This window comes from Cyclobacterium jeungdonense (genome assembly GCF_010994275.1).
Taxonomy (GTDB): Bacteria; Bacteroidota; Bacteroidia; order Cytophagales; family Cyclobacteriaceae; genus Cyclobacterium; species Cyclobacterium jeungdonense.
In genome coordinates this window covers 1-57671 of record NZ_WMCD01000008.1, presented here as the reverse complement: position 1 = coordinate 57671, position 57671 = coordinate 1, and the positions used below count along the sequence as shown (strand labels likewise).

General features: G+C 44.0%; 51 protein-coding genes, 2 tRNA genes and 2 pseudogenes. 42 read left to right on the top strand and 13 right to left on the bottom strand.

Annotated elements, in window-relative coordinates; all coding sequences use genetic code 11:
* The first annotated feature begins 214 nt into the window (after positions 1–214).
* The gene (locus tag GKS34_RS15860) at positions 215–1102 is read left to right on the top strand and encodes a diacylglycerol/lipid kinase family protein (RefSeq protein ID WP_163385962.1); all 888 of its coding nucleotides are present in this window, start codon (positions 215–217) and stop codon (positions 1100–1102) included.
* Between the two features lie 57 nt (positions 1103–1159).
* Here the strand turns inward: GKS34_RS15860 and GKS34_RS15855 are convergent, their stop codons facing one another.
* From GKS34_RS15855 to GKS34_RS15845, 3 genes are all read right to left on the bottom strand, one after another.
* On the bottom strand, positions 1160–1534 hold the full coding sequence (locus GKS34_RS15855) for a response regulator (RefSeq protein ID WP_163385961.1): 375 nt from the start codon (positions 1532–1534) through the stop codon (positions 1160–1162).
* Positions 1535–1748: 214 nt separating this feature from the next.
* Positions 1749–3377, bottom strand: a complete 1629-nt coding sequence (groL, locus tag GKS34_RS15850; protein WP_163385960.1) for a chaperonin GroEL — start codon at positions 3375–3377, stop codon at positions 1749–1751.
* Positions 3378–3425: 48 nt separating this feature from the next.
* Positions 3426–3704, bottom strand: a complete 279-nt coding sequence (locus tag GKS34_RS15845; protein ID WP_162343507.1) for a co-chaperone GroES — start codon at positions 3702–3704, stop codon at positions 3426–3428.
* A 229-nt stretch (positions 3705–3933) separates the two neighbouring features.
* On the opposite strand from GKS34_RS15845, the gene GKS34_RS15840 reads away from it, so the two are divergent.
* Positions 3934–4644 (top strand): hypothetical protein, encoded by a 711-nt coding sequence (locus tag GKS34_RS15840; protein WP_163385959.1) that lies wholly within the window; start codon positions 3934–3936, stop codon positions 4642–4644.
* A gap of 45 nt (positions 4645–4689) precedes the next feature.
* Here the strand turns inward: GKS34_RS15840 and GKS34_RS15835 are convergent, their stop codons facing one another.
* The 6 genes from GKS34_RS15835 to miaB all read right to left on the bottom strand — a co-directional run bounded on the left by GKS34_RS15835 (position 4690) and on the right by miaB (position 10404).
* Positions 4690–5664, bottom strand: coding sequence for a sterol desaturase family protein (locus GKS34_RS15835; protein ID WP_163385958.1), 975 nt, complete (start codon positions 5662–5664; stop codon positions 4690–4692).
* A 158-nt stretch (positions 5665–5822) separates the two neighbouring features.
* Positions 5823–6194, bottom strand: a complete 372-nt coding sequence (gene secG / locus GKS34_RS15830; RefSeq protein ID WP_163385957.1) for a preprotein translocase subunit SecG — start codon at positions 6192–6194, stop codon at positions 5823–5825.
* 11 nt (positions 6195–6205) lie between these two features.
* Entirely contained in the window at positions 6206–7048 is an 843-nt protein-coding gene (locus GKS34_RS15825; protein WP_163385956.1) for a DUF8458 domain-containing protein, read from the bottom strand.
* A 42-nt stretch (positions 7049–7090) separates the two neighbouring features.
* Positions 7091–7627 carry an LptE family protein gene (locus GKS34_RS15820; RefSeq protein WP_163385955.1) on the bottom strand — a complete coding sequence of 179 codons (537 nt, stop codon included), beginning with the start codon at positions 7625–7627 and terminating at the stop codon, positions 7091–7093.
* On the bottom strand, positions 7617–8927 hold the full coding sequence (locus GKS34_RS15815; RefSeq protein ID WP_163385954.1) for a sigma-54 interaction domain-containing protein: 1311 nt from the start codon (positions 8925–8927) through the stop codon (positions 7617–7619). The genes GKS34_RS15820 and GKS34_RS15815 overlap by 11 nt, the downstream gene beginning before the upstream one ends.
* Before the next feature lie 16 nt (positions 8928–8943).
* Positions 8944–10404 (bottom strand): tRNA (N6-isopentenyl adenosine(37)-C2)-methylthiotransferase MiaB, encoded by a 1461-nt coding sequence (gene miaB / locus GKS34_RS15810; protein WP_163385953.1) that lies wholly within the window; start codon positions 10402–10404, stop codon positions 8944–8946.
* 252 nt (positions 10405–10656) lie between these two features.
* Between miaB and GKS34_RS15805 the strand changes: the two genes are divergently transcribed.
* The 25 genes from GKS34_RS15805 to rplT all read left to right on the top strand — a co-directional run bounded on the left by GKS34_RS15805 (position 10657) and on the right by rplT (position 41193).
* Positions 10657–15669 carry a translocation/assembly module TamB domain-containing protein gene (locus GKS34_RS15805; protein WP_163385952.1) on the top strand — a complete coding sequence of 1671 codons (5013 nt, stop codon included), beginning with the start codon at positions 10657–10659 and terminating at the stop codon, positions 15667–15669.
* A gap of 1 nt (position 15670) precedes the next feature.
* Positions 15671–17986 carry a translocation and assembly module lipoprotein TamL gene (tamL, locus tag GKS34_RS15800; protein WP_163385951.1) on the top strand — a complete coding sequence of 772 codons (2316 nt, stop codon included), beginning with the start codon at positions 15671–15673 and terminating at the stop codon, positions 17984–17986.
* A 58-nt stretch (positions 17987–18044) separates the two neighbouring features.
* Positions 18045–19292 (top strand): dihydroorotase, encoded by a 1248-nt coding sequence (locus GKS34_RS15795; RefSeq protein ID WP_163385950.1) that lies wholly within the window; start codon positions 18045–18047, stop codon positions 19290–19292.
* A complete protein-coding gene (locus tag GKS34_RS15790; RefSeq protein WP_163385949.1) occupies positions 19285–19812 on the top strand; it encodes a DUF4199 domain-containing protein in 528 nt (175 codons plus the stop codon). Before GKS34_RS15795 ends, GKS34_RS15790 begins: the two co-directional genes overlap by 8 nt.
* Before the next feature lie 2 nt (positions 19813–19814).
* The gene (locus tag GKS34_RS15785) at positions 19815–20372 is read left to right on the top strand and encodes a DUF4199 domain-containing protein (protein ID WP_163385948.1); all 558 of its coding nucleotides are present in this window, start codon (positions 19815–19817) and stop codon (positions 20370–20372) included.
* 6 nt (positions 20373–20378) lie between these two features.
* Entirely contained in the window at positions 20379–21341 is a 963-nt protein-coding gene (locus GKS34_RS15780; RefSeq protein ID WP_163385947.1) for a glycosyltransferase family 2 protein, read from the top strand.
* Positions 21341–22294: a glycosyltransferase family 2 protein gene (locus tag GKS34_RS15775; protein ID WP_163385946.1), complete on the top strand. Its 954-nt coding sequence runs from the start codon at positions 21341–21343 to the stop codon at positions 22292–22294. The genes GKS34_RS15780 and GKS34_RS15775 overlap by 1 nt, the downstream gene beginning before the upstream one ends.
* A gap of 338 nt (positions 22295–22632) precedes the next feature.
* Positions 22633–24039: an anthranilate synthase component I family protein gene (locus GKS34_RS15770; protein ID WP_163385945.1), complete on the top strand. Its 1407-nt coding sequence runs from the start codon at positions 22633–22635 to the stop codon at positions 24037–24039.
* A 23-nt stretch (positions 24040–24062) separates the two neighbouring features.
* Entirely contained in the window at positions 24063–24626 is a 564-nt protein-coding gene (locus GKS34_RS15765; protein WP_163385944.1) for an anthranilate synthase component II, read from the top strand.
* An 11-nt stretch (positions 24627–24637) separates the two neighbouring features.
* Positions 24638–25648, top strand: a complete 1011-nt coding sequence (gene trpD / locus GKS34_RS15760) for an anthranilate phosphoribosyltransferase (RefSeq protein ID WP_163385943.1) — start codon at positions 24638–24640, stop codon at positions 25646–25648.
* A gap of 1 nt (position 25649) precedes the next feature.
* Positions 25650–26471: an indole-3-glycerol phosphate synthase TrpC gene (gene trpC, locus GKS34_RS15755; protein ID WP_163385942.1), complete on the top strand. Its 822-nt coding sequence runs from the start codon at positions 25650–25652 to the stop codon at positions 26469–26471.
* Complete coding sequence (locus GKS34_RS15750; protein ID WP_163385941.1) at positions 26468–27121, top strand: phosphoribosylanthranilate isomerase; 654 nt, start codon at positions 26468–26470, stop codon at positions 27119–27121. Before trpC ends, GKS34_RS15750 begins: the two co-directional genes overlap by 4 nt.
* A 12-nt stretch (positions 27122–27133) precedes the next feature.
* Positions 27134–28312 (top strand): tryptophan synthase subunit beta, encoded by a 1179-nt coding sequence (gene trpB, locus GKS34_RS15745; protein ID WP_163386113.1) that lies wholly within the window; start codon positions 27134–27136, stop codon positions 28310–28312.
* A gap of 5 nt (positions 28313–28317) precedes the next feature.
* Positions 28318–29091, top strand: a complete 774-nt coding sequence (trpA, locus tag GKS34_RS15740) for a tryptophan synthase subunit alpha (protein ID WP_163386112.1) — start codon at positions 28318–28320, stop codon at positions 29089–29091.
* A complete protein-coding gene (gene aroF, locus GKS34_RS15735; protein WP_163385940.1) occupies positions 29088–30107 on the top strand; it encodes a 3-deoxy-7-phosphoheptulonate synthase in 1020 nt (339 codons plus the stop codon). Before trpA ends, aroF begins: the two co-directional genes overlap by 4 nt.
* A gap of 186 nt (positions 30108–30293) precedes the next feature.
* Positions 30294–30500 (top strand): hypothetical protein, encoded by a 207-nt coding sequence (locus GKS34_RS15730; RefSeq protein WP_205602090.1) that lies wholly within the window; start codon positions 30294–30296, stop codon positions 30498–30500.
* 98 nt (positions 30501–30598) lie between these two features.
* Complete coding sequence (locus GKS34_RS15725) at positions 30599–32191, top strand: sialate O-acetylesterase (protein WP_163385939.1); 1593 nt, start codon at positions 30599–30601, stop codon at positions 32189–32191.
* A 96-nt stretch (positions 32192–32287) separates the two neighbouring features.
* The gene (locus tag GKS34_RS15720; RefSeq protein ID WP_163385938.1) at positions 32288–32791 is read left to right on the top strand and encodes a DNA topoisomerase IV; all 504 of its coding nucleotides are present in this window, start codon (positions 32288–32290) and stop codon (positions 32789–32791) included.
* Between the two features lie 13 nt (positions 32792–32804).
* Positions 32805–34697, top strand: a complete 1893-nt coding sequence (locus GKS34_RS15715; protein WP_163385937.1) for a DNA topoisomerase IV subunit B — start codon at positions 32805–32807, stop codon at positions 34695–34697.
* Positions 34698–34769: 72 nt separating this feature from the next.
* Complete coding sequence (locus tag GKS34_RS15710; protein ID WP_163385936.1) at positions 34770–37382, top strand: DNA gyrase/topoisomerase IV subunit A; 2613 nt, start codon at positions 34770–34772, stop codon at positions 37380–37382.
* Between the two features lie 63 nt (positions 37383–37445).
* Positions 37446–37625, top strand: coding sequence for a Txe/YoeB family addiction module toxin (locus GKS34_RS15705; RefSeq protein WP_163385935.1), 180 nt, complete (start codon positions 37446–37448; stop codon positions 37623–37625).
* A 309-nt stretch (positions 37626–37934) separates the two neighbouring features.
* On the top strand, positions 37935–39890 hold the full coding sequence (gene thrS, locus GKS34_RS15700) for a threonine--tRNA ligase (RefSeq protein ID WP_163385934.1): 1956 nt from the start codon (positions 37935–37937) through the stop codon (positions 39888–39890).
* Positions 39891–39975: 85 nt separating this feature from the next.
* A complete protein-coding gene (gene infC, locus GKS34_RS15695) occupies positions 39976–40527 on the top strand; it encodes a translation initiation factor IF-3 (protein ID WP_162343536.1) in 552 nt (183 codons plus the stop codon).
* A 23-nt stretch (positions 40528–40550) separates the two neighbouring features.
* Positions 40551–40745, top strand: a complete 195-nt coding sequence (gene rpmI / locus GKS34_RS15690; RefSeq protein WP_162343537.1) for a 50S ribosomal protein L35 — start codon at positions 40551–40553, stop codon at positions 40743–40745.
* Positions 40746–40848: 103 nt separating this feature from the next.
* The gene (gene rplT, locus GKS34_RS15685) at positions 40849–41193 is read left to right on the top strand and encodes a 50S ribosomal protein L20 (RefSeq protein ID WP_163385933.1); all 345 of its coding nucleotides are present in this window, start codon (positions 40849–40851) and stop codon (positions 41191–41193) included.
* Between the two features lie 305 nt (positions 41194–41498).
* Here the strand turns inward: rplT and GKS34_RS15680 are convergent.
* Positions 41499–41572: transfer RNA gene (locus GKS34_RS15680), tRNA-Met, on the bottom strand.
* A gap of 91 nt (positions 41573–41663) precedes the next feature.
* Here GKS34_RS15680 and GKS34_RS15675 point away from each other — a divergent pair.
* The 8 genes from GKS34_RS15675 (at position 41664) to bshB1 (ending at position 50420) form a co-directional block, all read left to right on the top strand.
* Positions 41664–42065 (top strand): START-like domain-containing protein, encoded by a 402-nt coding sequence (locus tag GKS34_RS15675; protein ID WP_163385932.1) that lies wholly within the window; start codon positions 41664–41666, stop codon positions 42063–42065.
* A gap of 78 nt (positions 42066–42143) precedes the next feature.
* A complete protein-coding gene (locus GKS34_RS15670; RefSeq protein WP_163385931.1) occupies positions 42144–43997 on the top strand; it encodes an LptF/LptG family permease in 1854 nt (617 codons plus the stop codon).
* A 61-nt stretch (positions 43998–44058) separates the two neighbouring features.
* Positions 44059–44334: a 30S ribosomal protein S15 gene (rpsO, locus tag GKS34_RS15665; protein WP_163385930.1), complete on the top strand. Its 276-nt coding sequence runs from the start codon at positions 44059–44061 to the stop codon at positions 44332–44334.
* 102 nt (positions 44335–44436) lie between these two features.
* Positions 44437–46572, top strand: coding sequence for a polyribonucleotide nucleotidyltransferase (gene pnp, locus GKS34_RS15660; RefSeq protein WP_163385929.1), 2136 nt, complete (start codon positions 44437–44439; stop codon positions 46570–46572).
* 99 nt (positions 46573–46671) lie between these two features.
* The gene (locus tag GKS34_RS15655; RefSeq protein WP_010853621.1) at positions 46672–47535 is read left to right on the top strand and encodes a sigma-70 family RNA polymerase sigma factor; all 864 of its coding nucleotides are present in this window, start codon (positions 46672–46674) and stop codon (positions 47533–47535) included.
* 156 nt (positions 47536–47691) lie between these two features.
* Positions 47692–48633, top strand: coding sequence for a thioredoxin-disulfide reductase (trxB, locus tag GKS34_RS15650; RefSeq protein ID WP_163385928.1), 942 nt, complete (start codon positions 47692–47694; stop codon positions 48631–48633).
* A 12-nt stretch (positions 48634–48645) separates the two neighbouring features.
* Positions 48646–49677, top strand: a complete 1032-nt coding sequence (locus GKS34_RS15645) for a M23 family metallopeptidase (protein ID WP_163385927.1) — start codon at positions 48646–48648, stop codon at positions 49675–49677.
* A gap of 26 nt (positions 49678–49703) precedes the next feature.
* A complete protein-coding gene (bshB1, locus tag GKS34_RS15640; RefSeq protein ID WP_163385926.1) occupies positions 49704–50420 on the top strand; it encodes a bacillithiol biosynthesis deacetylase BshB1 in 717 nt (238 codons plus the stop codon).
* A gap of 315 nt (positions 50421–50735) precedes the next feature.
* Here the strand turns inward: bshB1 and pdxH are convergent, their stop codons facing one another.
* Positions 50736–51374: a pyridoxamine 5'-phosphate oxidase gene (pdxH, locus tag GKS34_RS15635; protein ID WP_163385925.1), complete on the bottom strand. Its 639-nt coding sequence runs from the start codon at positions 51372–51374 to the stop codon at positions 50736–50738.
* Between the two features lie 96 nt (positions 51375–51470).
* On the opposite strand from pdxH, the gene GKS34_RS15630 reads away from it, so the two are divergent.
* The 6 genes from GKS34_RS15630 to GKS34_RS23475 all read left to right on the top strand — a co-directional run bounded on the left by GKS34_RS15630 (position 51471) and on the right by GKS34_RS23475 (position 56698).
* Complete coding sequence (locus GKS34_RS15630; RefSeq protein ID WP_163385924.1) at positions 51471–52040, top strand: YqgE/AlgH family protein; 570 nt, start codon at positions 51471–51473, stop codon at positions 52038–52040.
* A gap of 439 nt (positions 52041–52479) precedes the next feature.
* Entirely contained in the window at positions 52480–54288 is a 1809-nt protein-coding gene (locus tag GKS34_RS15625) for a DUF349 domain-containing protein (RefSeq protein ID WP_163386111.1), read from the top strand.
* A gap of 147 nt (positions 54289–54435) precedes the next feature.
* A tRNA-Thr gene (locus GKS34_RS15620) sits at positions 54436–54508 on the top strand.
* Positions 54509–54884: 376 nt separating this feature from the next.
* On the top strand, positions 54885–55115 hold the full coding sequence (locus GKS34_RS15615; RefSeq protein WP_163385923.1) for a hypothetical protein: 231 nt from the start codon (positions 54885–54887) through the stop codon (positions 55113–55115).
* Between the two features lie 539 nt (positions 55116–55654).
* Positions 55655–56023 (top strand): alpha/beta hydrolase-fold protein, encoded by a 369-nt coding sequence (locus tag GKS34_RS23480; RefSeq protein ID WP_240459326.1) that lies wholly within the window; start codon positions 55655–55657, stop codon positions 56021–56023.
* A 90-nt stretch (positions 56024–56113) separates the two neighbouring features.
* The gene (locus GKS34_RS23475; RefSeq protein ID WP_240459325.1) at positions 56114–56698 is read left to right on the top strand and encodes an alpha/beta hydrolase; all 585 of its coding nucleotides are present in this window, start codon (positions 56114–56116) and stop codon (positions 56696–56698) included.
* A 135-nt stretch (positions 56699–56833) separates the two neighbouring features.
* On the opposite strand, the pseudogene GKS34_RS23815 reads toward GKS34_RS23475, so the two are convergent.
* Positions 56834–57259, bottom strand: a pseudogene (locus GKS34_RS23815) (transposase); the annotation flags it as partial.
* Positions 57260–57297: 38 nt separating this feature from the next.
* Between GKS34_RS23815 and GKS34_RS15600 the strand changes: the two are divergent.
* Positions 57298–57558, top strand: coding sequence for a GIY-YIG nuclease family protein (locus tag GKS34_RS15600; RefSeq protein WP_163385922.1), 261 nt, complete (start codon positions 57298–57300; stop codon positions 57556–57558).
* 13 nt (positions 57559–57571) lie between these two features.
* On the opposite strand, the pseudogene GKS34_RS15595 reads toward GKS34_RS15600, so the two are convergent.
* Positions 57572–57671: pseudogene (locus GKS34_RS15595) on the bottom strand (transposase); the annotation flags it as partial.

Below are 57671 nucleotides of genomic sequence, written 5' to 3'. Positions count from 1 at the left end.
GTATTTGTGTTAATTTTTTACCCGAACTTGTTTACTGGTTTAGTTTTTGTTAAAGAATTTATGGAATTCCTTACCATCCCTGCGCGAAGCCACATTTTCGATCCAAGGTAGATTTCAGGTGATCTGACTCTATGTTGTTTACTATAATATTTGAGGCAGGTTGTAAGGATATTTGCCCTATGTAAACCGTTTATTCCAATCAATTTTACCAACTATGAATAAATCAGCTCTTTTTGTGCTCAACCCTTTTTCAGGGGATTTGCCTGACAAAGATGTAATTGTCCAATCCATTCTGGATCAGGCGAAAGGATATACCCTTAAATTATGGAAAACCACAGGGGAGAATGACGGAGAAAAGATAAAAGCAGCATTAAAGGAGCAGCATTATGAATTAATTTTAGTTGGCGGCGGAGACGGTACGATCAAAATGGTCGCACAAGCATTAGAAAGTAACGAATGTTGTCTGCTACCCATTCCTTTTGGCTCTGCCAACGGCCTGGCCACCTGTCTGGGTATCGAATCCTGGGAGGATAGCCTAAAGATTCTGGATCAGGGGAGAAGTAAACCGATGGACCTGCTTGAGGTAAACGGACAGGTGTGTTTGCATCTTTGCGATTTGGGTTTTAACGCTGATCTTATAAGAAAATTTGAGGGCGGAGATGAACGCGGCATGGTTTCCTATTTTAAAAATTCACTGGCAAGTTTTTTTGAGATCAAGCCGTATCGATTTCAAGTGAAGACACACGCTGAATGCGAATGGGTAGATGCAAAAATGCTGGTAATAGCCAACGGGCCAAAATATGGTACCGGGGCTACCATTAATCCGAATGGCCGGATGGATGATGGTATTTTTGAAGTTATTGCCCTTAACCCAGAGGGGTTATCCGATTGGTTGGAATTGGCCTATGGCATGATCAAAAAAAAAGATTTTAGTCATTTAGACTTCGTTCGAAGTTGGTCTTGTCAATCCTTAACACTTTCCAATCCGGACAAGGCACCTTTCCACATCGACGGTGAAATGGCAGAGAGTCCTGAAGAAATTAAAGTCCAGATTCGTAGAGGGGAAATCTGTTTGTATTATCAGGAAGAAAAGATGGACTAAAACAAGATTTCTGCTTCATCTATTTTGAATACAAGATTTGAAATTCAGAATACACGGTTAAATTAAGGTTTCCAGTTTTTCATTTGTAAGGGGTTTTTCAATAAATCCGCTTACAAACGGGAACTCCTTTGATTTTTGGCGATCCTGAAAATCAATGGAACTCGATAACATGATAATACGGTCGTTTCTTTTGTTTTCAAGCTCAACGTAATGGCTCAAAAAATCCCAGCCGTTCATAACAGGCATGTTGATGTCCACCAAAATCAATATCTTTTTTGCCAATTCCGGATTTTTCAGGTATTCAAGCGCCAGCTCTGCCTCTAAAAATTCGATGGTTTTTGGTGATAAATTTAACTTGTTGATTAACCGTTTATTGATTAAATTATTAATAGGGTCATCATCAATTAAAACAATTAAATCGAATGGGTGCATTGATTTTAAAATAATAACTATTCTCTCGCTCGATCTCTATTTTCAGAAATTTAACACTATAATCTCAGTATTAAAATATTCTGTTCATTTTTTGCGATTTCCTCTCAGGATGATGAGATCGGACATAAGTCAAAAATCTTCTCTTTATTTCAGTTACAAATAAAAAAGGGGGAAGCTATCAGCTTCCCCCTTTCAGAAATATGGGATAGATGGATTACATCATACCACCCATTCCGCCGCCTCCCATTGGAGGGCCGGCAGGAGCTTCTTCCTTGATATCTGCTACCACACATTCGGTGGTCAACAGTAATGCTGCAATTGATGCGGCATTTTCAAGTGCCAATCGAGTCACTTTGGTAGGATCGATTACGCCTGCTTTAAACAAGTCTTCAAATATATCTGTTCTGGCATTGTAGCCGTAATCACCTTTCGAATCTCTGATTTTATTGATTACAACAGAAGCCTCTCCTCCAGAATTGGAAACGATAGTTCTTAAAGGAGACTCAACAGCCTGTTTGATGATGTTGATTCCTGTATCCTCGTCTTCATTTAAACCTTTAAGTTTTTCAAGAGCAACAGCAGCACGGATGAGAGCAACACCCCCACCTACTACCACACCTTCCTGAACGGCGGCGCGAGTGGCATGCAAGGCATCATCTACTCGGTCTTTTTTCTCTTTCATTTCCACTTCAGTAGCTGCACCAATGTACAAGATGGCAACGCCACCAGACAATTTGGCCAACCTCTCCTGAAGTTTTTCCCGGTCATAGTCAGAAGTGGTTTTCTCTATCTGACTTTTGATTTCATTGATTCGACCTTCGATAGCTGATTTTTCACCAGCACCGTTTACGATGGTAGTGTTGTCTTTATCGATGTTGACTTTCTCAGCAGTACCCAGGTAATCAACGGTTACGTTTTCAAGCTTGTAACCTCTTTCTTCAGAAATCACGGTGCCTCCGGTAAGTGTAGCGATGTCTTCCAACATGGCCTTCCTTCGGTCACCAAATCCTGGAGCCTTCACAGCCGCTACCTTTAGCGCTCCCCTTATTTTGTTCACTACTAAGGTGGCAAGAGCTTCTCCATCCACATCTTCGGAAATGATCAACAAAGGCCTTCCAGACTGAGCTACGGGCTCTAGGATAGGAAGCAATTCTTTCATGGCAGAAATTTTCTTATCGTAGATAAGAATATATGGGTTTTCCAGCTCCGCTTCCATTTTTTCCGTATTGGTGGTGAAGTAAGGAGAAAGGTAACCCCTGTCAAACTGCATACCTTCTACGGTTTTTACTTCAGTTTCAGTTCCTTTAGCTTCTTCAACGGTAATTACACCGTCTTTACCCACCTTCTCCATTGCATCTGCAATCATCTTACCGATTTCATCATCGTTATTAGCAGAAATAGTTGCAACCTGAGCGATTTCTTTAGAAGTAGAAATTTCTTTGGAAGCTTTTCTCAATTCATCTACAACAGAACTAACAGCCTTATCAATTCCCCTTTTGAGGTCCATTGGATTGGCTCCGGCTGCTACGTTTTTGATCCCAACTGAAAAAATAGATTGAGTTAGAACGGTAGCAGTAGTGGTTCCGTCCCCTGCGTCATCAGCAGTTTTGGAAGCAACCTCTTTTACCAATTGAGCACCCATGTTCTCGATTGCGTCTTCCAGTTCAATTTCCTTTGCAACGGTTACGCCATCTTTAGTAATGGTGGGAGCACCGAATTTTTTGTCCAAAATCACATTTCGGCCTTTGGGACCTAATGTTACTTTTACTGCGTCTGCAAGCGCATCCACTCCTTTTTTCAGACGATCTCTCGCGTCGGTATTGAAAAATAATTCCTTAGCCATATTTTAATCTTTTTTCGTTAGTATTAATTAAACTCGATTAAAGGATCCTTATAGGATAGCGAATATATCCGCTTCTCTCATGATCAGATAATCAGCACCTTCTACAGTAAGCTCAGTACCGGAATACTTGCCGTATAAAACGGTGTCTCCGACTTTTACAGTCAAAGGCTCGTCTTTTTTGCCGTTACCGATAGCTACTACGGTGCCTTTTTGTGGTTTTTCTTTGGCAGTGTCAGGGATATAAAGTCCTGAAGCTGTTTTTTCTTCTGCAGCAGCGGGTTCTACTAAAACCCGGTCCGCTAGAGGTTGGATGTTAACTTTAGACATTGTAATTGAGTTATTTTTAAAGTTTGAATTCTACAATACGATTTCCATACTCACACTTTCTGTGCCAATCCTATAGCGTAGCTTTTTCCTGACATAAAGTCCTATTTACATTCCTTCTCTGACAGGCACTCGGGATACGGTTTTTTAGACCTGTCATTTTTTCTGCGGCGAGTTGCATGACATGACATATTTTCGTAATTTTTATCACCGGATTTAACTTCGCTAACTTATGGACAAATTATCAGAAAACTGGATCTCAGAAGGATGGATAGATTTTGAGTACAAAAAGTACGTACTCTTGGCTTATCTTAAAACTGTCAATAAAAATTTTCAGGCCGTAAAGCTGTATCCTGCACTAACCGAATTAATCACACATCACCAAAAGCTCAGCCACCTGGACCAGAACCGGAACCAATTGAAACTGGCACTTCCTAAAAAATTGGAAGGAGTTGATTTCAAAAAAATGAAAATATCTTATAAGAATAAAATGGAGGAAGATGATATAATGAAAGAACTGGGTGATATCATCGTGTACTCTTTACCAAAAATTAAACAGCAAATTGAAGAAGGTAAATCCATTTATGACTTTATCGAAAGCCACTTGGAAATAGAACCGGTTGGATTGACCCCAATTTATCAAAAAGAAGGGTATGCCCTGCTTTCGTATAACCATTCCAAGGATGTGTACATCTATCGTTATCAAATCAACCTGTTCCAGAATAGCATGGATCGCTTTAGGGGCATTGCCCTTCGTTTTGTGGAATCCGTCAAAAGGAGTCTGACGCTTACCTACGAACACATCAAAATGGATCTGATCAAAAAGTTTACTGATTTACCAAATCCTTCGACCTGGAAGATTCAATCTGCGCAACATGTTCCGCTGGAAGAAAGCTTTTTACCGGTCAGCAAACGTCTTTTGTTGCAATATGTTCAGCCATAAAAAAGGAAGGGAATTTCCCTCCTTTTTTATGGCTGATAAATAAAATCAATCTTCTTTTTTCAACAGTGAATTCTCATTGCTCACCAGAATGGGAGTAGGAGCTACTGTTGTTTTTTTCGGGTGAATTTCTTCCTGCAACGCTTTTTCTCTCAACTCTCTGTTTTTTATCACTTCATCTCCTGGCTTTCCAAATAGTATCTGATATACTTCCTTTCTATTTTTAGCCTTTTTAAGGTCTTTGACTATATCGGCCCACTCGTGAAAATTAAGGTATACGGGATTATAAGATGTGACTGGTTTGGTGATACCATAAGTGGGTCTTTCTTTTTCCGGCATAAAGGTGCCGAAGATTCTATCCCAAATTATAAATGTAGATCCGTAGTTCTTGTCCAGGTAATGGGCATCACTTGCATGATGGACCCGGTGGTGGGAGGGTGTGGTAAAGAAATATTCAATGGGCCTTGGCAATTTTTTAATGTATTCTGTATGGATCCAGAATTGATATAAAACTGCAATTTGGTGACAAATGAAAAACACAAATGGGTGAAATCCCATAAGCATTACCGGAACAAAAAAGATGATTTTGATATGTTGCGTCCAACCCAGCCTGAAGGAAACGGAGAAGTTATATTTGGAAGAATTGTGATGGGTAATGTGCGTTGCCCACCAAAACCGTTGTTCGTGAGCAACCCGATGCGCCCAATATCGGAAGAAGTCTATGGCAAAAAAGCAACCTATAAACGACCACCAGGTGGCGGGTATTTTCCAGGGGACCATGTTCCAGCAAAACAAGGCAATTCCAAAGATAAAAACTTTAAGTAGCGCGCTGATACCCACGTTCACCAAACCAATGGTAGTGGCTGCCATAAAATCCTTGCTATCATAGGTATCTTTTTTTTGATATAAGCTGATTCCCCATTCCATGAAGACCAATAAGAACATCACTGGAGCCGCCCACAGAATGACATTGGGCCATTTGTCTGCGCCCAAATCTTCCATTGTTAGATGATTTTCAAACATAAATCGTGAATTTGGTTGATTTTTTATGGTTGTTAAAACGTTAAATTAATCATATTCCAGTTCATCTTCAATGTTTTCGGTCTGAAATAAATTTTCGAAAAAATATAAAAAAAGGCCTGTTTGTAAAAACAGGCCTTTAAATTTCATGTAAATCACTTCTATTCAATGGAATCCGGATCGGCATTCAAATCCAATCCATCGGCATCCTCCCCTTCCGTAGGTAGCAGGGATTCGTCATCAAATGAAGGAGTCAACATTTGTCTTTGGGCATTCTCTACATTTGGAGAACTGAACCCGGACGGAGCACTGGTCTGGTGAAATGCGGAAGATCCCAATGAAAGTACCAAAATGGCGATTGCCAAAACCCAGGTAGCTTTTTCAAGTATATTCCCTGTTTTTGTTACACCCATGATTTGAGACGCACTACCGCCAAAAGCGGCTCCTACGCCTCCTTTGGAATTTTGGCCCAATATCACCAAAATCAACAAAATGGCTAAAACGATTATGATACTGATTAGTACTGTAAACATTAGGTATGAAGTTATGCTTTTAATTTCTCAATTTGATCTGCAAAGTAAGTCTTTTTCCCTGGGAATTTCAATATTAATTTTCTATATATTTCGATCGCTTCCGGCTTTTTGTTTTGTTTTACCAATAACTTGGCGAAACTTTCGGAAAGCATGTTGTCATTTAAATGAGTGCTTTTTTCAGATAAGTCAGGTAAGTCTTGCTGTTCATCCATCTGTTCTTTAGGAAGCCGTATCGGCTTTTCCTGAAAGTTAGAAATCAGTTCCATTTGTTCTTTAATACGTCGATCGTTTAATCGGCGCTGTTCCTTTTGCGCTATATGATCGATCAAATCGCCTCCCTCTTTTTCCGAGTTTGAAGGATTTTCATCCTCTTTTTTTTTTTCAAAGGCACCTTTCCCTAATTGATTGGAGTCATTGTTTTTTATTTTTTTGAGGTTTTCCTCTAACCTTCGAAGGATTTCATCCCGATTAGGCCTGGAAGATGAGCTCGGAGAATCAGCAGGAACGGGGTCGTTAGCTACTGATTCCTCCTTATCAACCGAAGGTTGGACATCCACCTCTTTTTTTTCTTCCGGCTCTGGCAACCTCGGATCATCTGTGGTAAAAGGGAGGGGAAGTGAAACGGTACCGGTAAGTAATCCTTTCAGTCTTTTCCGGTTGGGGCTGAGTACCGCCGCCCAATGCAATTGAGGAGTGGCAGACTCGGCAGATTGATCCCACTCGTACCTTGCACACACTATTTTTGGTATCAGAAAATAAGGAAAATCTTCCTGAAGCTTACGGGCAGTATTAAAATCTTCCTGAGTTAACTGCTCCATTTTCTGAAGCAGAGATAGAAATTCTTGTGAGTTCACAGCATTCCGGTTTAAATTACTTTCATTAAGGTACTTATTTTTTCACCAATTAGCCACCGTTGAGGTAAAAACTTCCTGGATGATATTTTCAAAAATGACTTCTACCAGTTCGGTTTCTACTTGCAATAGAGAGGTGGTTCGGGGATCATAATCCTGAAAAAATGAAAAGGTTCTTTTTCCATTTTCTTCCTCATTGTCCAAATTTACATAATCCACTTCCACGCTAATCGTAATTCGCATTTGGCCTGCGCGGTCCGGTTGGTTGCTGTTTGGATTGGATACCGTCGCCTGAGGACTAATCGTGTATCCGGTGATAGCTCCTGAAAGTTGAAGATCTCCTCCGTTTTGAATGAGTTCAAGTTGGGTATTTCTTTGAAAATAGTCCTTGAGGTCTTCGGTAAACAGCTGTCCCATATTTGCTGGCCCTCCGCCGGAATCATTGAAAAAGTTTGCCACCGAAAAAGACTGCGTCACATTGTAGTCCAACGTGGTGCCGGTAAAGCTATATTCTACTTTACAAGCACTAATCCAGAATAAAACAAGGCAGGTAAGAAGGATCGTTCTTTTTTTAGATGTCATATTGTTTGATTTTCCGGTAAAGCGTCCTTTCCGAAATTCCCAGATCCATTGCCGCATACTTCCTTTTATTATGATGTTTCTTTAGAGCACGGGTAATTAATTCCTTTTCCTTCTTTTCTAACGATAGGGAATGATCATCCTCTTCGTGAACAATATCCTCAATAATATCTTCTTCGTACTTGCTCCTGGCTTTGTCTTGCTCCTCAGAATTTCCCTTATTTTCGCTCAATGATTCCAACACCAGGGGAAGGTTTTTTGAGGGCTTCGAATTTTCCTCATAGGCAGTCCCCGTATCCATGTCATCAAAAAGATTTTGATGTTTTTTCATGATCGTTTGGTCCAATCCTCCAGATCTGTAGGATTCAAGGATCAGTTTTTTCAGTTCTGTCATGTCCTTTTTCATATCAAAAAGGACTTTATACAAGATTTCCCTCTCCGAAAAATCGGAAAAGTTTTCTTTTTGCCCCTTATTTCCCGGCAAGGAGGCAGGAAGACTACTGCCCTCTTTTGGTAAGTATTTGTCTAATGTTTCGGCATTTACATCCCTTTCTTGTTCAAGCAACGAAATTTGCTCTGCTAAATTTTTGAGTTGACGGATATTTCCGGGAAAGGGGAACTTTGTCAGCAGGTTTTTTGCCTCCTCTGATAATACAATGGGTTTTACCTGATATTTTTCAGAAAAGTCAGTGGTGAATTTTCGAAACAGCAATACCATATCCTCTCCCCGCTGGCGTAAAGGAGGGACAAAAATGGGAACCGTATTGAGCCGATAATACAAATCCTCCCTGAATTTCCCTTTTTCCACCGCCTTGAGAAGGTTCACATTGGTGGCTGCTATTACCCTTACATCCGTTTTAAGTACTTTTGAAGATCCCACTTTGATAAATTCACCGTTTTCCAATACTCGTAAAAGGCGAGCCTGGGTACCCAGGGGCATTTCTCCAATTTCGTCCAAAAATATGGAACCTCCATCCGTCACTTCAAAATACCCTTTTCGGGCCTCATGGGCTCCTGTAAAAGAACCCTTTTCATGACCAAAAAGCTCAGAATCAATGGTTCCTTCGGGTATGGCACCACAATTAATAGCAATGAATTTACCGTGTCTGCGCTTGCTGAGCGCATGAATAATTTTAGAAAAAGATTCTTTTCCGCTTCCGCTTTCACCGGTAATCAATACAGTCATCTCCGTGGGAGAAGCCTGCATGGCTACCTGAATGGCATGGTTGAGCAAAGGGCTGTTGCCTATGATTCCAAACCTTTGTTTGACACTTAATATTTCTGATTCGCTGATAGGGACCATGCTGCTGTTCTGATTATCAATCGATTACTTCACCGAATAAGGTTGCTGAGGAACAATCGGTGATCTTTACCTTTGTATATTCCCCGATCTTCAACCTTCCTTTTGGAACGATGACTACCTTGTTTGCGGAATTTCTTCCCCTGAGTTGTTCGGCCGAACGTTTGGACTGACCTTCTATCAGTATTTCCTGTGCCTTACCGATATCTCTTTGGTTACGAAGGAGGGAAAGTTGGTTTTGTTTTTCGATAATCTCCTGAAGCCTTCGCTTCTTTGTTTCTAATGGAATGTCGTCTACCAACTTTTTAGCTGCCAGTGTTCCGGGTCTCTCGGAATAATAAAACATGTAAGAGAAATCATATTGAACCAGGTCCATCATACTCAGTGTATCCTGATGCTCGGATTCGGTTTCCGAACAAAATCCCGCTATCATATCGGAAGAAATGCCACAATCCTCTCCAAGGATTTCCCGGATTTTCTGAACCCGCTCCAGGTACCATTCCCGGTCATAGGTCCGGTTCATCAGAGACAATATCCGGGAATTCCCACTTTGCACCGGCAGGTGAATGTAGTTGCAAATGTTGTCATGCTTCTTCATTGTGAACAGTACCTCATCAGTGATGTCTTTTGGGTGAGAGGTTGAAAATCTTACCCTTAGACTGGGGTCAATTCTGGCCACTGATTCCAGCAAATTGGCAAAATAAATAACCTCTGAGACTCCTGTTGCCCTTTTATCGAGCCTGGCTTTATTGTTCTCCTCTGGTGACCATTTGTAACTGTCTACGTTTTGCCCCAAAAGTGTTACTTCCTTATAGCCTTTCTCAAACAATTCTTTGGCTTCTCTTACGATGGAATGTGGATCCCTACTTCTTTCTCTTCCCCTGGTGAAAGGGACCACGCAAAACGAACACATGTTGTCACAGCCTCTCATGATGGAAATAAAGGCAGAGACTCCATTGGAATTCAACCTTACGGGTGAAATGTCTGCGTACGTTTCTTCCCTGGACAGAAAAGTGTTGACTCCTTTAGAGCCCGCTTCTGCCTTGCCTACCAAATTGGGTAGATCACGATAAGCATCCGGGCCCACTACCAGATCTACCAACTTCTCCTCCTCAAGCAATTTTTCTTTGAGCCGTTCTGCCATACATCCCAAAACTCCGATTGTTAGTTCAGGATTTGCGGATTTAGCCTGATTGAATTGGCTTAGCCTTTTACGTACGGTTTGTTCTGCTTTGTCCCGGATAGAGCAGGTGTTTAAGAAAATTACATCTGCTTTACTGAAATCCGAAGTGGTATCAAAGCCGTTGTCTTTCATGATGGAAGCCACTATTTCACTGTCAGAAAAATTCATCTGACATCCATAACTTTCAATGTATAGCTTTTTTATTTTTCCGGTATTCTCATCTGCAGTGACCTTAAAATCACAGCTTTTCTCTTCTTCCTCCCGGATAATGTCGATATCTTTGATAAGGTTTTCCATTGGCTAAATTTCATTCAAAGCGCAAATTTAATAAAATACGGACAGATTGTCAGGGGAACGCGTCAATATTATAGCACAAATCTTCCAAATGGATTTTTCGTTTGACAGAAACGGATATCGTTTCCATTTCCTTGTAAATTTTGGTACAATGATTGATAATTAGTTTAGTAAAAAAAGTATACATGGGAGTGGGTGATTTATCCACTCTTTTTTTTACCCATATTTGTAGTATTGACTGATCGTAAAAAAATAGTGCGCCGCATTTTAAAAATATCCGGAAAGGTTTTTCTGGTGATAGGGATATTGGTGGTAATGCTGTTACTGTTAATCAGGAGTCCTTATGTCCAGGGAATTATCGTAGGTAAACTGACAAGCTATGTATCCGATAAGACGAATACCCGGGTTTCTATCGATCGCTTGTTTATTACTTTCCGCGGAAATCTGTATCTGGAAGGCCTCTTTTTGGAGGATCAAAAAGGAGATACCCTGATTTATTCGAATAAGCTCGAAACAGGGATGGAATTGATTCCTTACTTGAGAACGAATGAAATTTCCATCTCTCGTATGGAATGGGACGGGCTCAAGGCAAATATTCAAAGGGATAGCAAAGGAAAATTTAACTTTAATTTTCTGATGGACGCTTTTGTTGGAAGTAGTGATACCGATACGCTTCCTTCTTCAACTACCTCTGAAGATCCACAACCGCTGCCTGAAATAGCGGTAGGCCCAGTGAAGATTACGGATTGGAAGGTGCACTTTAAAGATGACCTTCTCGGAATCAACTCCATGTTGGCGCTGGGAAATGTGGAGTTGGGAGTAGAGAAGCTGTCTCTAAACAACATGGAATTCCATGTAAGTAAACTGCTATGGGAAGACAGTGAGCTACAATATACCCAAACCAAACCATTTCCGGAATCCACAGAAGAACCTACTTCAGATGCAGTAATGCCGCTGCTGGTAGTGGATCAACTCTCGCTAAGAAACATTCAGATGCTGTATCAATCCGCGCCGGACGGAATGGATGTGGCGGCTACCATCGGGGAGTTTCTGCTGGAATTACCGGAAGCCAATCTCCCGGAAAAGCGCGTTCTGATAAAATCATTATTACTAAAAAACAGTTCGGTGGATTATCAGTCTCAAACTGTAGCATCCGAAGCAGCCCCTACGGATACCGAATCGTCAGCGAAAAAAATTTGGTGGCCGGATTGGGAAGTAGAGTTAGCGGCTTTAGACCTGGAGCAAAACAATTTTAAGTATCAAGTCGATGGCAAGAACGGTGCCGCCGGAGTTTTTGACCCGGCGGATATTGAAATAAGCGAACTTAACCTGGAGCTTAACAATCTTTTCCTAAAAGCTAAAAGTGCAGGCATCTCTATCAAGCAACTTACATTTCGTGAGCGATCCGGATTTGGTTTGAAAAATCTTCAATTGGGAATGCGGGCGGATGATACGAATTTCAAATTAGATACCCTGTATTTGGTTACCTTTGCCAGCGCGGTTTCCGGAAGCATGGAACTCAGGTATCGCGATCTGAACGCCTTGGTGGCTGAACCAGAAGCCTCCGATTTTACCGTTCGGCTACCTACGATGCAAATCGGATTAGCGGATGCGTATTATTTTTCGCCAGAATTGGCAGAGGACCCCTACCTTCAAATACTGGAAAGCAAACCACTTCGTGGAGAGCTAAGCGCGAACGGTACACTAAATCAAATCAATCTGGAAAACTTTTCAGCTCGCTGGGGAAAAGAAACACGGGTAGATATGAACGGACAGATTGACCAACCTATGAACATGGACCGGCTTGAGTGGCGGCTGGATACCCTTACTTTTGCCAGTATTCACCGAGATTTGAACCGATTGTATCCTGAAGACAGTGTTGGTATTGCTTATCCGGGAAATGTCAGCTTAAGGTTGAAAAGTGAAGGGACGGTCGACTCTTTTTTTGTCCGCACCAGCATGGACGCTTATGGAGCCCACCTAAATCTGGATGCAGAGATAGCGGCTTTGGGTGAATACTACCGATTTGATATTCAATCCGAGTTGAGTCCGTTTCCGATGGGCGAATTGCTTCAAAACCCGGCATTAGGGAACGTAGGTTTTGAATTGGCTGCTTCAGGTAATACGGGACCGCCGGAGGCAATAGACCTCCAGGTGGAAACTGAGTTTACAGCCTTGGATTGGAATGAATACGATTATGAAGGCCTCAGCTTTAAGGCAGCTATTTCCGACGGTCAGGGAAATGTGGAACTTATTCATCAGGATGAGTGGCTGGATATGAAATTGTTGGCTTCGGTTGGAATTACCCCGGATGACCTTAATCTTGACCTGGATTTAGATCTGATCGGTGCAAATCTTTATCGGTTGAATTTAAGTTCCAGGGAACTCCGGGCAGCCATGGATCTGAAAGCAAATTGGGAAGGAAATACAACCTCCTACACGTTTCAATCTCAGATACGAAATGGAAACATAGTGTTGGATGAGCAGGCCCTTCCTGCGGGAGATTGGGATATAAATCTGATTGTAAGACCCGATACCACGGATTTTGCCATAGATAGCAATTTGTTACAGGGGGAGTTGCAGGCCAATTCCGACCCAATCAAGCTGTTTGAAAGTCTGAACCGCCATATTCGGCACTATTTTTCGGACAGCACCACTATTGTTGAAAGAGATAGTTCTTCAGCAATACGGGCGGATTTCAAATTAAAAGTCCTGTCCACCCTATTATTAGACCGGATACTCCTACCCGGGTTGGATGGAATGGACGAAGGGTCTATTGCGCTAACCTTTGACGAGGTACAAGAGAAGTTGGATGGGAGGGTTGATTTTCCATACATTTCTTACTCCGGACTCGTAGTAGACAGTCTGGGCATGCGGCTCAGTAGCGATTCGACTGATTTTAACTTTGCGTTCGGTTTAAAGGGCTTGGAATCCGGTCCGGTGTCACTGGGACCCACCTATTTCACTGGTAACATCCTGGAAGAATTGCTTTACCTGGATTTTAACGCCCTGGATAAAGAGGATAATACGCTGATGCATGTGGCTATGGATATCCGGTCCGAACAGGATACCCTGCAATTTCACATTAACCCGGATAGTTTAATTTTCAATAGAAAAGAATGGTCACTTCCAGCGGATAACGAGGTACTGATTGGACCATCTGTAGCCAAATTCCGAAATTTAACGTTCGGTAGGGAAAATCAAAATGTATCGATAGCCAATCAGTCCGAAAATGCGATTGCCCTGGAATTTGAAAATTTCCGAATGGCTACTTTTACGAGCTTGCTTAATGCAGACGAAACCATTGCCACCGGTTTGGTGAATGGGGAGGTAATCATAGAAAATCCATTTGGAGCCACCGGTTTTTTGGCTGATATTTCCGTGCGTGATTTGGGCTTGCTTCAGGTACCTCTGGGTAACCTTAGCCTCAAGGCGTCCTCAACCGATCAAACTACATACGATTTTAATCTGGCGCTTCGGGATAGCGGCACTAATCTGGATCTTGTGGGAGATTATGTAGCTGACCCCGCCGGTGCGCAGTTAAATATGGATCTCGTGTTAGAACGGTTGGAGATGGATGTACTTGCGGGGCTTTCAGGCGGGACCATTCAGGATGGTGCCGGCTATTTGGCAGGATCCTTTGAAGTAGCAGGAAGTACAAGTTCTCCTCAATATCAGGGTACCTTACAATTTCATGATACGGAATTCAAAATAGCCACCCTCAATGCCGTTTTTGCCCTGAGTGACCAAAAAATAGATCTGGATGAAAATGGGGTTTATTTAAATCAACTAACCATAAAGGATGCGCAAGGGGATGAATTCAGACTGGACGGGGAAATAGCAACGCCTAACTTTACGAATCCCGAATTCGACTTGAGGCTGGAAGCTTCTAATTTCAGGGTGTTGAATTCGACGGCGGAGGATAATGACCTGTTTTACGGAGATGCCATAATTGGAGCGAATGTCACCATTCAGGGAGATTTAAATTTGCCTGTGGTGGATGCTGAATTGACCGTTGAAAATGGTACTAACCTGAGTTTTGTGATTCCAGAAACTCAGTTGGATATCGTGGAACGGGAAGGGGTTGTTACATTTGTTAACAGACAAGATCCAGAGGATATTCTCACCAAGCGACTGGAGGAAAATATCAATGCCGGATTTTCCGGGTATGAGATTGCTGCTTTGATTAAGGTTTCTCCCGAATCGGTTTTTAACCTGGTAATTGATCAGCGTTCTGGCGACAACTTACTGGTGGAAGGGGAGGCAGACCTCCGGTTGAATATTGACCCAAACGGCCGGATTAATCTGACGGGTATGTATGAGCTTAGCCGGGGGCATTATGAACTAAGCTTGTATAGTCTGGTTAATAGAAGGTTTGATATCCAGGAGGGTAGTACCGTGACCTGGGCTGGTAGTCCACTCGATGCCAACATGGATATAACGGCAATCTATCGGATCAAAACATCGGCAGTAGGATTAATGACAGCTACGGCCGCAGGTGGTAGCAGGGAAAACATGATGCGGTACAGACAAGAGTTGCCGTTTTTAGTGTATCTGCATATTGATGGGGAATTACTCAGCCCATTAATTTCCTTTAATCTGGATATGCCGGAGCAGCAGCAGGGAGCCATCGGAGGTACCGTGTATTCTCAGGTGCAGCAATTGAATAACCGGGAAGGGGAACTGAATCGACAGGTTTTCTCACTATTGGTGCTGAACCGGTTTTTTCCAAATGGGGATAATGCCGGTGGGGGAGGTACCACGGCTATGGCTAGATCCAGTGTAAGTCAATTGCTTTCCGGGCAATTGAATAGTCTAACTGACAATGTACTGGGGGGAAGTGGCCTGGAGCTGGATATGGATTTGGATAGTTTTCAGGATTATCAGAGCGGGTCTCCTCAAGCCCGCACCCAACTGAATGTAAATGCCAGTAAACGTTTTCTGGATGATCGATTGGTCGTGCAGGTGGGTAGTCAGATAGATATCGAAGGAAGTTCTCAAAACAAGGGAACTGAAAATGCCTTGCTAGGGAATGTAAGTATCGAATACCTGCTTACCGAAAATGGGAGGTACCGTTTGCGGGGATTCCGAAAAAACCAGTTCGAAAGCTTCATTGACGGACAGTTGGTTGTAACGGGAATTTCTGTCATTTTTAATAGGGAATTTAACCGCTTTTATGAGTTATGGCAAGGGATAGAAACCCAGCGTAATGGCGGAAACCTCCAGGAGTCACCGAATGATGAATCGGATAAAAAACCAGAAAATTAATATGGATACCACTCATTTTCTTCGGTTTTTAAAATCAGGCTTGCCCTGGCTTTTCGCTCTGGTTATACTAGCACCTGCTTGCAATGTCACCAAATACATACCTGAAGACGAACTTTTGTACACAGGAGCAGAACTAAAAATTATCCAGGAAACACCGGATAAAGGTATCGGCAAGATCCGGGAAGAGCTTCAGGGCTTGCTCCGGCCAAAACCAAATAGCAAAATTTTAGGACAGTATCTGGGATTATGGTCCCATTTCAAAATGCAAAAGGAGCATCCGGGGTTTATTAATCGGTTTATTTACAATAAAATAGGAGAGGAACCCGTGTACCTGAGTCAGGTTCAGCCTGAAAAGACGGAGAAATTAATTCTAAACCGGCTGGATAACAACGGCTTTTTCTATGCAGAAGCCATTTCTACCTTTCGGCGTAAGGAAAAAAAGGGCCATATCAGATATGAAGTCCAACTTCCGACTCCTTATGTCTTGAATACCTATCAGTATGTCCGGGACAGTCTGCCTATTGACAAGCATCTCAGGGAACTTTTGAAATCAAGCGAAATAAAACCCGGGAAGCGTTTTGCTCTTGATCAATTGAAAGCGGAAAGAGAGCGATTAAATACGGAACTTAAAAACAGAGGTTTTTATAGTTTTAATCCCGATTTCCTGATATTTGAAGCCGATACCAACCAATACGAAACCAGAGAATTTGACTTGTTCTTACGACTCAAAGAATCGGTTCCTGAGGAAGGAATTTTACCCTACCAAATCCGGTCAATTGAGGTTTATCCCAACTATTCCCTGGATAAATATGGAGAAGAAACAGATACCACGCGGATTGAAGGAGTAGAATTTATCCAAAATGGCCTGTCTTTCAAACCCGAACTGCTTCGACAATACATCCTGATAGAAAAGGATGGCTTATTTAATGCCCAACAGTCCCGGTTAACCAGCAATCGGCTGTCGGGAATAGGTAACTTTCGATTTGTGAATATTCGGTACACGAAGGTAGGAGACAGCACGGATGTGCGGAAAGGGTTCCTGGATGCAAAAATTTTCCTCTCTCCTCTTGACAAGCGTTCGGTAAGAGCTGAACTTCAAGGGGTATCCAAATCTAATAACTTTGCCGGGCCGGCACTCCTTCTTAGCTATAGAAACAGAAACCTGTTTTATGGAGGAGAAACATTTAGTCTGACAGGAAAGTTAGCCTATGAAAGCCAGATCGCAGCCGGTGATCGAGACGGTTTGAGTGCATTTGAGTTTGGACTAAAGGGGGATTTGATATTCCCCAGAGTAGTTTTTCCTATACCTATCAAAGAGCGCTTTGCCTATTCGGTCCCTAAAACCAAAATTAGTCTGGGGACAGAATACCAGGACAGGAGAGGTTTGTATCGGCTCAATTCCTTGTCTGCTACTTACGGCTATTTTTGGAATGCAAATCGCTTTGTCTACCATGAAATCAACCCAATAAGTTTAAATTTTGTTAATTTATCCAATACATCCGGGGAATTTGAAGATATCTTGAATAATAACCCTTTTTTAAGACAGAGTTTTGAACAACAATTTATTGCTGGCGTTACTTACAGTTTTGCTTTTAATAAATTGATGGATAAATACCGGACACACAGCATTTACTTTGGTGCGAATCTGGATTTGGCCGGATTCGGCTTACGGTTTGCCAATAATATTGTCAATGGAGCCAACCCCAATACTTTCCTCGGATTTAGTTATGCTCAATACAACAAAGGGGACATAGATTTTAGGTATTATTGGCGGTTTACAGAGGAAAGGTTACTTGCCCTGCGGCTATTTGGGGGAGTGGGTTTGCCTTACGGCAATTCTGTTTCGCTGCCTTTTGTAAAGCAGTATTTTTCGGGTGGGCCCAACAGTATTCGGGCATTTCGGATTCGCTCCCTGGGCCCGGGATCTTTCCGACCGGATAGCCAATCCACCGCCAACTTTTTTGATCAGGCGGGGGATGTGCGTTTGGAAGGTAATCTGGAATTTCGGTTTCCCATTATATCCTATCTCAAAGGAGCTATTTTTGTGGATGCTGGAAACGTATGGTTAGTGAATGAAAACGAAGCGTTACCTGGAGGGAAAATGGGAAAAGACTGGTACCGGGAGTTGGGCATCGGCGCAGGAATCGGTTTGCGTGTGGATATTGAGTTTTTTGTCCTTCGGTTTGACCTGGCTACGCCTCTGCGGCGACCCTATAGTCAGGAAGGGGAGCGTTGGGAAAGAGACTTCCGATTTGGTGATAATGACTGGAGAAAAGAAAACCTAATCTTCAATTTTGCTATTGGTTATCCGTTCTGATTAATAAATTTCCATTTTAAGGAATAAAATTGCAGTTTTGCAAAAATACTTTCCGCTCATGACCGTACGTTTTCAGTCTCTTAAAATTATTACTGAAAAGGAAATTCTTCCTCCTGCAGATTATATTTTTGATGGCAGTTCCCTGGAGAAAACTACTAGCGATACTTCCGGGGAGAATGAAACCGCGATTGACTGTTCAAAGTTTTTGGGATCCAGGGGTTGGACAGATCTGAGGTGCTTTTCTGGAGAACCTGGAATGGAATACAGGGAAACGCTCGAAAGCCTTGGCGAAGCCCTGACTCAAGGAGGAATGACGGAAGCGGTACTGCTACCGAATACCCAACCTCCTCTGCAGACAAAAAACGAGGTAGCTTATGTTCAGAGCAGAACGGCACATCTCTTTCCGACGTTTCATGTGCAAGCTGCCGTGACCAGAAATCTGATGGGGGATGAATTGACAGAAATGCTGGACCTGAATCACTATGGGGTCCGGGTATTTGGAGAAGGGCTGACCGCCTTATCTCATTCAGACCGTATGATGAAAGCTTTGCAGTATCTTCAAAAATTTGAAGGCGTTCTTTTTGATCAAAGTCAGGATCCCATGCTGGCCCTATTTGGACACATGCACGAGGGAATGGTATCTACCTGCCTTGGGTTGAAGGGCATTCCGGATCTGGCGGAGGAAGTAGCGGTACAAAAAAATCTGGAAATTCTTCGCTACACAGGAGGAAGGCTGCATTTTCAGACTGTGAGTACCGTCGGAGCCCTGCAGCATATCCGCAGAGCCAAAGAAGAAGGTCTGGCAGTAACGGCGGATGTTTCTATCTATCAGTTACTTTTTACAGACGAGGACCTTAAGGATTTTGATACGCGGTTGAAAGTTCTGCCGCCCTTTCGTGGAAAGGCTCAGCGGGAGGCGCTGGTGGAGGGATTGAAAGACGGTACCCTCGATGCACTGGTGTCAAACCATGTTCCGCACGACAACGATGCAAAAAATATGGAATTTGATTTGGCTCCCTTTGGGATGTCAGGCTTGCCTACTTTTATCCCAGCTTTGGTGAAGCTTGCGGAAGAGTTGGGATATCCTTTACTGATCAGCAAACTCACTTCCGGGCCTAAAAAAGTATTGGGTCTGAATGAGGAGGCCTGGACTAGCCTCACGGTTTTTGACCCCGATGAGGCCTGGGTTCTGGATCAGGGTAGCAATGCTTCCTTAGCTGAAAACAGTCCCTATTGGAGGCAGACGGTAAAAGGCCGTGTAAAATACCTGGTCAATAACGGTAAAACGAAGGGTGTCCATGAATAAGTACTGGAATGCTGCTTACCCATTTGGTATTTCCGGAGCTGGTTTGTGCTTGTTGGGAATGCTGGCGATGTACTTTCTGGAAGTAGAACCCGTAAGTATGAATCTGATCATAGGCTATATTTTCACGCCCATTTTTGTTTTTTTTGGGATCAAAAACTTTCGGGATAGCTACAATCAGGGTGAACTCTTTTTCAGTCAAGGGATGACCGTGGGTTTCTTTGTATATACATTGATGGCTGTACTTTCCGGTTTGTACGTATTGATATTCCTGCAGGTAGAACCGCAAGCATTCGAAACGTTCAGGCAGGTAAACCTGAACCTGATGCTGGACAATCAGGAGGTTTTCAAAGAACAGTTGAATGAAAAAGCCTATACCGACACCTATGAAAGCATCGCCAATATGAGTAGGTGGGATGTGGCCCTCAACGATTTTCTTAGAAAAATCTTCCCAGGTTTGTTTTTTACCATCATAATTTCCATAATTTTAAAAAGGTCTATTGAATCAAAACAACTTTCTTAATTATGGAACCACAATCTCAACCATCAAATTCCCCTGCCAAGGCAGCACTTAACTCCGGGCTGATTATTGGTCTGGTCATGCTAAGCATCAATTTCATCGTTTATTTCATGGATTACAGCTACCTGGTAGCTGCATGGTACGGTTTTCTGGTATTGGTGCTGTTTTTTGCACAAGTAATTTATTTTGGCAAGCAGTATCGAAAAGAGATCGGTGGATTTATGGATTTTGGAACTGCATTTCAGTTTGCTTTTGTAACGCTTATTGTGTCCGGACTGATCACCACGATAGGAAATATGCTGTTATACTTTGTCATACACCCTGGGCTCCCTGAATTACTGGTAGAAACGCAATTGGAAAATATGGTCGCCATGTTGGATAGCCTGGGTGCCGGAGATAGCCTATCCGGAGATCAGATCGATGATATGCGCAATGAAATGGCATCCAATTTCACTTTTTTGGGGCAAATTAAAGCATTTGGGATTTCTCTGATCATCTACGCAGTTCTTGCACTGATTCTTGGAGCCATTCTTAAAAAAAGAGACAAATCGACAGACTTTTAATATCGCATGCCGCAGTTATCCATCCTCATACCCGTTTATAATGAAGAAGAATCCCTTCCCGAACTCCAGGACTGGATACACAAGGTGATGGAGGCTTCTAGGCTGGATTTTGAACTAATATACATCGATGACGGCTCGAGCGATAATTCCTGGAAAGTGATTCAGGACTTATCCGGAAAGGACTGCCGGGTGAAGGCAGTCCGATTTATTCGCAATTACGGAAAATCGGCTGCTCTGGATGTTGGTTTTTCAAAAGCTGATGGTGAGGTAGTGGTGACCATGGATGCGGATCTTCAGGATAGCCCCGAGGAAATTCCTGATCTTTATCGAATGATTAAAGTGGAGGGGTATGACCTGGTCAGCGGGTGGAAAAGAAAACGGTATGACCCCCTTTCCAAAACCCTGCCTTCCCGGTTTTTTAATGGAGTGACTCGCTTGTTGTCAGGAATTCCCTTACATGATTTTAATTGTGGGCTAAAGGCCTATTCCCAGCGGGTAGTCAAAAACATTCACATCTATGGGGAAATGCATCGCTACATCCCGCTGATTGCTAAATGGAATGGGTTTGGCAAAATAGGAGAAAAGGAAGTCGCGCATCGGCCCCGAAAGTACGGAACCACGAAGTTTGGCTTGGAACGTTTTATTCACGGCTTCCTGGACCTGATTTCCGTTTCCTTTGTCAACCGCTACCGAAAAAATCCCATGCATTTTTTTGGAGCTTTGGGAACCCTCTCATTTTTGTCTGGTTTTATCATCACGGTTTGGTTGATCTTTGAAAAAATCCAGGGGCTGCGAAACGGAATCGCTGTTCGCGAAATTACCGATCAACCCCTGTTTTTTCTAGCTCTGGTGGCGCTGATAGTCGGTGTTCAACTTTTTCTAACCGGATTTTTGGCCGAGATGATGACTTCAAATACTTCCGTGAAAAGTGATTACAATATTGCCGAGGAAATCAAGAAAGCTAACTGATGCATTTTTCAGTCATTATCCCGGTGTATAACCGTCCATCTGAGGTCTTAGAACTACTGGAAAGTCTGAGCCGACAATCCTACCCGAACTTTGAAGTGTTGATTGTGGAGGACGGTTCGGAGATCACCTGTGCGGCTGAGGTTAATTCCTTCAAGGATAGGTTGGACCTGACCTACCATTTTCAGTCAAATACCGGACAGGGTTTTGCCCGAAACAAAGGGATGAAACTGGCCCGGGGAGATTATTTCGTCTTTTTTGATTCTGACTGTTTGGTTCCCCCAGCTTACTTGAAAATCCTTGATGAAGCGATTCTAAATCGATCTCTGGATGCCCATGGAGGGCCAGATGATGCAGATGCAAGTTTTTCTGACTGGCAGAAAGCAATGAATTTTAGCATGACCTCTTATTTGACCACCGGTGGGATCCGGGGGAAAATGAAAAATCCAGCAAAATATCAGGCAAGAGGCTACAACATGGGCTTTTCCAGAGAAGTTTATGAAAGGATTGGAGGCTTCGTTCATCCCAATATGGCAGAGGATATCGAAATAAGTATGCGGATCAAAAAAGCAGGGTTCCGGTTGGAACTGATTCCAGAGGCCAGCGTTTTTCACCGCCGGAAAAACACCCTGGGATCCTTTTTCAGACAAAGTTACCAGTTCGGCAGAAACAGGGTATTCATTCGCCGGTTTCACCCGGAGGCTGTAAAATGGGTTCATTGGTTACCTGTACTTTTTCTCACAGGGGTGGTGATGATGCCTTTACTCCACCTTCTTTATCCTACATTGGGCATCGTTTTGACTGCTTGTTATAGTTTGTGGACACTTGCAGTGTTTGTATCCTCTTTCGAAAGTTTGAAAGTAGCGCTACTGGCGGTGGTCACCTCTTACGGACAGTTGTTGGGATACGGGCTGGGGATAATTCGGGAGTTTTGGCTTCCGGAAAAAATGGACTAATGTGCTAAGTTTTGCAAAAAGGAGCAGGTTTTATTCCAAGAAAAGTTGCTTTCTCATCCCTCCTGACTCTAAGGATTTACAGATGCTGCGGTAGATTCCTTTCTCAGGAAAAGCTGGCAAAAAATTCCCAGATAAAATAAATCCCTTTTATTTTTGATAATGGCGGTCCTTTTCTATATTTGCCCAACCTTATGAAAAAAACGAATCAAATTTGGTGGTGGTTGTCATACTTCTTTTAGAGGGAGAACAGCTATCCATTGCCAAAATTTGTTAGTATCAATATAACCAAGGCTTGCTGGACTCCCGGCAGGCCTTTTTTTATTTTAAAAACACAGCATATGAATCCAATCAACATCAAAACCCGGTATAAAAAGCTGCTGGCGGATACCATCACCCCGGTGAGCATCTACCTGCAGATTCGGGATAGGTACCACAATACCATCCTGCTTGAAAGCTCCGATTACCACGGAAACGAAAACAGTTATTCGTATATCTGTTGCGAACCGATGGCCTCTTTTTCACTAACAAACGGTGAGCTTAGGCAATCGCTACCCAATCAGAAAACCACGGCCAGAGAACTCGAGCCTGGTGAAAAAATCATGGACGCCTTGCGCCAGTTTTCCAATACCTTTCAAGAAGAAAAGCTGGATTTTAAATTCATCACCAACGGGTTGTTTGGGTATATTCAGTACGATGCTGTCAATCATTTTGAGGATATTACCTTACATAATACCGAAACTTCCGGAATTCCGTTGATCCATTACGCAGTGTATAAAAACATGATCGTGGTGGATCATTTTAAAAACGAATTACACATTTTTGAGCATTACCTGGAGGGGGAACCTGGCGAATCGGGAATTTCTAAAATTGAGATGATTCTAAACAATAAGAACATCCCGAGTTATGATTTTAAGTTGGATGGAGAAGAAAGCTCCAATTATACCGATGCAGAATTCTTGGACATACTAGCAAAAGGAAGGGATCATTGCTTTCGGGGAGATGTGTTTCAAATCGTTCTTTCCCGTGCTTTTTCCACCGGATTTAAAGGAGATGAGTTTAATGTTTACCGGGCACTCCGTTCCATCAATCCTTCTCCCTATTTGTTTTATTTTGATTATGGGTCCTATAAAGTTTTTGGCAGCAGCCCGGAAGCCCAAATAGTGGTAAAAGGCAATAAAGCAACCATTTACCCTATTGCAGGTACATTTAAACGAACCGGAAATGATAAGGCAGATGCGCAACTTGCCATCAAGCTTTACGACGATCCCAAAGAAAACTCAGAGCACGTTATGTTGGTGGACCTGGCGAGAAATGACCTCAGCCGCTCTTCCGAGAAGGTAAATGTGGAAGTCTTTAAGGAAATACAGTATTACTCGCATGTAATCCATTTGGTTTCTAAAGTTACCGGCGAATTACCAGAAGGAGCCAATCCGCTTCAACTTGTTGCCGACACTTTTCCAGCCGGAACGCTTTCGGGAGCTCCCAAGTACCGAGCCATGGAATTGATCGATTCCCTGGAAAATAAGGCTAGAAAGTTTTACGGGGGGGCAATCGGATTTCTTGGATTCAATGGAGACTTCAACCATGCCATTTTGATTCGTTCTTTTATTTCGGAAAACAACCAGCTACGCTTTCAGGCGGGTGCAGGGGTCGTGGCCAAATCTTCCATTGAGAGCGAACTTCAGGAAGTCAGCAACAAGCTGGAAGCGTTGCGGGTCGCCCTGAAATCAGCAGAGGCCATTTAATTTTACTTGAAAACAACATACCAATGAAAATACTGGTACTGGATAATTACGATTCATTCACTTACAATCTGGTTTATATACTTCGCGAGCTGGGCTGTGAATTAGATATTTACCGCAACGACAAGATCAGGCTTGAGACGGTGGATCAATATAACAAAATACTGCTATCACCTGGTCCGGGGATTCCGTCAGAAGCGGGGATCATGCCGGAACTAATCAAAAAATACGCCCCCACCAAAGATATCCTGGGCGTGTGTTTGGGGCACCAGGCCATTGGTGAGGCCTTTGGTGGAGGGTTAATTAACCTAAGCGAGGTCGTGCATGGTGTGGCTTCCAAGGTGCGGATTCAACCAGACCCGCTATTTAAAGGGCTGCCTGAATTTTTTACCGTAGGAAGGTACCACAGTTGGGTCATAGATGAAACCCTGCTGCCCAAAGAATTGGAGGTGATAGCCAAAACACCCGATGGACAAATCATGGCTGTCAGGCATGTTGAATATCAGGTAAAAGGTCTGCAGTTTCACCCGGAAAGTATTTTGACCGAACACGGCGTAGAAATAATAAAAAACTGGATTGAAGGAGAATAAACCACTGGATTATGAAAGAAATTCTGAATCACCTGATTGAACATAAAACCCTTAATAAGGAACAGGCAAAAGGGGTATTAAAAGAAATGACCTCAGGCGAGGTAAACCAAAGCCAGATGGCCGCTTTTTTGACCATATTTATGATGCGCAGCGTTCGGGTTGAGGAACTCATGGGTTTCCGGGAGGCCATGCTGGAACGATGCATTCCGGTGGACATTCCCGAGTACGATGCCATTGATCTCTGTGGCACCGGAGGAGATGGAAAGGATACCTTTAATATATCTACCCTGGCTTCCTTTATTGTAGCAGGGGCTGGCCAGCCGGTTGCCAAGCATGGAAATGTGGGTGTATCCTCCGTTTGCGGGTCCTCCAACCTCCTGGCCCATTTTGGGTATGAATTTACCAATGATGTGGACAAGATTAAAAGCAGCCTGGATAGGGCAGGGATCTGTTTTCTGCATGCTCCCTTGTTTCACCCGGCGATGAAGCACATCGGACCCGTACGAAAGGAGTTGGGTGTAAAAACGTTTTTCAATATGCTTGGTCCCATGGTAAACCCCAGTTTTCCAAAAAAACAATTGGTGGGCGTTTTTAGTCTTGAACTAGCCCGTTTGTATGGGTACCTTTACCAAAACAATGAGGTACGGTTTAGCATCTTGCATTCCCTGGACGGATACGATGAAATCTCCCTTACAGGAGATCTGAAGTGGATTTCAAATGCTGGGGAAAAGGTCGTGAATCCGCAGGACCTGGGGTTTGAGACAGTGTCTCAAGAAGCGATTATTGGCGGGGCTACGGTAGAAGATTCTGCCAAAATATTTACCGATATCCTGCAAGGCAAGGGGAGCCCTGCACAGGAAGCGGTGGTGATTGCCAACGCAGCGGCAGCATTAGTTACCTCCAAACCAAATTGGACATTCCAGAAAGCCAGAGAAACCGCCACGGAAACCCTTAAAAATGGAACGGCTTTTAAGGTGTTTAAAAAAATGATTGATCCGCAAACTTCCATTACTACCCGATGATATGAACATACTGGATACCATTATTGCCCATAAAAGAGAAGAAGTGGCCGAGCGAAAGGCACTCTATCCGGAGAAATTGCTGGAACAAAGCCTGTTTTTTGGAAGCCCGGTGGTTTCTATGAAAAAATACGTAACCGATCCGGAAAAAACAGGTATCATCGCCGAATTTAAAAGAAAGTCCCCATCGAAGGGCTGGATCAATTCAACGGCAGAGATAGAAAAAATTACCATTGGGTACATGCAAGCAGGAGCTTCCGCTCTTTCGGTGCTCACCGACCAAACGTATTTTGGGGGATCGGCGGAGGATTTGAAACTGGCAAGAAAGTTTAATTATTGTCCCATCCTTCGAAAAGACTTTATGGTGGATGCCTACCAATTGATTGAGTCAAGGGCCATGGGAGCAGATTGCATCTTGCTAATAGCTGCTGCTTTGACACCTCAAAAAATCCGGGAACTGGCTGCTCTGGCCAAAGAGCTGGGAATGGAAGTGTTGCTGGAAGTTCATAACCGTGAAGAATTGGATGCATCCCTAAACGAATTCGTAGACCTGGTAGGCGTAAATAACCGGAACCTTAAAACCTTTGAAGTAAACATAGAAACTTCCCTGGAATTGGTTCAGGTGATACCAGAAAAGTTTATCCGGATCTCGGAAAGTGGACTTTCTGATCCGGCTACTCTGGTTGCGCTAAAGCAGGCTGGTTTTGACGGATTCCTTATTGGTGAAAATTTTATGAAAACGATCCGACCCCATCAGGCAGCGTTAAACTTTATGAATCAGTACCGCAAATTACTAAGGGCACAAACTGAAAACACCCGCGCATGATCATTAAAGTCTGTGGTATGGCCGATCCCGAAAACATCAGTGGACTTGCGGAGCTTGGACTGGTGGATTGGATGGGCATGATTTTCTATCCCCCCTCCAGACGGTATGTGCCGGCGTTTTCTGTGGATCCGCAATATTATCAGCGCCTGTCCTTGCCGAAGGTAGGCGTATTTGTAAACGCCACCCCGGACGAGATCCAACGGGTGGGGAAAGCATATGGGCTCGATAAAGTTCAACTTCATGGAGATGAATCTCCGGGGCAAGTAAGGGAAATCAAAATCCAGACAGGGCTGCCCCTGATCAAAGTGCTTCGGATCGGAAAGGATTGGTCCTGGCAGGGATTGGAAGCCTATGAAGAACTGGTGGACTATTTTCTGCTAGATACCGATGGTCCTTCGTATGGAGGTACCGGCCATCGATTTAACTGGGAAATTATTAAACAATACCCCTTCCACAAACCGTTTTTACTCAGCGGGGGAATTCAGGCAGACCAGGCCGGGCAGTTGGTGGATTTGTACCAGTCCTCTCCACACATGGGAGGTATTGATATCAATTCAAAATTTGAGGTCAGACCGGGGCTAAAAGACCTGGACCTGATTCGCGACTTTGCCAGTCAAATCAGACAGGAACTACAGAAAACCAAAGAATAAATGGATATACCGATGATAAAAGTTGACGAAAATGGATTTTATGGGCAATTTGGCGGAGCCTATATCCCCGAAATGCTTTATCCCAATATTGAGGAGTTGCGGGAGAATTACGAATCAATCATGGAATCTCCTGCTTTTCGGGAAGAGTTTGATTCCTTGCTGAAAGATTATGTAGGCCGGCCCACGCCTTTATTTCTCGCCAAAAGGCTTTCGGAAAAATACGGAGCAAAGATATACCTTAAGCGGGAAGATCTCTGCCATACAGGTGCCCACAAGATCAATAATACCGTAGGTCAGATCATTTTGGCTAAAAAGCTTAATAAAAAGCGCATCATTGCCGAGACAGGAGCTGGACAGCATGGCGTGGCTACGGCTACCGTCTGCGCCCTGATGGGAATGGAATGTACGGTGTATATGGGAGCGGTAGACATGGAAAGGCAGAAGCCCAACGTGGAGCGCATGCGAATACTGGGGGCTACCGTGGTGCCTGCCAACTCGGGAAGCAAAACGCTGAAAGACGCCACCAATGAAGCCATGCGGCAGTGGATCAATAACCCGGTGGATACCCATTATATTATCGGCTCAGTGGTAGGGCCCCACCCGTATCCGGAAATGGTAGCCCGGTTTCAATCTGTAATTTCCGCAGAGATGAAGATACAACTCAAAGAAAAGGAAGGCAGGGAAAATCCAGATCTGGTCATTGCTTGCGTAGGCGGAGGCAGTAATGCGGCAGGTGCTTTTTACCACTATTACAATGAACCTTCTGTTCGTTTAATTGCCGTCGAAGCTGCCGGTTTGGGAGTGTTTTCGGGCAAGTCAGCAGCAACCACCTTGCTTGGAAAACCGGGGATTTTACATGGAAGTAAGACGCTACTTATGCAAACCGAAGATGGACAAGTGGTGGAGCCCCACAGTATTTCGGCAGGCCTGGATTATCCGGGTATTGGACCGGTACATGCCCATCTGTTTGAATCTGGCAGGGGAGAGTTTGTGGCAGTAGAGGACGAGCATGCCATGCAGGCAGGTATCGAGGTTAGCCGGTTGGAGGGAATCATCCCCGCCATTGAATCAGCACACGCTTTTTCAGCACTAAACCAGATCCAATATCAACCAACTGACGTGATCGTCATCAACCTTTCCGGCAGGGGGGATAAAGATTTAGATACCTACATCAAATGGGGAAATTACTAGCAGATATGAACCGCATAGACGAATTATTTAAACAAAAAAAGGAGCGCATTTTATCCATCTATTTTACGGCGGGTTTCCCGAAACTTGGGGATACGCTGACCATTATGGAGGCCATAGAATCGGCCGGTGCCGATATTATTGAGATAGGAGTGCCTTATTCGGATCCCATAGCAGATGGTCCCACCATTCAGGAAAGCAATAATCAGGCTTTGAAAAACGGAATGACCTTAAAATTACTTTTTGAGCAATTAAAGAAACTACGGGAAAAAGTGAGTATTCCCGTAATCCTGATGGGATACCTTAATCCCGTTGTACAATATGGAATGGAGGCCTTTTGTAAAAAATGCAAGGAAGTGGGTATTGACGGTCTGATTTTGCCTGATTTGCCCATGCAGCAATACCTTTCGGAATACAAGGCCTTATTTGACACCTACGATTTAAGAAATACCTTTCTGATTTCTCCACAAACGGCTGAGGAAAGGATACGGCAGATTGACCAACATACCGATGGGTTTATTTATATGGTCTCTTCGGCAAGTATTACGGGTGCCAAAAAGGAGATCACACCCGAGCAGGTGGCTTATTTTGAGCGGGTAAAAGCCATGAAGTTGAATAATCCCCGGCTGATCGGATTTGGGATTTCAGATAAGCCTTCCTTTCAAACTGCCTCCGCCCATTCCCATGGTGCGATTATCGGCAGTGCATTCATCAATGTTTTGAGGGAGTCGACGGATTTAAAAAAGGATATTTACGAATACATTCAAGGCATCATATCATGATTATACAGCTTAAACAGGAGATCAGTTCTGGCCAAAAGGAAACGTTAATACAAAAAGTGACTGGTTTGGGGTATACCGTTACGGAAGTAAAAACGCAGGTGGGCAATTACCTTATCGGTATCGGAAAGAAGGCCTTTGATATTCGGAAAATAGGCGCGCTTGACGGAATTCAGGACATTCACATCGTATCCGACGAATACAAGCTGGTTTCAAAAAAATGGAAAGTCAAACCAACCCGAATTGATCTGGGAGATGGGATTGCGATTCAGGATGGGGAAATGGCCATCATTACCGGGCCCTGCTCCATCGAATCAGAGGAGCAGATTGTCAAGGTGATCAATCACATGAAGGAAAATAACCTAACCATGATGCGGGGAGGTGTTTTCAAGCCCAGGAGTAGTCCGTACGCATTCAGAGGACTGGGTATGGATGGGCTCAAATTATGGTATCGCCTGGCCAAAGCCGCGGGAATTAAAATCGTCACAGAAGTGATGCAGGTATCCCAAATTGAAGAAATGTACGATTACGTGGATGTATTTCAGGTAGGAGCCAGAAACACCCAAAATTTCAATTTGCTGGATGAATTGGGAAAGGTGGACAAAGCCGTTTTAATTAAGCGCGGTATTTCCGGAACCATTGAGGAGCTTCTACAATCGGCTGAGTATGTTTTTTCTGGAGGCAACGAAAAGTTGATTTTGTGTGAACGGGGTATCCGGACCTATGAAAAAGCAAGTAGAAACACGCTGGATCTGAATGCCGTACCCATTCTCAAATCCAAGTCCCACTTACCTGTGGTGGTGGACCCCTCTCATGGCATTGGTATTCGGGAGTTTGTCCCACAGATGGCGCTGGCAGGAGTGATGGCGGGTGCTGACGGGATCATTTACGAATCCCATGAGAACCCGGATAAGGCCTATTCTGACGGGCAGCAAACCCTTAATTTTGCGCAAAGTTCCTTGCTCGCTGATCAAATTCGGAAAACCTTTGCCATGCGAAAAACCTTCGACTTGCTATAAAGGAATTGCTGAGGAAATGAGGTTTCGGATTAATTAAACTGTATGAATAAACCCTGGCCGCTTAGAAACAGGTTGCTTGATTTTCCGTTAATTGGAGGAGCGCAAAGAATCCTTTTTGGCGAAGAATAGTGAAAAAAATGCACAGCCGAAGCCAAGATCCACTCTATAAAAGCGTTACCTAAAAACATGGCAGCTAACTATTCTACAAAGATTCTTTCTGATCCGAGACTCAAACACATGCAGCAGGAATACGAGAAGTATACTGCGGAAGATTTTCAGGTTTGGAAAATTCTCTTTGAACGGCAATACAAAAACCTTCCCGACGCTGCTTTCCGAAAATTTCTGGATGGACTGGAATTGATCGGTTTTTCTTCGGATCGAATCGCTGATTGAAGAAAAATTGGAGGAACTTCTTCAAAAAGCAGACTGAATTACAAAAGATTTTCTTTATTCTTGATCCGGCAATTCACCAAAACCCAATTAAAGATCCTATGAGTGTTTCGATTAAAAGCCTATTCCTGATCCTGTTTGGCTGGCAGCTATGTTTACAGGTTTCTGCCCAGGGAGCAAAAGATCTGGATATCTACCTGGCCATTGGCCAGTCCAACATGGCAGGTAGGGCCACCATTCAGCCGGATCTTTCCGGCCCCCTGGAAGGCGTCTTTTTATTTACCGGGGAAGATTGGGTCCCGGCCAGAAATCCCCTCAATATTCACTCTACCATCCGAAAAGATAGCAGCATGCAGCGCCTGAGTCCTGCCTACGGTTTTGCCAGGAAGATGAAAAGCCTTCAAAGCAATAAAAACCTGGGTCTTGTGGTCAATGCCAAAGGGGGTAGTGCCATTGAGGAATGGATGCCAGGAACTCCGTTTTTCAGGGACATGCTACAAAGAGCCCGGCTCGCTTCCAGGGATGGCATCCTTCGGGGAGTGATTTGGCATCAGGGCGAATCAAATGCCGACCAAGCTGACTTGTACCTGGATCAGATTAGTCAGTTTATAGGTGCCCTGCGGGATTCCCTGTCGTTACCAGAATTACCTTTTGTAGCCGGACAACTTTCGGAAGCAAAAGAATCGAGAAAACCTTTGAACAAAAAATTGCTGCTACTCCCGGAAAAGGTGCCACACACGGCAGTAGTCCTTTCATTTGGGACAACTACATTTGATAGCACCCATTTTGACAGTCCCAGTCAGGTACTGCTTGGAGAACGATACGCCGATAAAATGAACACACTTCTGAAGGAAAACCAAGGCGAGCAAAGCTTTGCTTTCGGGCTTATTGCCGACGTGCAATATGCTGATGCAGAGACGGCTGGAAAACGTAATTACCGGGGTACCTTGGCCATTCTGGAGCAAACCATTCCTTTTCTAAATGCATTTGATCCGGATTTTATCGTAAGCCTGGGGGATCTGATCGATCGGGATTTTGCAAGTTTTGCTGCCCCACTGGGCCTTTTGGAGGCCGCCAATGCCCCTTTACATCATGTTTGGGGTAACCATGACTTTTCGGTAGCGGACAGCTTGAAAGCGAAGGTTGGTGACAAGTTGGGAAACCCATCGGGGTACTATTCCTTTGAAAAGGGAAACCTGGTTTTTCTGATGCTCAATGGAATGGATATTAGCCTGGAAGGTCATCCGGAGGGAACTGAAAATTATAGGAAAGCCAGCGAATTGATGGCCCGGCTGGAAGCTTCCGGTGCTAACAATGCCAAACCCTGGAATGGGGGCATCGGTGAAAAACAAATGGATTGGCTGGTTTCTGAGGTAAGAAATGCCGAGGAATCCGGCAAGAAGGTGCTTGTCTTTTGCCATTACCCACTCCTTCCGGAAAATGGCCTTCATCTACTCAATAACCAGGAGGTACTGGCAAAAATCGGTCATTCTCCGGCTTTGGTTGCTTGGTTTTCAGGGCATCATCATGAGGGAAATTATGTAAAAGACCCCCAAGGTGTGCACCACCTCACCCTTCAAGGGATGGTGGAAGCGCAATCTCCGGCCTCGGGGGCGGTGGTTCGGGTTTATTCCGATAAATTGATCCTTCATGGAATCGGGGATGAAATGGACCGAATCCTGGAATTCAGGTGATTACCCGATCGTCTCGGCTGTTTTCCGAAAAGCCGGCGGAACTTTCCAAATTTGGTACTGGATTAATTTTTATATTAGCGCTTTAAATAAAAAACCATGTACACCCGTTTTGCCAAAGTCTTTTATTTTCTTTCCATTGGACTGTTTTTGTTTCTGCTTCTTTACGCTTATGCCGGGCTTCCCGAATTTGCAACGTATGCGTCAAGTGAGTCAGGGATGCCGAAGAAGCAGGTTAGCAAGGAAGTTTTCTTCTATAGTGCCATTGCGCTGTTTTTGGTATATAATGTCTTATTGATTGTTCCGGCAAAGCTGATGGAAATGAAGTTAAACGCCTCCTTAAATCGCCTATTTCCGGTGGGAGATGTTTATCGGGACAAGATGCTGGCATGGATGTATTCGTTTATCGCTGTGCTCAATCTTGCCACGGCCGTATTGGTTTTTTACATATACAGCATCAGTAACCAAAATGGAATCGGCAGTTCAGAATATAATTTCTTTTTTTACCTGGCTCCTGTTCTAATGCTGGTATGGGTGTTGGGTCTTTTTTACCTGATTTCCGGGAAAATTAAACAGGTAAAATCAGGTACTATTTTAAATTGAACCAGTAAAATTTATGGCAGCAAACGCAAACTATACAGAAGACAGCATTAAATCCCTTGACTGGAAGGAACATATCCGGCTGCGACCTGGCATGTACATCGGGAAGTTGGGAGATGGCAGTGCCCAGGATGATGGTATCTATGTCATGGTCAAGGAAATCCTGGATAATAGCATTGACGAGCACATGATGGGGCATGGGCGTACCATCGAGGTGAAAATCAGCGAGCACAAAGTGGAAATCAGGGATTATGGTCGCGGTATTCCCCTGGGGAAAGTGATCGACTGTGTATCCAAGATCAATACCGGAGGAAAATACGATTCGGGTGCTTTTCAAAAATCCGTAGGCCTGAACGGGGTTGGTACCAAAGCCGTAAATGCCCTATCAGAAAACTTTATGGTACAATCTTTCCGGGAAGGAGAGTGCAAGGTGGCCCGGTTTCAAATGGGAGAACTGAAAGAAGACAGTAAAATCGAAAAAACCTCGGAGCGAAACGGAACCAAAATCGTTTTTTCTCCTGATGCAACGATTTTTAAGAACTACCATTTCATCCCGGAATACCTGGAAAATCAGATCTGGAACTATGCCTTTCTAAACTCGGGACTGACCATTAATTTTAATGGGGTAAAGTTTTACTCCCAAAATGGCTTGCTTGACCTACTGGATAGAAAAGTGGATGACGACAGCCGCAGGTACCCCATAATCCATCTGAAAGGGAACGATATAGAAATAGCCATCACCCATTCCAATCAATACGGAGAGGAATATTATTCTTTTGTCAACGGGCAGTTTACAACACAGGGGGGAACCCACCTGGCAGCCTTCCGGGAATCCATTGTGAAATCGGTACGAGATTTTTTCAAGAAGGATTACGATGCTTCCGATATTCGCCAAAGCGTGGTGGCAGCCATCGCCGTAAGGGTGCAGGAGCCGGTCTTTGAGTCGCAGACCAAGACCAAGTTGGGTTCCCATAGCGTAGGGCCTGATGGTCCCACACTTCGGACCTTTGTCAATGATTTTGTGAAGGTGGAGCTGGATAATTACCTGCACCAAAACCCAGACACAGCCAATGCCTTGCTAAAGCGCATCCTTCAGTCGGAAAGGGAGAGAAAGGAGATTTCCGGCATCAAAAAGCTGGCTAATGAACGGGCCAAAAAGGCCAACCTACATAATAAGAAGCTCAGAGACTGCCGGGTACATTACGATGACCCGAAAGCAGACGCGGAGTTGAAAGACGGTACCATGCTCTTTCTTACTGAGGGTGATTCCGCTTCCGGGTCCATTACAAAATCCAGGAACGTGCAAACGCAGGCCGTTTTCTCTTTGCGAGGGAAGCCGTTGAATTGCTATTCTATGACCAAGAAGGTGGTATACGAAAACGAAGAGTTCAACTTGTTGCAGCATGCCTTGAACATAGAAGATGGAATCGAAGGCTTGCGGTACCGAAAAATCGTTATCGCTACGGATGCGGACGTGGATGGCATGCATATCCGGCTATTGATCATGACCTATTTTCTACAATTTTTTCCCGATCTGGTGAAAAACGGGCATTTGTACATACTAGATACCCCCTTGTTTCGGGTAAGAAATAAGAAGGAGACTATTTACTGCTATACCGATGAAGAGCGGCAACGAGCGATCCATAAGCTGGGAAAAGCGGCCGAAATTACCCGATTTAAGGGGTTAGGTGAAATTTCCCCTGAAGAATTCGGCACCTTTATCGGTGAAGATATCCGGTTGGAACCCATCATTCTCAACAAAGAAACCAAAATTGCGGACCTATTGAGTTTTTACATGGGAAAAAACACCCCCAACAGACAGACTTTTATCATCGATAACCTGAAGATTGAAAAGGATATTGTTTTTGACGATGCGACAGCCAATCCGATAGAGGAAGAAGTAGCCTGAGGTTTGGACATTGGCATGTCCCCAAACGGAACGATAGTCGGTCTACCGATATCAAAAAAACGGAATTAATTAATGAGTGACGATAAAAATACAAACGAACTTCCGGAGGATGGTCTGCATGACTCCATTCCTGTCACCGGAATGTATAAAGACTGGTTTTTAGATTACGCTTCCTATGTAATTTTGGAACGTGCCGTACCTGCCATCGAGGACGGATTAAAGCCAGTGCAGCGCAGGATCCTCCATGCCATGAAGGAAATGGACGATGGCCGATTCAATAAGGTGGCTAATATCATCGGTCAATCGATGCAGTATCACCCACACGGGGATGCTTCCATTGGGGATGCCATCGTCAACCTGGGGCAGAAGGATTTACTGATCGAGACCCAGGGCAACTGGGGAGATGTGCGGACGGGCGATGGGGCAGCGGCTGCGCGATACATCGAGGCGCGGTTGTCCAAGTTTGCGCTGGATGTGGTATTCAATCCACAAACCACCGAATGGCAACTATCGTACGATGGTAGGAAAAAAGAGCCGGTCACGTTGCCGGTTAAATTCCCCTTGCTGTTGGCTCAGGGAGTGGAGGGTATTGCTGTGGGTCTGAGTACCAAGATTCTCCCCCACAATTTCTGCGAGCTAATCGAAGGCTCCATTCAAATCCTGAAGGGAAAAAAAGCCTACCTGTTGCCCGATTTCAATACTGGGGGACTGGCAGATTTTTCCGAATACAACGAGGGTCTGCGGGGAGGACGTATCAAAGTCCGGGCAAAAATAGAAGAGGAGGATAACAAAACGCTCCTTATAAAGGACATCCCTTACGGAACCACTACCAATTCGGTGATTGAATCCATTATCAAAGCCAATGATAAAGGCAAGATCAAGATAAAAAAAGTGGTGGATAATACCGCCAAAGACGTGGAAATTCAGGTGCAATTGGCTCCGGGGCAGTCACCCAACATGACCATTGATGCCTTATATGCCTTTACTGATTGCGAGGTAAGTATTTCTCCCAATGCCTGCGTGATTATCGAAGAGAAGCCGGTTTTCCTGACGGTAAATCAGATTCTCGAATACAATACGCGGCAGACCAAAACCCTGCTGAACCGGGAACTGGAAATCCGAAAAGGGGAGTTGATGGAGAAGTTGCTTTTTTCTTCTCTTGAAAAAATATTTATTGAAAACAGGATCTACCGGGACATTGAGGAATGCGAAACCTGGGAGGCCGTTATCGAAACCATCGACAAGGGCCTGGATCCTTTCAAGCCGGAGTTTTACAGGGAGATTACCCGGGATGATATCATCCGCCTGACCGAAATCAAGATCAAGCGCATTTCCAAATTCGACACCTTCAAGGCGGATGAGTTAATGCGAAAGCTTCAGGAGGAGCTGGAAGAAGTCAATCACCACCTGGAAAACCTGACCGAATACGCCATTCAGTATTACAAAAACCTGCTGAGCAAATATGGTAAAGGAAGGGAAAGGAAGACCGAAATCCGAACCTTTGACACCATTTCTGCCAATGTGGTGGCGGCAAACAATGCCAAGTTGTACATCAACCGGGCTGATGGATTTATCGGGTACGGGCTGAAAAAGGACGAGTTCATCTGCGATTGTTCAGACCTGGACGATATCATTGTATTCCGTAAAGACGGAGTCTGCGTGGTCACGAAAATCCAGGATAAGGTATTTGTCGGCAAGGATATTATCCATGCGGCCGTTTACCGAAAAGGAGACGAGCGCATGGTCTACAACCTGGTGTATCTGGAAGGGGCTTCGGGCAGGACGATGATCAAGCGGTTTCAGGTGCTGAGTGTAACCCGTGACCGGGAGTACGTACTCACCAAAGGCACCAAAGGCTCGCGGATCCTGTATTTTACAGCCAACGCCAATGGCGAAGCTGAAATCATCACCGTTTACCTAACCGCAGGCAGCAAGGCAAGGGTCAAGGTTTTTGATTTTGATTTCAAGGATATTGAGATCAAAGGCCGGGGAGCTCAGGGTAATATCCTGACCAAATACCCCGTGCGTAAAATACAGTTGAAAATGGAGGGTGTTTCCACCCTGGGAGGGCTGGATATTTATTACGACCCTTCAGTTGGCCGGCTCAATACCGACGAGCGGGGTAAATGGGTAGGAAACTTCCTGGGAGATGATAAGATTCTCGCCTTTTACAAAGATGGCAGTTACGAGCTGACCAACTTTGAGCTGACCAACCGCTACGATCAGGAAAACCTGATGCACATAGAAAAATTCGATCCGGAAAAAGTGGTCTCCGCCATCTATTTTGATGGAGCCAGTAAAAACCATTATGTCAAACGGTTTTTGGTGGAAACGTCCACGCTGAATAAAAAATTCAACTTCATCTCCGACCATAAGAATTCCCGTCTGACCGTGGTAACCACCGAGAAACAGCCACAGGTGAAGGTAAAACTTCAAAAAGGCAAAGATGTGGATGAAAACGTGTACGATATGGACATGCTTATTGATGTGAAGGGGTGGCGAGCCGTTGGGAACCGTCTGAGTAACCACACGGTAAAAGCCGTGGAACTTGTCGCCTCACCGGATAAGAAAACGAGCGGCAAGGGCGAAGATAACCTTTCGGTAGGCTCCACCGTGAATTTTGATGGAAAGAAAAAGGAAGATGGGGACGATGAGGATGAGGAGGATCAACTGGGCTTGTTTTAAGTAGCTTTTTCTCGCAGCGGCCGCCAAGGGTTCACGGCGGTCGCGGCGGGCTTTTTCAAAGTTTTGATTTACGATCTTTCCGAGAAAATAAACTTGAAGAACACATCAATAGGTAAACCCGAGCCACTGAAATACAACTATTCCGGTTTTTGGTTCAGGAGCATAAATGGCGAACATCGACTGATCTATCAGGTGAAAGCGGATGAGATTTTGATAGCAAAATGCAGGTTTCATTACGATTAGGAAAAGGGAGATTTTGGGTAATTTTATTCGTTAGTAATTTTGTTTTTCCAGCCGCAAAATCGGCTTGATGCTCTTCTGACACACTTTTCACCAGGTCAGCCGCCCGACGCAGCCCCAGACGGCAAGCATTTATTATTACTCAATTAATCAATAACAAAGACCAGCTTCGATCAGCCAATCCATCCCCATTATTCCAATCCCCGGCGATAAGGGCTGATTCCTCTTTTATTTACCCTTCCGAATGTGCATATTTGCAGTCCTTTAAAAAACACCTGTTTGTAAAGGTGTAAACAAACTGAAAGCGCAAGCATGTCACAATCCGAAAATGAAATTAACGTAACATTTCCCGACCAGTCGGTCCGGGTTTTTGAAAAAGGGGTCACTGGCCTGGATATCGCCATGAGCATTAGCGAGGGGCTGGCCCGAAACGTCCTGGCAGCAAAGGTAGACGGCGAAATATGGGATGCCACACGCCCAATAAACAAGGACGTAAGCATAGCCCTGCTCACCTGGAATGACAAAGAAGGAAAATCCACTTTTTGGCACTCGTCCGCTCACTTGCTGGCCGAGGCACTGGAAGCGCTTTATCCAGGGATCAAATTTGGAATCGGACCACCGATAGAGCAGGGATTCTATTATGATGTGGACTTTGGGGACAAAACCCTGGAAGGGGCTGAGCTTGAAAAAATTGAAGCCAAAATGGTGGAATTGGCGCGCCAGAAAAACGAGTACATCCGAAGAGAAATTTCTAAAAGTGATGCCGTTAGTTACTACGAAAACAAGGGCGACGAATACAAGCTGGACTTGCTGGAAAGACTGGAGGATGGCACCATCACTTTTTACAAGCAGGGCGGCTTTACCGATCTCTGCCGGGGGCCGCATATCCCGCATACGGGATTTGTAAAAGCTGTTAAGTTACTCAATATCGCCGGTGCCTACTGGCGGGGAGACGAGCATAACAAAATGCTGACCCGTATCTACGGTATTACTTTTCCCAAAGCTAAGGAGCTGAAGGAATACCTGGAAATGCTGGAAGAAGCTAAAAAAAGAGATCACCGCAAGCTGGGCAAGGAGTTGGAGTTGTTTACCTTTTCGGAAAAGGTAGGTATGGGGCTGCCTTTGTGGCTGCCCAAAGGAACCCTACTTCGAGAGCGTTTGGTCAGCTTTTTGAAAAAGGAGCAGGACCATTCGGGCTATCAGCAGGTGATTACCCCGCACATCGGGCATAAGGCCTTGTACGAAACTTCCGGGCATTACGAAAAATACGGTAAGGATTCCTTTCAGCCCATTACCACACCCCACGAGGGAGAGGAGTTTTTGCTTAAGCCCATGAATTGTCCCCATCATTGCGAAATCTATAAAAGCAAGCCCCGGTCCTATAAGGATTTGCCGGTACGGTATGCCGAATTTGGAACCGTATATCGCTACGAACAAAGTGGGGAATTGCATGGATTGACCCGGGTTCGTGGATTTACCCAGGACGATGCGCATATCTTTTGCCGGCAGGACCAGGTGAAGGAAGAATTCATCAAAGTCATTGACCTGGTGTTGTACGTGTTCAAGGCGCTTGGTTTTGAGGACTATACGGCACAAATATCTCTTCGGGATCCTGAAAAGATGGAGAAATACATCGGGGAAGAGGCTGCCTGGAACAAAGCAGAGGCTGCCATCATCGAAGCGGCCGGGGAGAAAGGGCTGAAGACCGTCACCGAACTGGGAGAAGCGGCCTTTTATGGACCAAAGCTGGACTTTATGGTCCGGGATGCTTTGGGAAGAAGTTGGCAACTGGGTACCATACAGGTAGATTATCAATTGCCAGAGCGATTTGAGTTGGAGTACACCGGGTCTGACAATCAAAAACACCGGCCGGTAATGATTCACCGGGCACCTTTTGGCTCCCTGGAACGTTTCGTGGCCGTACTGATTGAGCATTGCGCGGGAAATTTCCCCTTGTGGCTGGCACCAGAGCAACTGGTCATCCTTCCTATTTCTGAAAAATTTGCCGACTACGCCGAAAAGGTAAGGTTGTTGCTGGCTGATAGTGGGATTACCGGGGACATCGACCACCGGGATGAGAAGATAGGGCGCAAGATACGGGATGCCGAGGTGAAAAAGATCCCATTTATGGTGATTGTCGGTGAAAAGGAACAAGAAGAAAACAAACTTTCCCTACGCAAACACGGTGAGGGAGACAAAGGTAGTTTTGAATTGCAGGCCTTTGTGGAATACTTTCAGGGAATCATCAAGGAATCATTAAATAAATAACAGTATTATAATTTGCTGATTTTTAATATTTAAAAAATTATTAGATATTTGCAGATTGAAACTTTAAACAACAACCATAACTATTTTGAGAGGAAAAAGAACGTATACCCCGAGACAAGAGGAACCATATAAAGTAAATGCAAAAATCAGGGCCAGAGAAGTCAGGGTTGTGGGAGATTTTGTAGAAGGAGGTAATGCCGTCATGGAGACGAGCAAAGCCATCGCTCTCGCCCAGGATAATGGTCTTGATCTCGTGGAAATTTCTCCTTCCGCTGCACCACCAGTTTGCAAGGTGATTGATTATGCAAAGTTCAAGTACGAACAGAAGAAAAAGCAGAAAGAAATCAAGTCTAATGCAGCAAAAACAGTAGTTAAGGAAATACGATTTGGTCCCAACACGGATGATCATGATTTTAACTTTAAACTAAATCATGCCATTAATTTTCTGAAAGATGGTGCCAAAGTCAAAGCCTACGTTCATTTTGTGGGTCGTACCATTGTGTTTAAAGAAAGGGGAGAAATGCTGCTGTTAAAATTTGCCCAGGCCCTGGAGGACTACGGGCAGGTAGAACAGCTTCCCAAAATGGAGGGTAAAAGGATGAATATCTTTGTTTCTCCTAAAGCGAGTAAGAAATAATATTAACTAACAGATAGAGGGTAATGCCAAAAGTAAAAACAAAGTCAAGTGCCAAGAAAAGGTTCAAGCTTTCTGCTACCGGAAAGATCCGAAGAAAGCATGCATTCAAAAGCCACATTCTGACCAAAAAGTCCACTAAAAGGAAGCGAAATCTTACTAAGATGGGGACTGTTCATGAAACGGACGAGGGAAGAGTAAAAGCAATGCTACGAATCTAATCGATTCCATTAATTCAGGTTATTTAATTCACACCAGATCTTTGGTTTAAAAAGTCTTTAAAGCAACAGCAGCGAGCACCAAAGGTCAAAAACGAAAACAATTATGCCAAGATCGGTAAATGCAGTGGCTTCAAGGGCCAGAAGAAAAAAAGTATTAAAGGCGACCAAAGGGTACTTCGGAAGAGGAAAGAACGTATGGACAGTAGCCAAAAATAAATACGAAAAAGGCCTTCAATACGCCTACAGGGATAGGAAGGTTAAGAAAAGAGAATTCCGCGCATTGTGGATTCAGCGTATCAATGCAGGTGTCCGTCAGTACGGCATCAGCTATTCCCAGTTTATGGGCATGCTGAAAAAATCCAGCATAGACTTAAATAGAAAAGTATTGGCAGATTTAGCCATGAACCATCCGGATGCATTCAAAGCCGTGGTGGATAAAGTAAAATAAATAGGATGATACCTCATAAAAAACCCTCTTCGGAGGGTTTTTTTATGTCCGCAGTTTGATAAGAAGGTTTACTTTTTTGAAAATTTCATTATATTACTTTTCCTAAAGCATTACGGGCATCCGAAACAGGATTAAGAAAGCGCGTCGGAATTCCAGGTACTTGTTCAAAAGTGAAACAAGTAGGTAGCCTAAAGGATGAAATTGAAATAGGGAAAATTTTGTAATTGGGAGAATCGGATGCGAATCTGCCCGCTTAGTGCGATCCGGTGGGATAAAAAAAGGTCTCTTTTATGAGACCTGATGTGTAGCGAGGAGGGGAGTTGAACCCCTGACCTCAGGGTTATGAATCCTGCGCTCTAACCATCTGAGCTACCTCGCCGAATTGGGAATGCAAATATGTGAGGATAATCCTTGAATTGCAAGTTGAAAACCTAAAAAAATCACTTTTTATAACCAGAAACAGAATGGCCATGCAGAAAATTAAATTTGTTTCAGACTATCAGATAAATACTTCCAAAAAGATCATTTATCCTTATTTAAGCACGGCGAGCGGCCTGGCACAATGGTTTGCAGACGATGTGGTCATTAACGAAGATAAGATCTATAACTTTATTTACGATGGGGAAAATCACTACGCCCGACCAGTCATCATGCGTACCAACCATCACGTCAAATTTGAATTTTTTGACCCTTCGGAAGAGGAGGAAGAGGCCAGCGATCATCCTTTTATTGAGTTCAAATTGGATGAAAATGAACTCACTCAAACCTTTTACCTTCGGGTTATCGAGTACGGAGATGCCTATGACGAACAGGAACAGAGATCGATTTGGGAAGGGTTGATCAACAGTCTCAAGGAAATTATCGGAGGATAAGGACTCAAATATTCCTTTTTTTGACATAATATGTTCAATTTTGTTTCGTCTTTAAAGAAGGAAGGCTAAAGGCGTTTCATGAAAAAATTAGATAAACTGATCCTTGGGTCTTTTATAGGGCCCTTTTTGCTCACCTTTATCGTTGTGGATTTTATACTGCTGACGGTAAACATGCTCAAGTATTTTGATGAAATATTTGGGAAGGACCTGCCATTTTTGGTCTACATGGAGTTGATTGGCTATTTTGTGGTTAGCATTTCTCCCATGGCCCTTCCCCTGGCCGTCTTACTCTCCTCTCTGATGACCTTTGGTAACCTGGGGGAACATTTTGAACTTACCGCTATTAAGAGTGCCGGCATTTCGCTGCTTAGAGCCATGCTTCCCATAGGGGTATTTGTGGTCTTTCTTTCTGTATTTGCCTACCTGTCCAATAATTACCTGGTTCCCAAGGTAAATCTTAAAACCTTTGGCCTCCTGTACGATATCCGGATGAAGTCACCCGCCCTGGACATTAAAGAGGGCGTGTTTTACAATGGCATTCCCAATTACAGTATAAAAGTAAACCGGAAGCTGGATGAAGTAAGGCTGGAGGATGTGTTGATTTACGATCATACGCGGGGACAAGGCAACCTGCACGTCATCACCGCAGATTCGGGACGTATGGAGCCATTTTTTAACGAACGCTACATGATGCTTACCCTGCATCATGGCCATAGTTATCAGGAAGGGCAAAGCCAAAGAGGAAACAAGGACAAGCCGGTGTCCTTTAGCAGAACCAGCTTTGATATGAACGAAATGGTTTTCAGCCTCGATGCTTTTGATATGAAAAGGACTCCTGAAAATCTGTGGTCCAATAGCAAGTCTATAAAGAATATCAGTGAAATCAGAGTGGACCTGGATTCCATGGACAGGGAATTAAATCATTGGTATTTCTTCAATTTCGCCAATACGGAAGCCTCCTACAATTATTTCGGAAGAACCAGAGAATTGACACCCCCCAAAGAAATTCTGGACAAAAAAAACGAATCCGACTCCCTCCGAAATTTAAAATACAAGGACGAATACGAAAATGCCGAAAATGGCATTGCACTTAACAATGATCCGGATAGCACCGGAACCCTACAGCCGGCAGGAGATCAAAATAACGAAAACGACAGCTCCCTTGTAAGTACGGATTCCACAGAAGACATGTCCGAAGACAGTTTACAAGTGGATCCTGGTCCGGCCTCTAAGGAAAATAACTCCTCCCTTGCCCGCACTGGGGAGGAGGATTCCAGCAGCGTTGACTCCTATGGTGGCAATCGTTCGCAGGCAGCCCAACCGGATTTGCGCAAGATTAACCGAAATGCTGGTAGCAGTAACAGTGTAGCCAAAACTCCCGAACCCGTCATGACGCTGACTGCCGAGCAGCAAGAAAGGCTTGACTCGATAAGAAGCACCCCCCGATATCAGAGTTCCCAGGCGACTGTGGGCTTGACGGCTGCCAGGAATATCAAAAATAATTTCACGACCAACAAGGCAAGAATAGAGGAAGTAGCGCGAAACTACCGGGTTTTTAAAGTAGCCTGGTATCAGAAATATACCCAATCGCTGGCCTGTTTTGTATTGTTTATGATCGGCGCTCCACTGGGAGCCATTATTAAGAAAGGAGGGTTGGGTATGCCTGTGTTGTTGTCCATCATTTTTTTCATTATGTATTACATGCTGACCATCACGGGAGAAAAGTGGGCGAAGGAAGGGATGTCAGACATCTTTTTCGGAACGTTTTTCTCCAATTTGATGCTGATCCCATTTGGATTGTTCTTTCTTCGCCAGGCGCGGAAAGATGCCCGCCTGTTCGAGCCTGATTTTTATCAGGGTATAGCGGATAAAATCAAGAAGGTATTCGTCCGGATGCTGCCTCAAAAAAAGTTGAAAGAAGAAGTTTTATAAATTGGAATAAAACCGCTACCTTTGTCTTTGTTTTAAAAATTAACATCATATTTGACTAAGCATGTATTTAGCGAAAGAAGAAAAAGTAGAACTATTCAAAAATCATGGTCGGTTGAAGTCAGAAGCGGATACAGGGTCCCCTGAATCTCAAATTGCCCTGTTTACTTACAGGATTACGCATCTGACGGAACACTTAAAGACCAACAAAAAAGATCACTCTTCAAGAAAAGGTCTTTTGAAGCTGGTGGGTAAGAGAAGGCGATTGCTGAATTACCTGATAAAGATCGACATCGAAAGATACAGGGCTGTAATTGCAGACCTCGGTATCCGTAAATAACAACACGTGGGGTTCCTTATATCAAGGAACCTTACTTTTTTGCTACCTCCTAGTATTAAGCCTTACTTTTACAACTATACACGTTTACAGATTCAAAAGTTTATGTTACCAAATTTAATTTCAAAAACCATCACATTGGAAGATGGCAGGGAAATCATCCTTGAGACAGGTGCCCTGGCCAAGCAGGCCGATGGTGCCGTGGTGGTTCGTATGGGTAAAGCCATATTATTGGCCACTGTAGTTACCAAAAAAGAAGCCGGAGAGGGAGTAGATTTTCTACCCATGTCCGTAGATTATCAGGAAAAATTTGCCGCATCCGGAAAAATACCCGGTGGGTTTTTAAAGAGAGAAGGCAGGTTATCCGATTACGAAATTCTGATAAGCAGAATGGTAGACAGGGCTATACGGCCCATCTTTCCGGATGATTACCATGCCGACACTAATATAACAATCACGCTTATGTCCTCCGATGAGGACATTCTACCAGATTGTCTGGCAGGACTGGCAGCCTCTGCGGCCCTTGCCGTTTCCGATATCCCATTCAATGGCCCTATCTCTGAAGTACGGGTGGCTAAAATTGACGGTAAACTCACCATCAATCCCAAGCCTTCTGATTTGGAAAAGGCCAGCATGGAATTGATTGTGGCAGGCTCAGAAGAGTTTATCCTTATGGTAGAAGGAGAAGGCGATGAAATTTCAGAAGATGAAATGGTAGAAGCCCTTCAATTTGCCCATGAAGAGTTGAAAAGGCATTGTCAGGTACAGAAAGAATTGACCAAACTGGTTGGGAAAGAGCAAAAGAGGGAGTACAGCCACGAGGAAAATGACGAAGCCCTTTTAGAAAAAATGAACGCTGACCTCTATGACAAATTGTATGAGGTAGTCAGTCGGCAAATTCCCAATAAGCAGGAACGATCTGATCTGACCAAAGCCATCAAAGAAAGCTTTGTAGAGAGTCTGGGAGAAGAACACGAGTTTAACGAATCCCTGATAGGGAAATATTTTGGCAAAATTCACAAAGAGGCAGCCAGAAACTTCACCTTGACCGAAAAGAAACGCCTGGATGGAAGAAATCCAGACGAGATCCGTCCCATCTGGTCGGTGGTGGATTACCTGCCTTCCGCACACGGATCGGCCATCTTTACCAGGGGAGAAACCCAATCCATCACCACCTGTACCCTGGGTACTAAGTTGGATGAGCAAATGGTAGATGGAGCCGTTCATTCCGGCTTCAATAAATTTTACCTGCATTACAATTTCCCTGGATTTTCTACGGGAGAAGTAAAAATCAACCGGGGTCCGGGTAGGAGAGAAGTAGGTCATGGTAATTTGGCCATGAGAGCTTTGAAAAAAGTATTGCCTGCAGATGCAGACAACCCTTACACCATCCGGATCGTATCGGATATTCTGGAGTCCAACGGTTCCTCCTCCATGGCTACGGTATGTGCTGGCTCATTAGCCCTGATGGATGCAGGTATTTCTATAAAATCAGCCGTAACGGGTATTGCGATGGGAATGATATCGGATCCGAAAACCGGTAATTATACCATCCTGTCGGATATCCTGGGAGACGAAGATCACCTGGGAGATATGGACTTCAAGGTAACCGGTACTGCCAAAGGTATCACGGCTTGTCAAATGGACCTGAAAGTAGAAGGACTGGACTACAATGTGCTGAAAGAAGCCTTGTATCAGGCCCGAAAAGGCAGACTTCATATACTGGAAGAAATTACCAAAACCCTGGCTGCGCCACGAGGGGAATTCAAACCCCATGCCCCGAGGTCTTACAACATGCAGATTCCTAAAGAGCTTATCGGAGCTGTAATCGGCCCTGGAGGAAAAGTGATTCAGGAAATCCAGAAAGACACTGGCGCGACCATTATTATCGAGGAAGTAGATAATATGGGTAAGATCAACGTTTTCTCAAACAATCAGGATTCCATGGATGGAGCCATTGCCCGAATCAAAGCCATCGTGGCGCAACCCGAAATCGGCGAAGTCTATACCGGCAAAGTTAAAAACATCATGCCCTTCGGTGCATTCGTAGAATTTATGCCCGGAAAAGACGGCTTGTTGCATATCTCTGAGATAAAATGGGAGCGACTGGAGTCTATGGATGGCGTTTTGGAGTCTGGTGAGGAAATTTCAGTAAAGCTGATAGACGTCGACAAAAAAACAGGTAAATACAAGTTATCCAGAAAAGCTTTGCTACCAAAGCCTGAAAAAAAAGATAAATAAGCTGAAAGTTTCCTGAAAATTTAGAACAATTACTGAAAATTGAACTTATTTTCGGGAAACTTCTGTTATGTGTGCATTAAAAATAATAGATAAAATTGAATGAGGCAGCTTAAAATCAGTAAACAGATTACCAACCGGGAGAGTCAGTCTCTTGACAAATACCTTCAAGAGATAGGTAAGGTAGATCTATTGACAGCAGATGAAGAAGTGGTTTTGGCCAAAAGAATCCGGGAAGGTGACCAACTGGCTCTGGAAAAATTGACCAAAGCTAATCTCCGATTTGTTGTTTCTGTTGCCAAACAATATCAAAACCAAGGCTTGTCTTTGGGAGACTTGATCAACGAAGGTAACCTTGGCTTGATCAAAGCTGCTCAACGATTTGACGAAACCAGAGGATTTAAATTCATTTCCTATGCGGTTTGGTGGATTCGCCAGTCTATCCTGCAGGCACTTGCCGAACAGTCCCGTATCGTAAGGTTGCCCTTAAACAGGGTAGGGTCGCTGAACAAAATCAGTAAGACCTTTTCGGAACTGGAGCAGAAATTTGAAAGAGAGCCTTCACCGGAAGAACTAGCTGAAGTATTAGAGGTCACAGCAGGAGAAGTGGTCGATACCATGAAAATTTCCGGAAGGCATGTGTCCATGGATGCGCCCTTCGTGCAAGGCGAGGAAAACAGCCTGCTCGACGTCCTCGAAAATGACGGTGAGACCAAACCCGATGACGGTTTGATGAACGATTCCCTCCGTAAGGAAGTGCAGCGAGCCCTTTCTACGCTTACGCAACGAGAAGCAGATGTGATTACCCTTTATTTCGGATTAAACGGGGAACACGCCATGACCCTGGAGGAAATTGGAGAAAAATTCAACCTTACCCGTGAGCGGGTACGGCAGATCAAGGAAAAGGCGATTCGCAGGTTGAGGCATACTAGCAGGAGCAAGACATTGAAACCCTACCTGGGATAAGGTGCTTGAGAGAATGATATAATTTAAAAGGGCTCATTGCCCTTTTTTTGTATATAAGAGAAATTTTATAGGGAATTTTAAACTTTTTTATTTTTATATTTTGTTATTAATCCAATATATTTCGGAATTGGCTAAAATTCGGTAACCCAATAAACAATGAATCAGGAAATTGAACGTATAAAAGTGTTAATCGTTGGTTCAGGACCAGCAGGATATACAGCGGCTATTTATGCATCCAGGGCGGGATTAAACCCCGTGATGTATACAGGTGTCCAACCCGGAGGACAGCTTACCATCACCAACGACGTGGAGAATTACCCCGGCTATCCGGATGGAGTAATGGGGCCGCAAATGATGGAAGATTTTAAAAAACAAGCCGAACGATTTGGTACGCAGGTAAGGTATGGCGTAGTCACTCAGGTTGATTTGAGTGAACGACCATTTAAGGTTACCGTGGATGAAAGTAAGTCCCTGATGGCCGATACGATCATTATTTCTACTGGTGCTGCGGCCAAATGGCTGGGGATAGAAAGTGAAACGAGATTAAATGGAAAAGGAGTTTCTGCCTGTGCGGTTTGTGATGGATTTTTCTTTAGAGGAAAAGAGGTAGCCATCGTCGGCGGGGGAGATACGGCCTGTGAAGAAGCCAGCTACCTGGCCAACATATGCAAAAAAGTATACATGTTGGTTCGAAGAGATGAGCTGCGTGCCTCCCAGATCATGCAGAATCGGGTAATGAAAAATGACAAAATTGAAATTTTGTGGAACCACGAGACCGAGGAAATCCTCGGAGAAGAGGAAGTAAACGGTGTTCGGATAAAAAATAATCAAACAGGTGAAGAAAAAGTGCTGGATGTAGAAGCCTTTTTTGTGGCCATTGGTCATGAGCCCAATACTTCTGTGTTTGCCGGAATGGTGGACATGGATGCCAATGGATACATCCAAACGGTACCGGGCAGCACCCATACCAATATACCCGGAGTTTTTGCCTCTGGCGATGCGCAGGATCATGTGTACCGGCAAGCCGTCACTGCTGCGGGTACGGGCTGTATGGCCGCACTGGATGCTGAACGGTTTCTGGCAGCACAGGAGGAATAAGCCGGATAGCAAATGAAGCAATCCGAGCAATGGATCCTGCTGTTAGTATTGTACCTTTTTGCCAATGTTGATGGTTTCGCCCAGGAAAAAGCACCTTCTGAAAAGGAGAGTGGATTGGTAGAAAAAAGACTCCGATTACCGGGAAAATTCCAGATGTTTGATGCAGATGGTTACCGGGAGGATCTGGTAAAAGCTACCGATGCGCTGATTTTCCAGGAAAACCTGGATCTCAGAAAGCGACTTTCGCTGGTAAATGAAGACACCACGTCCCTGATATGGGCTCCTACAAATATATTAGTAGAAGTGGCAGAAAAGGTACTTATTGATAGCATTTGGATAACTGCCCATGAATATTATGGTTTGTGGGATAGTGAGAAAATCAATAGCTATGATTTTGATCCCAGGGACTTTAACGATACGTTATCGGTCATTCTTTTTGATCCTGATTTCGGCTCCAATTGGAGTGCACCAGTGACCAACACCAAGATTAACTCTGATTTTGGAAAAAGAAGGTATCGCTGGCATCATGGAACGGATCTGAAATTAAATGTGGGTGATCCCGTTAAAGCAGCCTTTGATGGAATTGTACGGATCCGCTCGTATGAACGATACGGATATGGTCATTACGTGGTGATTCGCCACCGAAATGGATTGGAGACCTTATATGGTCACCTATCCAAAGTGAGTGTAGAAATAGGCCAGGAGATCAGGGCAGGTGAAATAGTGGGACTTGGGGGAAATACCGGGCGAAGTACCGGTCCGCACCTGCATTTTGAGGTACGGTATAAAGGGCTTTCGATCAACCCTACCGAATTATTTGATTTCGATATTGGTAGGATAAAATCTCCCGTTTATACCCTGACTTCGAAGAGTTTTGATCATGAAATCATGCTTCGTGAGGCCATTTATCACCGCATTCGGTCCGGTGAAAACTTATCGGTGATCGCCCGAAGATACGGTGTACGAATGAGCCAGATCACCCGGCTCAACGGCATCAGCACCCGTTCCATTTTGCACATCGGGCAGCGATTACAAATACAATAAAGAATGATTTTACTAAACGGATAGCTATGAAACTCGATATTTTGGCCATTGCGGCACACCCCGACGATGCAGAACTTTCCTGCAGCGGCACCCTCGCCTCACATGTGACCAAAGGTTATAAAGTAGGTATACTGGACCTTACCCGTGGGGAAATGGGCACCCGGGGCACGCCTGAACTTCGCATTAAAGAAGCCGGTAAAGCAGCCGAAATGTTGAACGTAAGTGTACGGGAGAACCTGGGTTTTCAGGATGTTTTTTTTGAGGACAATAAAGAGCACCAGGTGGCCATCGCACGGGTACTGCGAACCTATCGTCCGGAAATCGTGCTGGCCAACGCTGTAAGTGACCGGCATCCGGATCATGGAAAGGGCGGAAGCCTGGCATCCCATGCCTGTTTTGTCAGCGGACTGAGAAAGCTGGAAACCGAAAAAGACGGGAAACAGCAAGAAGCCTGGCGGCCAAAATTTATTTACCATTACATTCAAAACAACTACATCGAACCGGATTTGGTGGTGGATATTTCTTCCCATTGGGAGACCAAGATTAACAGTATCCTGGCTTTCCAGTCCCAGTTTTATGATCCGGATTCTAAGGAACCTGAAAGTTTCATCTCCCGGCCGGACTTTTTAGATTTTATCGAAGCAAGAAGCCGGGAAATGGGCCATAAAATCAATGTAAAATACGGAGAAGGATTTACAGTGGAACGGGTAACAGGCGTAAGCGATCTTTTTGATTTATTGTAAATTGGGTTTGCCGCTGCGATGCTACCGAATCCGCTGCCGATAGCGAATACGATCCCCATGTGGCGAACGTTACTGGGCACCACAGATTTCACAGATAAACCCAGATTACAGAATCTGGGAGAATTTTTCTACACCCTTATATTGCGGTGAAAACGGGATTGAGGTATTTGTAATGCTGGATTAACTTGAAAACCCAAAGGACAAAGAGCGACTGGGGAAGAAACCTTTGCGATCTTTTTGCCTCCGTCAAGTCCTCTATGACTAAAAAAAAACGAAGGCGAAAAACATCGTCACCTTCGAAAACCAGTGCGCCCTTTAAGGCGCTAGCCTTTCCATTTTCCAACGACTGTCGCTAGAGGGAAGCGTATACAGGATCCGGTCGTGAAGACGAGCCGGCCGGCCTTGCCAGAATTCCATGGATTCCGGTTCCAACCGAAAGCCACCCCAGTGTTCGGGTCTTTTCAGGGGCTCTTTTTGAAATTTGCTTACCACTTCCACTAATTTCTTTTCCAGAAACTCCCTATCCGGAATTACCTGGCTTTGTGGACTGACCCAGGCTCCAATCTGGCTTTCCTGAGGCCTGCTCAGATAGTACTCGTCCGATTCAGCTGCGCTAATCCTGGCCACTCTACCGGAAACGCGTACCTGTCTCTCCAATTCCGGCCAAAAAAAGGTAAGCGAAGCATAGGGCTGATGGGAGAGTTGCTGACTTTTTTTACTGCCATAATTGGTGAAAAAAACAAACCCCTTATCTACTCCTTTGAGTAAAACAATTCTTCCCGCCGGCCTCATCTCCGCATCTACGGTGCACAAATGCATGGCGGTAGGTTCGTTTACCTGAGCGGAAAGTGCTTCTGATAACCATAACTCGAATTGTGCTAGTGGGCTGGTAAACATCCCTTTTATATCTAAAGTTTTAGAGGAATATTCCTTTCTTATGTCAGCTAGTTTCATTTTTCTATTTTAAACCACAAATCCAATTTAGAATTACAAATATATTGTAATTAAGAATTTTTACTTTATATTAAAGCCTCGTATTCAATATTTTTAATGACGCCACTACCTAACATATCGCCTCAATCCGGAAGCTTGCTGATTTCAGAGCCTTTTCTGCAGGATGAAAATTTTGTCCGGTCGGTAGTCTTGCTATGTGAAAACAACGAGATGGGTTCTTTTGGGTTGGTATTAAATAAACTTTCCATTTTTAAATTGGATGAATTGCTGGATGGTTGTGATCTTCAGGACAAGGAAGTGTATGTAGGTGGGCCTGTGGAGCAGAACACCCTTCACTTTATTTATCAGGGAGAGCAGGCTTTAGAAGATAGCATTTCACTTGGAAACGGATTGTGGTGGGGAGGAGACTTTGCGGAACTGATGGAAAAATACCGGCAGGGGAAGATCAATAGTGCAGATTTCCGGTTTTTCATTGGATATTCCGGATGGGATCAGGGGCAGTTGGATGAAGAAGTGACGGGAAATACCTGGATCGTATGCGATAATACCCATGCGCGGAATATTTTTAAGGCAGAACCAGATGATCTTTGGCGGGTAATATTGAAAGAGATGGGAGGTGATTTCCAGGTTTTGGCAAATTATCCGATAGACCCAAGACTTAATTAGCCCAAAATTGCTACTTTTGTTTAGCATGGTTTGAAATACGCAGGAATACAAGACGATTATGGATAAGGATAAAGAAATTTCCGGTAAAACGGATAAGGTTACTGAAGATTTGGCAAATAGCCAAAAATCAGGTTTGGATGCAACAGAAGCGGGGAATCAGGAGAACGTGGAGCAGGAAGGAGAAGAGCCGAACGCGAGGGATGAGGAATCCGCGGAAAATCAGGCAAAGGAAGAGAAATCAGAGGAGCTGAAGGCCCATGATGGGGAGACCGATGAAAATCAGGAAGAACAGCAGAAGGCAGGTGAGTCCAATGTCCAGGGTGTGAAATCCGATCAATCTCAGGAAGAACAGAAGAAAGGGGAGGAGTTGACCGCACGGGATGGTGAATCCAATGAAGTTCAGGAAGGGCCTCAGAAGGATGAGTTGAAGGCTCAGAATATGGAATCCGATCAACCCCAGGAAGAAAAGGAGAAAGCGGAGGAGCTGAAGGCCCAGGACTCGGAAGCCGATGAAAACCAGGAGGAGGAGCACGAAGAAGAAGTGCATTTTAATAACTTCACCAAACCCCAGTTGTTAAAGGCCTTGAAAGATTTCGCACAGGAACAAGATTTTATAAAGCGGGATGGTCTGGTTCAGGAAATAAAAAATCATTACGAAGAATATTATTCCAAGGAAAAGGAGGAGGCGCTTCAGCAGTTTATAAAAGAAGGAGGCGAAGAAGGAGGGTTTGACTTTCGGGGCTCGGACGCTGATAGGGAGTTTTTTGCTACCTACCAGCAATTTAAGGATAGGAAGCACCAGCAACTAAAGGATTTTGAGCGGTCTAAGGAGAAAAATGCCCAGGAGAAAAATGGAATCCTGGACAGATTGCGGAATTTGGTGGATGGGGAGGAGACCACCAACAGCATAGAGACCATCAAAAAGATCCAGGAAGAATGGAAGAAAATCGGGCCTGTACCGCACAACCAGAATAAAAACCTATGGGCATCCTACAATGCCCTGATGGATCGGTTTTACGATAACCGGAGTATTTACTTTGAACTTAAAGAATTAGACCGGAAGAAGAACCTGGAAAGCAAGCTGGAGCTTTGTGATAAGGCGGAGGCTTTGCTTGAATTGGAAGATATTAAAGAAGCCATCCGTGTGCTGAACGACCTGCACGAGGAATTCAAACACATAGGACCTGTACCGAGAGAGGAACAGGAAGCCCTGTGGGCTCGATTTAAAGGTGCTTCAGATGCGGTTTACAACAAAAGGAAAGCTTACTACGACAGTCAAAAAGAAGTATTTAAAGCCAATCAGGATTTAAAAGAAAAGCTGATCGAAAAGCTATCCGCTTTTAAAGAATTTAAAGCAGAAAAAATAAGGGATTGGAACTCCAAGACCAAGGAAATTCTAGCCATTCAAAAGGAATGGGAAGCCATAGGACCCGTGCCTAGGGAATCCGGAAGAGAGATTAATAAAACGTTTTGGGGATTATTTAAGCAATTTTTCCATCATAAAAATCAGTTCTTCAAGGAGCTGGATGAGATTCGAAATGAAAACAAAGAAAAAGCGGAAGGATTGATTGCCGATGCGGAATCTCATAAGGAAAGCACCGATTGGAAGGAAACTTCCAATCATCTGATCCAATTACAAAAGGAATGGAAAGAACTGGGCCCCCTTCCTGAGAAATTCCGGGATGACCTGTATACCCGATTTAAAAAGTCCTGCGATACCTTCTTTAATAATCGCAGGGATGCCAATAAGGAAACGAATAAGGCTTTTGAAGAGAATCTGGCCGCAAAAGAGGAAGTTTGTACCCGCATTTTGACTGCCGCCAACGAGCCGGATGAAGTCAGTACTGATGGATTGGAATCTTTGATCCTGGAGTTCAACCAAATTGGTTTTGTTCCCAGAAAGAGCATGAAGGACATTTCAGCCAAATTCAATGAGGCCGTAAATGTCTATATGAGCAAGCTGGATCTGGATGGGGAAAACAAGGATGATTTTCTGTTTCGTCTCAATCTGAACAAACTGCAGTCCGACCCCAATAGCACCCGGGTGCTCAATAAAAAGGAGCATGGTATCCGCAAGCAAATTTCCGATTTGGAAAACAACATTACCCTCTGGCGCAACAACCTGGAGTTTTTTGCCGCATCCAAAACGGCGGATAAATTAAAAGACCAGTTTGAAGAGAAAATAGATAAAGCCGAACAGGAAGTGGATAAGTTAAAGAAAAAACTGTCCATCATTCGGGAATTTTAAACTTCTCAGATTGAGTGACCTAGTAATTTTTGGGTAAAATTTCTGGCTTAAATTTTGATTTACCAAGCGTATAAAATTATATTTGCACTCGCATTCGGGGATAAATGATCCTTTCATCTTTTAATAAAGATAAAAATGCTTCCCGAAGCCTCCTTAGCTCAGCTGGTAGAGCAACTGACTTGTAATCAGTAGGTCGTTGGTTCGATCCCGACAGGAGGCTCTTAATTATCAGGCACTTACAGGTATTATACTTGTGGTGCCTTTTTTATTTGCACACCATTTGCACAAAAATGGGTTCTTAGCGGGCGATTTACCGCCTTGGATGAGAGGAATAGCATCCCTAAGGAGTATCCAGCCAACAGCTTCCATCAAAAGGGTTTTATAAGGCTTCTCGTGCTCAGGATTCCCGATTATTGGATAAGCATGGTATCTGAGGGGCAGGCGCCGAAGGTGGACTGTTGAAAGCAGCGGAGGGGTTGTTTCTCGTAATTGGGAACAGGTGGCAAAGGGAACGCGTATGACAAGGCAATTCGAGGCTTTTTAGAAGTACTGTATCAACAAATCCATACGCGTAACCTGTAGGTAAATAAGTGACCATGGAGACCGATTGGTTTTATGTCCATAAACTCGCCTTAGATCCAGTACAGGAAATGCGGGTAACCTACCTATGGGAAGCCCTGGATCAGCAGAAAGCCGAGATGGAACTGGCCTGGGAAGTGGGCAGGGCTTTGTCCCGTATCATCTGGAGGACGAAGATACACATAAACAACTCCTGGCCAGGAGACATTATCTACTGTTCAAAAACAAGAGCAAATAGACTCCCTTGAAAATAGAAAGGGGTGCGTTGCTTTTCCGTTATTACCCTTCAGTAAAGCAGGCTCATTTTACGAAGTACAAATCGGATCCTATTTTTTAAACGAAAATCATCGCAAATACGCTGGTATCGCCCGTCCTATAGGAAGAACTGCGTATGAGTTACAAAGCGTAAGGTTCTATTTTTGGCTATCTGAAGCGTAGGACGGCGGCCAATAGGCGACTCCGGACAGTACTTCAGAAAAGCCGTAAAAGCAAGCCGGATCAATTCCTGGGCAAAAGATAAATACCTTACCTCTTAGTTTTGTTAAGCGCTTGCTTCAATCTGCTAGCAATTTGCGGATGATTATATCAGGTACATAGCTGGTCAATACACCACCGCTAAGATTTACAGCCATATCCTGGCGGTTTCCAACAAAAAGGAGGTGTCTCCGCTTGATTCCTTATCCGAAATCCTTAAATTGTTTAATAATATTCTGAGTACATATACACGCAACTCCCCTTTCAAGACATAGCTTTTTACAGATGTTGTAGCACATTGAAACACAATAAAATGAAAAAAGTTATCATTGCACTAATTGCTATCTTTCTCAATGTAAATGTAGCCGTAGCTCAATATCCGAGCGGAAAAGTGGTTGTTGACCATCTTTATTCTGAACTTCTGGAAAATCCGGGTGGAGAAAATCCAACCCGCAGAGTGACCATTTACCTCCCCCCTGTATATGAAGAAAGTGAGCAGATGTATCCAGTACTATACTATTTACATGGTTTTACATGGAGTGACAGCCTGATGATTGTCCGGAATCACTTTGACCAATTATTGGATAAAGCGATTGCTACCAATAAAATAAGACCCATGATGTGGTTATGCCAGATCAACACACTTTGTATAGAGGAAGCTGGTATACTAATTCAACTCTAACTGGGAAATGGGCTGACTTTACAGGAAAGGACCTAGTCGCATTTAATAGACAAAAATTATCGAACCATTCCTAATAGAGATAGCCTAGGAGTGGCAGGTCATTCAATGGGTGGGCAAGGAGCTATTACACCTGAAGTATTTTCAACAGTTTATGCTCTGTCTCCTGCCACATTGGGGGTTATCACAGAAGAATTTGGAATTCGGGGAAACGCATACAGACGAATAAATGAAATTTCTTCCCGAGAACAATTAATTACCGGCCGGGATGAATTTGAACCCAATGCCATTGTGGCAATGGGGAGGGCATATACTCCAAATCTAGATAAACCTCCATATTATACGAATTTTCCTTACGAATACGAAAATGACAGCTTGATTATAAATTATGAAGTATTAAATGTACGGAAACAAAAATCAGTTATCGGAATGGTCGACTATCACATCGAAAATCTTAAAAAAATAAAGGCTTTAAAACTTGATTGGGGAAGGAATGAAGATACTGAACATATTCCTACAACTTGCTTACGGTTCAGTAAAAAGCTTGAAAACCTAGGTATCAATCATTATGCTGAAGAATATATTGGTGATCATAGCAATAAGCTATGGACTGATGATGGCAGGGCTTTGAATGACATGTTTCCTTTCTTCAATACGTATTTAAAATTTAACGAATGAAACGTGCTACAATAGCTAAGCATTCTGACGGCTGGAACAGCCTAGTCTGAATGCAGTGTTGAACGAACGGGTGCTGGGAATTAGAGGTACTATGGGGAATGGTTTTCCCCTTTTGTTTTTATAGTGCTGGGAGATTTAAAAAGTAGCTGTTTTTAAGTTGGTCGTTGGTACCAGGTGCTTTTTGTTTTGTTTGCTGATTTTGTTGAACCAGTTTGATGGTGGCCCCCTTTGGTCGAAACATGCCACTGTATGCAGTTCTCCGGTCTTGCAAAAAGGGCACCTTCTGAGCAGGGAAGCTGGTGTTATCCCTACTTCTATTATAACCTGACCGATCTGACTGTCGATATTGACTTTGTGGGTAGCCTTGAAGGCACTGGCCAGGATGCCATAATGCCTGATTCGGGTAAAGCCTTTGGGTAGGATATGAAGCGTGAACCTTCTTAGGAATTCATCATCTTTTAGTGTGTAGGTTTCCTTTTTGCCTTGTTTCCGGTAATTCTTTACCGTAAAATCTACCTTGTTATTTTGGAATTTTTTGATTCGTTGGTTGCTGATGGCAATTTACCCCGTAGGATTTTATTAAATTTCATTAAAAAACTATGGACAAATATTTTTATGTGTATGTTCTTTTCAGTAAATATGATGGGCAGTTTTATACTGGATATACAGCTGATTTAAATGCAAGGCTTGATCAACATAACCAAGGTAAAGTCCCATCAACGAATAAAAGAAGACCTTTGGATTTAATCTATTGGGAGGGTTGTTTACATCAACAGGATGCGACCAGAAGGGAAAAGTATTTAAAGTCAGGTAATGGGAAAAAATATTTAAAAAAACAGACTTTCCAATTACTTCCATAATCCAACGGGGTGAATGAGAGTACCTTCCCAGGTATTCGATGACCTGTTTGGGGCCAAAGAATGGTTTTTTGCAATAGATGACCCATTTCTTAGAGAATAATAGTTTTGCAGTT

Bases quoted from the DNA above. Each gene is read 5' to 3' on its own strand.
- GKS34_RS15860 (WP_163385962.1), top strand. From the start codon at position 215: ATGAATAAATCAGCTCTTTTTGTGCTCAACCCTTTTTCAGGGGATTTG.
- GKS34_RS15855 (WP_163385961.1), bottom strand. From the start codon at position 1,534: ATGCACCCATTCGATTTAATTGTTTTAATTGATGATGACCCTATTAAT.
- groL (WP_163385960.1), bottom strand. From the start codon at position 3,377: ATGGCTAAGGAATTATTTTTCAATACCGACGCGAGAGATCGTCTGAAA.
- GKS34_RS15845 (WP_162343507.1), bottom strand. From the start codon at position 3,704: ATGTCTAAAGTTAACATCCAACCTCTAGCGGACCGGGTTTTAGTAGAA.
- GKS34_RS15840 (WP_163385959.1), top strand. From the start codon at position 3,934: ATGGACAAATTATCAGAAAACTGGATCTCAGAAGGATGGATAGATTTT.
- GKS34_RS15835 (WP_163385958.1), bottom strand. From the start codon at position 5,664: ATGTTTGAAAATCATCTAACAATGGAAGATTTGGGCGCAGACAAATGG.
- secG (WP_163385957.1), bottom strand. From the start codon at position 6,194: ATGTTTACAGTACTAATCAGTATCATAATCGTTTTAGCCATTTTGTTG.
- GKS34_RS15820 (WP_163385955.1), bottom strand. From the start codon at position 7,627: ATGACATCTAAAAAAAGAACGATCCTTCTTACCTGCCTTGTTTTATTC.
- GKS34_RS15815 (WP_163385954.1), bottom strand. From the start codon at position 8,927: ATGGTCCCTATCAGCGAATCAGAAATATTAAGTGTCAAACAAAGGTTT.
- miaB (WP_163385953.1), bottom strand. From the start codon at position 10,404: ATGGAAAACCTTATCAAAGATATCGACATTATCCGGGAGGAAGAAGAG.
- tamL (WP_163385951.1), top strand. From the start codon at position 15,671: ATGGATACCACTCATTTTCTTCGGTTTTTAAAATCAGGCTTGCCCTGG.
- GKS34_RS15795 (WP_163385950.1), top strand. From the start codon at position 18,045: ATGACCGTACGTTTTCAGTCTCTTAAAATTATTACTGAAAAGGAAATT.
- GKS34_RS15790 (WP_163385949.1), top strand. From the start codon at position 19,285: ATGAATAAGTACTGGAATGCTGCTTACCCATTTGGTATTTCCGGAGCT.
- GKS34_RS15785 (WP_163385948.1), top strand. From the start codon at position 19,815: ATGGAACCACAATCTCAACCATCAAATTCCCCTGCCAAGGCAGCACTT.
- GKS34_RS15780 (WP_163385947.1), top strand. From the start codon at position 20,379: ATGCCGCAGTTATCCATCCTCATACCCGTTTATAATGAAGAAGAATCC.
- GKS34_RS15775 (WP_163385946.1), top strand. From the start codon at position 21,341: ATGCATTTTTCAGTCATTATCCCGGTGTATAACCGTCCATCTGAGGTC.
- GKS34_RS15770 (WP_163385945.1), top strand. From the start codon at position 22,633: ATGAATCCAATCAACATCAAAACCCGGTATAAAAAGCTGCTGGCGGAT.
- GKS34_RS15765 (WP_163385944.1), top strand. From the start codon at position 24,063: ATGAAAATACTGGTACTGGATAATTACGATTCATTCACTTACAATCTG.
- trpD (WP_163385943.1), top strand. From the start codon at position 24,638: ATGAAAGAAATTCTGAATCACCTGATTGAACATAAAACCCTTAATAAG.
- trpC (WP_163385942.1), top strand. From the start codon at position 25,650: ATGAACATACTGGATACCATTATTGCCCATAAAAGAGAAGAAGTGGCC.
- GKS34_RS15750 (WP_163385941.1), top strand. From the start codon at position 26,468: ATGATCATTAAAGTCTGTGGTATGGCCGATCCCGAAAACATCAGTGGA.
- trpB (WP_163386113.1), top strand. From the start codon at position 27,134: ATGATAAAAGTTGACGAAAATGGATTTTATGGGCAATTTGGCGGAGCC.
- trpA (WP_163386112.1), top strand. From the start codon at position 28,318: ATGAACCGCATAGACGAATTATTTAAACAAAAAAAGGAGCGCATTTTA.
- aroF (WP_163385940.1), top strand. From the start codon at position 29,088: ATGATTATACAGCTTAAACAGGAGATCAGTTCTGGCCAAAAGGAAACG.
- GKS34_RS15730 (WP_205602090.1), top strand. From the start codon at position 30,294: ATGGCAGCTAACTATTCTACAAAGATTCTTTCTGATCCGAGACTCAAA.
- GKS34_RS15725 (WP_163385939.1), top strand. From the start codon at position 30,599: ATGAGTGTTTCGATTAAAAGCCTATTCCTGATCCTGTTTGGCTGGCAG.
- GKS34_RS15720 (WP_163385938.1), top strand. From the start codon at position 32,288: ATGTACACCCGTTTTGCCAAAGTCTTTTATTTTCTTTCCATTGGACTG.
- GKS34_RS15715 (WP_163385937.1), top strand. From the start codon at position 32,805: ATGGCAGCAAACGCAAACTATACAGAAGACAGCATTAAATCCCTTGAC.
- GKS34_RS15710 (WP_163385936.1), top strand. From the start codon at position 34,770: ATGAGTGACGATAAAAATACAAACGAACTTCCGGAGGATGGTCTGCAT.
- thrS (WP_163385934.1), top strand. From the start codon at position 37,935: ATGTCACAATCCGAAAATGAAATTAACGTAACATTTCCCGACCAGTCG.
- rpmI (WP_162343537.1), top strand. From the start codon at position 40,551: ATGCCAAAAGTAAAAACAAAGTCAAGTGCCAAGAAAAGGTTCAAGCTT.
- rplT (WP_163385933.1), top strand. From the start codon at position 40,849: ATGCCAAGATCGGTAAATGCAGTGGCTTCAAGGGCCAGAAGAAAAAAA.
- GKS34_RS15675 (WP_163385932.1), top strand. From the start codon at position 41,664: ATGCAGAAAATTAAATTTGTTTCAGACTATCAGATAAATACTTCCAAA.
- GKS34_RS15670 (WP_163385931.1), top strand. From the start codon at position 42,144: ATGAAAAAATTAGATAAACTGATCCTTGGGTCTTTTATAGGGCCCTTT.
- rpsO (WP_163385930.1), top strand. From the start codon at position 44,059: ATGTATTTAGCGAAAGAAGAAAAAGTAGAACTATTCAAAAATCATGGT.
- pnp (WP_163385929.1), top strand. From the start codon at position 44,437: ATGTTACCAAATTTAATTTCAAAAACCATCACATTGGAAGATGGCAGG.
- GKS34_RS15655 (WP_010853621.1), top strand. From the start codon at position 46,672: ATGAGGCAGCTTAAAATCAGTAAACAGATTACCAACCGGGAGAGTCAG.
- trxB (WP_163385928.1), top strand. From the start codon at position 47,692: ATGAATCAGGAAATTGAACGTATAAAAGTGTTAATCGTTGGTTCAGGA.
- GKS34_RS15645 (WP_163385927.1), top strand. From the start codon at position 48,646: ATGAAGCAATCCGAGCAATGGATCCTGCTGTTAGTATTGTACCTTTTT.
- bshB1 (WP_163385926.1), top strand. From the start codon at position 49,704: ATGAAACTCGATATTTTGGCCATTGCGGCACACCCCGACGATGCAGAA.
- pdxH (WP_163385925.1), bottom strand. From the start codon at position 51,374: ATGAAACTAGCTGACATAAGAAAGGAATATTCCTCTAAAACTTTAGAT.
- GKS34_RS15630 (WP_163385924.1), top strand. From the start codon at position 51,471: ATGACGCCACTACCTAACATATCGCCTCAATCCGGAAGCTTGCTGATT.
- GKS34_RS15625 (WP_163386111.1), top strand. From the start codon at position 52,480: ATGGAATCCGATCAACCCCAGGAAGAAAAGGAGAAAGCGGAGGAGCTG.
- GKS34_RS15615 (WP_163385923.1), top strand. From the start codon at position 54,885: ATGGAGACCGATTGGTTTTATGTCCATAAACTCGCCTTAGATCCAGTA.
- GKS34_RS23480 (WP_240459326.1), top strand. From the start codon at position 55,655: ATGAAAAAAGTTATCATTGCACTAATTGCTATCTTTCTCAATGTAAAT.
- GKS34_RS15600 (WP_163385922.1), top strand. From the start codon at position 57,298: ATGGACAAATATTTTTATGTGTATGTTCTTTTCAGTAAATATGATGGG.